Raw genomic sequence first — 57,671 nt, forward strand, 5'->3', positions numbered from 1 at the left:
TTGTTTCAATCCACGCACCCGTGTGGGGTGCGACAGTATCCGCAAAAAAAATATATACATCAATGGGTAGATATATATAATTCGCGAACATACAAAAGCAAACTTAAAAAAACAGTACTTCTGGCTCTAAAACACTTAAAGGGCTTGTCAAACCAGGGGTTGCGAATCCCTTAGGCAAAACATGTTCGCTTTAGGTTCGCAACACTTAAATAATCAATACTCCTTCCGGATCATATGAAGTTTTAGCCCCAAAATGTTCCACACGTCTTTTCCAGTTTTTACCTAAGTAATAGTACCTCAAACTGTCGGTTGAGCCGTCTGCAATTTTTTCTAGTTTGTGCCTTAGTTCAGAAAATTGTGCGGGGTCTAATAAACACTCGAAAACAGAGTTTTGTACCCTTTGGCACTTATTAACACATTCTTTGGCAATTAGCCTTAGTCGCTTTTTACCGGCATCAGTTTCGGTATTAACATCATAAGTTATTAAAACCATCATAATAACATCACCTACTTCCATAAAAATGGAGGGTAAGCATCCAGATCACCCCTTAAATGCCTTGCCAGCAGTAACGATTGCACATATGGCAATAAGCCCAGGCTTATTTTTTCATTTAAAAATGGATGCGTTATTTTCTCTTGTTTTCGTTTTTGCCAAGCCATTAAAACATTCTTTCTTGTATCCGCATCCATCATTACCCCTCCGCTTTCCCTAACAGTAAATCCTTTGCCGGTGATTTGTTTCCTGTTAATTAAAGAAAGCACCAATCTATCCACAAAAAATGCTCTAAATTCTTCCATAATATCTAAGGCAAGGGATGGTCTCCCGGGCCTTTCCCTATGCAAAAAACCAACATATGGATCCAGTCCTACAGTTTCTAAGGCCGATTGTACATCATGGGCCAGCAGTGTATACAGAAAAGAGAGCAGTGCATTTAAGTTATCTTTAGGCGGCCTTTTATTTCTACCACGCATATAAAAGCTGTCCTTTGAATGTAAAATCAGTTCATCAAAAACCTCGAAGTATATTTTAGCACAATCGCCTTCAATACCCCTTATTTCCTCTAAGCTACTGCAGTTTTGCAATTGCACCGTGGAATTTTTAATGTATGTGGATGCCTTCTTTAAAGCATTAACATCCACCTGCCCTGGGTGATCCCGAATGGCCCTTTCAATTACCACCCTTGAATTATTTAGTTTAGCAATAATACAATTTATCGCTATTGGCACACAATCCGCTTCACTGTCTGACACACGAAACTGTTTTTTCCTTAGCAAAACATTACCATATACACCGCCGGAAACCCGTGCCAAAAACCTCCCGTAAGGGCTGACAAAACATAAGCCCACACCGTTTTTAGCACAAAAACCCATTAATGCAGGACTGGCACCTAAAAACCCAAAACAAACAATACTTTCGATGGTGTGTATTGGTAAGCGAAACTTTTCTTTGCCTTCGATTAAGACAACAACGTTTTCACCGTCCAAAGATAAATATGCCTCCGGCGTAGTAACATATAAAACATTTAATAATTTTTTCATTGCTATTCACGCCCCAAATACCTTTTTATATAACTGTTAACACCGGCTTGTTTCGTGCCTAGCTTAGGTAGACAAACATTAACAAGCGAGCATGATTTACAGCCTTTGTTATTTGTTAGGGGTTTGGGCGTAATTTGTTTGTTAAAAACACTGTGCATTTGTTCAGCAAGCCTTACCACTTCATCTCTAAGTTGCTTACCAAACACTATTTTTGTCCGGTGCTTTGTTTTTCCGTAGAAAAGGTATCCATACTCGATGGTGGTGCTAAGCATCTCTTCAAGGCAAATTGCCTGGGCGCAAAGCTGCACCTGGTCAATAATATCTTTTTTGGGTTTTCCTTTCTTGTACTCCACGGGAATAGGACGCCATTTTCCTTGGCGCCCATTAAGTGTTATACCTTTTTTCTCATCGGCATAAAATTCTACAAGGTCGGCCACACCAAAAAAACCAAGCTCATACGAAGAAATGGGCACCGAGCGTGCTGTTAAAACCCCTCCCCTGGATTCAAAAAAATCGGGATTATCGACACGTTCATGTAATTGCTTACCTTCAACGGTATGCAAGTTTTCAATCCATTGTTTTTCAATGTGTATCAAAGCCCATTGTCTTGGACAGTAGGCAAAGTGTTGAATACCAGACAAAGCCAGAAGGTCTTCATCTTTATATTTATAAATCATAATTTTTCTATTACCGTCACACCCTCAGGCACCTTTGACATGTCAATATCAACAATATAATCGCTGTAGCTACGGGCCGGCCTTTCGCTGTCTTTTCTCTTTACATTTATTAACTCAAACAATTTGTGTGCGGGAGCATTGCCAAGCTCACTGTCATGCTTAAATACAATTAACTTGCGCACGGCCATTTTTCCCCTTGCCGCCGAATGGTCATGTTCAAACATGTTGATGATAGATTCCCACAATAGGTCTAAATCGTCCTCTGAAAAACCGGTTGTCTTTTTAGCCAGGTTTGCAGAAACATAACCCTCAGTTCTATATAAGGCGTAAGGAATAATATGTTTTCTGCCCATTTCGGTTGTTTTGCTTTCAGCGTCTTTTTCAGTGGTTACCGCCATGCGGGTGATTGTTATTTCCTGGGGTACAATTGGATCTATACTCCTGGCAAAATTAATTTGCACCGGCCCCCTAACTTGTCCGCAATTAACCTTAGTGGTCATAACTGCACCAAAGGTGCGCACATCAAAAAAGTTTTTACACATGAAGTCCCTAAGGGAGTCACGGTTTTGTTTTGCCGCTTTTTCATCCTTTGGGTCAATGCCTAATCCAATATAGGCTGTTTCATGCTGTTTGTTAAGCACTGCACCCTCTTTAACATAGATTTTATAACCCTCACAATCTTCCTTTACAATTTCAACGTAGTTTCTGATCTTTCTTTTAAGGCATACATCAGTTACAATGCCGTAACCGGTTTCAGCATCAATTCTTGGCATATTTCCTGCGTCGGGGTCGCCATTGGGGTTGCCGTTCTCAACATCAAATAAAATTACAAACTCATAACGATTTTTAATAACCTCACTCACTTTATAATCCCTCCATTTTTAAAGTATCTTTTTTAATTATCAGATTTCTGAAATAAAGCTACCCTTTGATGGTAATATCCCAGTATAAATGTTCCTTGCTGCTCCAGTGTTAAATGAGACGGGAAATTGGTGATTTTAACCATAATGGACTCAATTCTTCTCTCAATTGCATAACCGTAGTCCGATTTTGATATGTGGTGCTGCGCAAGCTTTAATAGTATTGGAAATACAGCCCCGGGGGTTGCGCAGGCAGAGGCGAAATAGCGGTCTTTTATAGTAGCATTTATGCCTGGGTTAGCATCCTGTTGTGCTTTCTCTAACACAGCAAAGAGCCGCCCCAGTAAGTACCCGGTATTGTCTGAATGCTCGTTTAAACTCACCGTTAAAACCTCCTCTAACTTTTTATTTTTATATAGTCTGGCATTTCTTAGCAGGTAGGCTTTGATTATGGCCACCCTAACATAATTCACCCGCTGAATATTTTTGTCTTTGTCATCCATATCGGTTCTTACTCTGATCATGACAGCATTAAAAAGTGATGCCGGGTATGGAGCTCCACTTATAATAGAACGCATTACAGCACCGGCCAAAAGGGGTGGGGCATCCCTGTTGGTGCTCTTTGGTGAAATTGTTTCATTAAGCATCATCCAGATAGGAATGTTGCTGGGCCGGTTGTCAAAATCCTTTACTATTTCCATATCTTTGTAATGCTGTGCAATTTTTTCTGTAAACCCACCAAAACTGTCGGAATGAAAAAACCTGATTGAGATGCGGCTTGCGTTGGGTGATAAACCAAGAATGTGGAACTTGGTTTTTGGGTCAATTTTTCCGTCCAAATCATTTATCCTCTGGCCGGATTTTGCTTTTGTTAATACATCATTAACTAACTGTTCAATATGAGCGTCGCGCTTGTATTCATTACTGCCTTTCTTTCCTTCTTGGGTAATTGTAGGATTAAACAGTTCTGCTGCTAAATCTGTATATATTTCTTCAGGGCTTGCGGCCCAGAATACCGTGGTTGCATCGCCCACTTGAATCTTTTGTTTTTGACTTGAGAGCATATGATTTAACACTGTGGTATAAGCAAAGGCAGTTTTTTTACCCACAGGAGAATTATAGCTTTGTTTTTTTCCGTATGATTCATAGGACGGTGCATTAAAAGATACTATTGATGCACCACTTGATTGCGCTTTTTTTACGTTTTTTATAACCGGATGCAACTTTGCTATTGCTGTATTGGTACCTGTTACAAGGCATTGTCCAAATATATCATCCTCATCTTTTGAGTTATAATCTTCCCACAGTTTTTTAATCTCTTCATCATTGTGCAAGTAGCCCGTTGTTCCATCCAATCTAAATACTAAATTGCTGCCCTTCAATATTTCTTCCAAATAATCTTTCAAGGCAGGATGCTGTTTTGATTTATCCACCTTCCATTTATCTAAAAAAGCCAACACTGCTTTGGCGGCTTGTCCTCTTGCTGCACCTAAAATTTCATGATGTAATTTCTTAAATGCTTCAAAAGCATTCTTTGACCGCTTGGGCTTACCTTTGTTGTCAATGCCTAAAACATATGTGCTGTTATCGCACATAAAGTTTGGTGCAATACCTGATGACCGAAGCTTTTGCTCCGGCACTGTCAATACTCGTAAAAATAGTTTAGTTTTTTTACCCACCTGTTCTTCCACATGCAATGGGATAACATCAAGCAAGTCACCCTCTGCAGAAATGTTAAGGGCAAAACCAACCTTGGCATTGCTATAACCATAGGGCGGTACCCCGCTTCTTTCATCCCGGGCCAGTATTTCGTAATACTTAGCTAACTCATTGATGATCATTGGTTTCTATCACCTCGCTTTCAATAAGTTATTAACATCGATGATGCCGTCTTTCATAATTGCCCTATAAAATATTGGTGTCATATCGTTTTCAAAGTCAATATCCCATAGCATCCAGCCTAAATCCATTTCACCGCTGTATATGCTGGTTGGAATTTCATTTTCAATCAACTCAAAGTTTGCCGCAAATTCCCTTGTTCCCAAGCATGGTTGATGATAACATTGACCTTTTCGCATCCGTCTAAGGGCAACATTATAATGTTTTGCCGGCGTATCCCCCGGCCCGGCCTGATTAGTCATTTCAAAATGGGCCTCAATAACATACTGTACATCCTTTAACACCAAGGCTGCCCTCTGCTGTCTAATTTCTGAAGCCACCTGAAATAATTCTGGGTTATTACCATTCATTGCTTTTTTCACGTTAGTATCGGAAATTTTCTGGCTAACTTCATTTCGCCTTACATTGGTGAATCTTATTTCGTTGATCACATGGATTTTGTCAATAACCCATTTTATTGCCGGTTTCCAATAAATCGCTTCAATAATGCCCCTGGCCGCTGACGGGGTGATAACATCATAGCTTACCCGTTCCACTTTCATCTCAGGCCTGGTAAAACAAGCATAGTCCCCAAACACCTTTAACTTAAATCCATACCCCACCTAACATCCTCCTTTCCCTTAAATAAAAATACCTTCGCCATAGGTATCCTTCGGAATGATAAGACCTGTCCTTTTATCATAATTGTTTTCAAAATTATCAAGCACAACAAAACCATTGTTGACAGTTTTTAAGGCAGCATGTTTTAGCAGTGCTTTATATTCATTTTCATAAACCGATATGGTATACGGTTGCAATTTCCTTGCTAGGCTGCGGGGATAGGGGCTGTATTTTGCCTCTTCCATTAACTTCCTTGCATCTGCGTTGTAAGGTATTATAATGGAGTAAGTGCTGCTTTCTATCAGTTTGAACCTTTCTGCCGCTGTTTTAAAATCGAATTCTAACTGAGAACTCCTTTCCTCAAAACACTTAATAATTTTTTCTTTATCTAAGGCTTCGTCGCCCTTAACGTCATATAACATTTTAAAATAGTAATCTATGGCATCTAAAGAAATGGGGTCCTCGTATCTTCTAAACACCATATCTGCCACCTTTGCAGTTGTTTCCAAATAGCCCCTTATTTTTGCATATTCTGAAACCGGTTTAAATACATAAACAATACCTGTGGATAAATAGCCCTCCCGGTTACACCTGCCGGCAGATTGAACTATGGAATCAATGCCTGCAACCGAGCGATATACCACCGGAAAGTCAACATCTACCCCGGCCTCAATCAGTTGTGTGGACACCACCTTGCAGGCTTGTTTATTTCTTAATCGCTGTCTTATTTCCGAAAGGGTTTCTTGTCTGTGAACAGGGCACATCAAGGTGCTTAAATGAAATGTGTTATCTATTAACTTGTCGTAAATCTCTTTGGCGTGTTTTCGGGTGTTTACAATACAAAGCACCCGGTCTAATTCCTTTAATTCATCTGCCAATGTATCGTCATCAATCTCGCCTTTTTTTACCACCCTCACTTTTTTAAAATCTTCATACAGTTGTCTGGGATCATCCATTATTTCCCTAGCTTTTATGCATGAAGGCAGCAGCCCTTTTATTGCCGGTTGTGTTGCTGTGCAAAGCACAGCCGTTGATCGGTAATTATGCACAAGCTCTGATATAGCCAGCAGGCATGGTTTTAGGTATTCAACAGGTAACATCTGTGCTTCGTCAAATATAATAACGCTTTTGGCCAGGTTGTGTATCTTTCTGCATTTAGAGCTTTTGTTTGAAAATAAAGATTCAAAAAATTGCACATTGGTGGTTACCACAATGGGAATATCCCAATTCTCCGCTGCCAGCTTCAATTTTTCGTTAATGGCTTGTATATCTTCAGAATCTTTATTATCAAATTGATAATTACTGTGGTGTTCTAAAATGTTGTTGTCCCCTAAAACTTTTTTAAACACCGCTGCATTTTGTTCTATAATGCTGGTATAGGGTATTACATAAATTATTCTTTTGAGATTATTGATTACAGCGTGATTCAGTGCAAAGGCAAGGGATGAAAGGGTTTTCCCTCCCCCGGTGGGAACAGTAAGTGTAAATAACCCGGTGGGTGATTTAGCCATCCCTAAGCATCGCTGCAAAATTTCTTGGCGCCTGGTATTTATTTTTGTTTTATCAGCCTTAAATCCGGTTAAAAACTGATTGAAAGTATTATTCAATTGAGGTATGGAGGCGTTGTTTCCCCTAGGTTTTAATGTATCTGACATATAGCTCTCAGTGTCAATATAATCAGCATCCACTAAGCAGGAGTAAATCATTCTGATGAAAAAGGATATTGTAAAGCCTCTGTAATTATCAATTGGTTTGATTGGCAAGTTAAGAAAGGTTTTTTCAGTGGGTAAATCCAGCTCAGTTTTATAGGCACTATAATCCTCAAGGTCTTCGCCTACTTTTTTGCGGAGTCTTGCCATTAAAGTTCCTTCGGTGGACGCCGCAGTGCCATAGTCGGGCAAGCCGCTGTGGTGCCCGGCTATGCAGTAGGCCAGCAGTTTACCATATAACTCCCCATATAAATTTATGGCCTCTTGGGCCCCCGCGGTAGAATGGTCAACGTATAAAGAAGCCCCTCGTAGTTTTTGTTGAAATCTTTCTGAATACTTTCCTAAATCATGCAGCAACCCCGATATAAAGCCAAACCCTTGGGCATTGAATTCTGCAGCATATTTCCCTGCCAAGTGAGCAGTTTTCTCTAAATGCTCAACCATTGTTTGCCAGGCCTTTTCAGGGTTTTCAGTGGAGTGGGCATAATATTTCATAGGTACTATTCCCCCAAAGCTACACACCTTTTTTCTTACAGTAACTACTATAATTCTCTTGAATTCTCCGCTATCCTCCTAAATATTTCCTTTTAATTTCGACAAAAAATACAGCTGCCGGCTTTAGTTTAAATTAATGGGCATAGAAAAAAGCCCTGAAAGCAAAATGCTTCAGGGCTCTTTTTAAGCTTATCTAATTATAGAGTTTATTGAAGAGGTCTGTGCTGTAATCCCTAATGTCAGAAATATTGAGCATACGGTACTTAGATTTTATTTCACTAAAGTATTTAGCGATTAGTTCTTTATCTATTATTCTGTTTGAACCCTCATTAGCTTTTAAACCCTCCCTAGCAGCTCGCCATGGTTCCTCTGCATGGGTCATTTTTTCTAAAACCTTACCGCTATAGCAGCCAAAATTTCTAATAATGCTATCCAGAAGTTCTTTTTCTTCAGTGGTCAGTTTTATCTCCCCGTATTCATAACCCTTATCTTCAATGGGATTATAACCGTGGTCTTTGTACTTATAATAAACACTTCTGAATACAGGGCCATGCACCCAGGCTTCACAGTCGTCCTCAAATAAATACTCCCCGGTAAAAGCCCGATAAAACCCCTGGGCATAGTACAATTGCTTTTGTAGGGCTAAGGGTGTTATATCGGCAGAGTTAGATAGCAGATACCTTACCACATAATCAATTTTTTCTTCCGGTTCACAAATAGTATTTCCCGCCAATTCATCCTTTTCCAAAGCACCAATTATCCGTCTGTATGCCACATCTGTAATCCGATCCTTATTCTGCTCCAATATTTCCCTCATATAGTTTGGGTCCCTAAGAACCCTTTTTAATGTATCAGAGTATTGTTTTGTCGGGATGTCCCCATCTAGGTATCTGGTAAGGGTACCTTCCCCCCAACCTAATAATAGGGACAGGGGTCTTTTGCCCACATCATATTTCTCTAATATGAGTTCAATTTCCGCAACAGTAATCAACCCTTCCATTTCCCTATAAGCCTTATCCAACATGCTTAAATTATGATCCCGTATATCGGCCACAAAGATTTCACTGCCACAGTCTTTGCAGTACGCCTCTTTACCCATGTATTCAACCTTATTGCCTTTGATAATCTTTTCTTTTGGTTCATCTCTGACAGTGTATTCAGCCAGCTCATGGCAGTTCTCACAAAAGGCTAACATTAGGTTTCCCCCCCTTAACCATTGGTATAAATCTCATAATCAAACAATTTATTTAAACAGATATTTAATGGGCTTATTTCTCCTATGAAAAGAAACCACCACGGTATAATCATCTCCGCTTTTTGTCTGGGTCATATTAATTTTAATATATATATCAACAGTCTCCAGCTCGCCCCAGTAATCAAGTTCTTGGGATTTGCAGAATATGTAAAGCTTTTCATGGGCAAATTCTTCCTTCTGATTATCAACGGCATAGCAAAAATCATCATATTGAATTCCTAATAATATTTCCCTTTCCTTTTTTGTATTGATTCTATAATCCTCTATAAACTCCATGTTTTCCCGTCTTTTTCGCCCTTTGGCAATGGTATACTTTCCGTCTAATATTGCTTTTCTGAACCTAGTAAGGTACTCTTTTATTTCATCGGGGGTAAAATCCGTATATTTACCGGCTTTCCTTGTGGTGGAGCTCAAATCCCTATCACCCCTATTCTTCTATTATATAAAATTGTATACTAAATATACCTATAACACAAGAATAAACGTATCAATTGATACCTTATGTTTGTTTTTTCGTATCAAAAAGCAGGGTGCTTGATTGGCACCCTGCTTTTTTACCTACCCTTCTTCAGTTTCAGTACTTTCCTCTTCTTCGTTTGCAGTTACTTCTTCTACATCCTCTTCATTGTTTTCTTCCTCACCTGATTGGTCTTGGCCGTCATCTAAGTTATCATTTTCGTTTCCGGTTTCATCATTATTTTCATCAACTGCATCTTCTTCAACTACTTCTTCCTCAACCGGCTCTTCTGCAACCACCTCATTAACTGTCACAGCAAAGTCTTTACTGGTCAGCAGCTCCTGACCTTCTACAGCAACAATGCTGATGGTTACAGTGTATTCACCGGCAGTTCCTTCTGCAAAGGTGGCTTTAAAGTTGTCGGTGGCATCCAGCAGGGGAAAGCCCTCTGCAGGGCCAAAGGAAGCCAGCAGTTTGCCTTCTTTAACCTCTAAAGGCAGTTCCAAGTACTCAGTAATTTCCTCGTTCACAACTTCATAAAACACAGCCAGTTCATCACCGGTTAACTCTGCATCTTCTTTGCTTATTTCCAGGTTTACGGTCACCATGGTGTTTTCATAGTCGTATACCGCAGTGGTAACACTAAACTCTTTTTCTACTCCCTCGTCAAATATATCAAGACCTTCAGCCCTAACCGTGGGTGCAAGCTTAACTTCTTCAACATCATTTAAGGTGCGGTCTATGGTTACCAGTGTTTCGGCTCTGCTGATGGGTCTGGTAGCCCTAAAGGTTTCGTCTTCATAGCCGCCCATGTATCCCTTAGCGACAACTGCAGCCACTGCACCTTTACTCCATGCGGGAATAGATTGGGCATCGGCAAATCTGTCAATAGCTTCTACATTGGACTCTTCATCTAACCCCACCAGGCGGGCCAGCATAGATGCAGCCTCTTGACGGCTGATATTGGCATTGGGCTTAAAAGTACCGTCTTCATAACCGCCTATGTAGCCGGCTTCTTTAGCTATTGCCACCTGCTCAGCATACCAGGCATCGGCATCAACATCGGGAAAGCTGATTTCCGCACTTTCTGTTAACCCGTGGGCCCTGTTCACAAAGGCCACAAATTCAGCCCGGCTAACACTCTTGTTGGGTTTAAAGCTGCCGTCTTCATAGCCTGCGGCCAGACCTTTATCCAGCCAGTCATCAATTTGCTCCTTGGCCCAGTGATTATCCGCTACATCGGAAGCTTTTGCAAAGGCTGTCACTGTCATGGCCAGCACTAAGCAAAGGGCCAAACTAACTACCAAAGCGCTCCTTCTTTTCAAAAACATTTTCTGCCTCCTCTAATGATGTCTTATTTTTAGGAACGCTATTACTATTCTGCAAAAGCCCCCTGTTTCCTTTTAGAAAGCATATAAAGCTTGTTAGTAATGTTTTTCATTGCAGTTAAAAGAAGGGGCTTTTATGCCTTTAATGGCAATAACTTATCTGGTTAGGGTAATCTTACCGGAGGCAGCATCATAATCCACCGCCGCACCTAGCTTATCACTGACAAAGCGCAGGGGCACAAAGGCACTGCCGTCCACAATTTCCGCCGGGGCGTCTATACTGTCCTCAACCCCGTTTACCGTCACCGCATCCCCGTCTATAGGCATAATAATCTCGGTGTCACCGTCTTTAATTATCACTTGCCGGGTTTTAGAGGCCCAGTTCACCTCAGCACCCAAGGCTTCACTGACAAAGCGTACCGGCACCATGGTTCTCTCTTCCTCGGTGATAAAGGGCTCTGCATCCAGGGTGAAGACTTTGCCATTGATACTGGCCTCCTGTTCACCAATCTTTAATTCAATCACCGACACCCCATGGATTACTACAAACTCATGCAAGCCATCCAGTTCCACCTCAGCGGTAACCTTGTTTGAATAGGGGTTAACCATAGAGGGGTAAATTACTTCTTCGCCATTTATTCGCTCAGCAATATTTAAATTCCATTGGTTTCCCACCGCCGCCAAGTCTGTGTACCAATTACCGTACCAGTCTGGGTAGTCGTTTCGGTAATATAGGCTTAGCTCACCTTTTATGTTAGCCCCCTTGGTGTCAATGGTCCAAATTCTTTCCACCCCGTCAATGCCAACCGCCTCATCTGCCCTTATTGTCACCTCTCCCGTTTCAACCGGTTGATCAAGCTTAAGTTTAGCAATAACCCAGCCATTAAGATCGGTTAAAAAAACCTCTTCCAATCCACTAAGGGGAGCGGTTGCGGTATAAGGCAAACCATCATGGCTGTTAATCTGCCTGTCTAAAAACTGATACCTTAATTCCACAAAATCCACTATACTCTCCACATGGTAGGCATGCCTGCCCAATTCCCCATGATGGTTTTGTGGGTGCAAGATAAAACTATCCTCTCCCGGCAGTACATTTACACTGTTTTCAATTGCCCTTTGAATGAGCTTTGTTTTTTCTTTAAAGTAGTCAGGGGTAAACTTTTGCTCCATCAAGTAAATTAGACGCTTATCCAGCAAGTCTTTTAATTCCGGTGTTTGTAGGAATTTTTTCACCAGATCATTATCCCAGCCGTGCCAGCCCGGTTCAAGGCTGTATTCATAGGCGAAAAAGTCATTGGCAGTAACTACATCTAACCGGGTATGGGAACCAAAGGTTAAATCCTTATCCCAGGGAATAACCATCCATTTGCCTTCCGGATCATTATGATCTAAATACAGCCAGTAATCGTCACCATATGCATCAATATCGCCAATTAAAATATGAATGGCTAACCAATCGATAAAGTTCTCTAGGTTAAACCTCTCTTCAAAACCCCGGGCAAATTCCGGTCCCGGCGGTGTGTTATACACCCATTGAGCCAGATCCGCCAGCCGTGACCATTCCGGCTTATTTCTATAGTCAAAATTCTCTTCTAAAAACTCTTCCTTATCTTCTATGGCATCAATATTAAAACCAAAAAGGGAGGCCCGATCAATCTCCGGCTTATGCCTATTATCTCTGAACTGGTCTCTTACCAATGTGCCGTCACCGTTTAAACCGGCATTTTTTAACAGGTCTGCATCCACCCGCTCGATTTGAATGTACAGCCCTTCAAAAATGTCATTAATGTACAGTTCAAAGTATTGTGCCCTGGGAGCCGGATGCCCCAGTTCTCTGAACATATCCATGGACAGCTTTTCACGCATCATGGAGGGATCTGTGTACATGGCATTTAAATTCATCCGGTTACTGCCATTGAGAAAATCCTGTCTCTCCTCAAAGCGAACGTTATAGGGTTTTTTGGGCAGCAGTCTGGTGGAACTGCCCCTAAACCTCACTCCCCTTAAATCCAGTTCCTCACCATCCGGAGAGGTTTTCGCATAGGCAGCAACCGGTTCATCGGAAAATACCTCCCGGGAATATAAGTGCTGCAAGTCATCGTCTTCAATATACAAATACAGTTTCTTGATATCAATGGCATCACCGGCGTAGGCGTGGTCCCCTTGCCCAACAGCCAGCCAACTAACTAAAAATAAACAACAAATAGCCACAGCCGTAATTGTTTTCTTCAAAACACTACACCCCTTCATTCAATTCTTCACCGGCGGTTTCTGCACTGTCATTAAAAAATAAAGCTTTGGGTTCAAAGCTTTATTTTTTACTTTATTAAGTTATTCTTCTTTTCTCTGCCTACCCACCATTAGGTACAGCAGCAAGGCCAACAGTGCCGGTATGGCGGAAATCATGTACATGGTGCCGTAACCCACCAGCTGAGACACAACGCCCCACAAGACCGCCCCCACGCCAATACCTAAGTCAAAGGCCGAAAAAAAGGTTCCATTGGCTGCACCCCGCCGATGGGGAGGCAGATTATAAACCGTCATGGCTTGCAGGCTGGGCTGGGCAAAGCCAAAGCCCAAGGCATAAAATACCGCAGCCGCTAAAAACATCCACAGCGGTTCAGCAATACCCAGTATCAGCATACCCACAGCTATTAGCAGGGTGCCTGGTATCACTACTATATCAAATCCCTTGCGATCTGCCAGCATGCCGGCCAGCGGCCGGGTTACTGCCAAAACCACTGCATACACCGTAAAGAATATTCCAATGTTAAGTATCCCCTTCTCTGCGGCATGAAGAGCTATAAAGGTTACTACAGCACCATAGGTGAGAGTTATAAAAAACAGCACCAAGGAAGGCCGAAAGGCCTGTGGTTCAAACATTGAAGCAAAACCCTTGGGAGCGGCTTCCTTGGGGTCTCTTTTTACTTCATTTTTAATACAGGTGCTCAGTGCCAGGGACAGAATGGCCAATGCGGCAGATGAAAAGAACAATACTGTAAAGTTGTATTGATATATTATATAGAGGCCCAGGGCCGGGGCCACCGCCATGGACAGTGTTGTGGCCAGCCCAAAATATCCCATACCCTCACCCAGTCGGGGCTTGGGTATAATATCCGAAGCCACCGTGCCTGTGGCGGTGTTGCTGGTGCCCCAACCGAGACCGTGCAAAAAGCGCAGCACCAGCAGCATTAATATGGAGCCGGCCCAGTTGTAGGCAAGGGTAATGATAATAAATACTACCAAGCCCGCAAACAAGAGGGGTTTTCTGCCGTGTGTGTCCAGAGACCGGCCAACAAAGGGTCTCACCACCACGGCGGCCACGGTGAAAATGCCCACCACCAAACCTACCATAGATTCCTGCCCACCCAAATGTGCCACAAACACCGGCAAGGTGGGCATCAACATTTGAAAACCTAAGAAAAGAGTCAAGTTAACTAAGCAAATTAAAATAAAGTCACGGGTCCACAGGGCAGATTTAGCAACAGGCTTCGTATCCAAAATATCCTCTCCTAGCTAAAAACATTCTAAAAACGGCTGGCATCACAGAAGGCTTGCCGGCACCGTCATACTGCAAAAAGGCGGACAAAAAGGGGTCCGCCATTGCAAAGGCTCTCTACTTCTTCTTTTTTAACACCTGCTTGGCCGCTGCAACAATATCCTTGGCTGTGAGCCCAAAATACTCCAGCAGCTCTGCCGGTTTGCCCGATTCACCGAACAGGTCCCTTACCCCCACCCGCTTGATGGGTACCGGATGGTGCTCGCTCACCGCCTCTGCCACTGCGCTTCCCAAACCGCCGATGATACTGTGCTCTTCGGCGGTGACAATGGCCCCGGTTTCCCAGGCCGCATCCACCACCTTGGCAATATCCAGCGGTTTAATGGTATGTATATTTAGCACCCGGGCATCGATGCCTTCTTTGGCCAACTGCTCCGCTGCCTCCAGGGCAACGGACACCATCATGCCGGTGGCAATAATGGTTAAATCCTTGCCGGGCCGCATTTGCACCGCCTCGCCGGGGTTAAACTGAAAATTGTCATCATGAATTGCCGGCACCCCGGAGCGCCCCAAACGAATGTAAACGGGGCCTTCAATTTCCACCGCTGCCCTAATAGCGGCATCGGTCTCCTTAGCGTCAGCGGGAACAAAAATTGTAAAGTTGGGCAGGGCCCGCATTATGGCAATATCTTCAATGGCCTGGTGGGAGCCGCCGTCCTCGCCCACTGTGATGCCGGCGTGGGTGGCAGCTATTTTTACATTGAGACGGGGGTAAGCCACGCTGTTGCGCACCTGATCATAGGCCCGCCCGGTGGCAAAGACCGCAAAGGTGCTGCAAAAGGGCACCTTGCCCGCCGCAGCCAAACCGGCAGCGGTGGCCATCATGTTGGCCTCGGCAATGCCCATGTTGAAAAACCGCTCGGGGTAGTGCCGGCCAAAATCATAGGTTTTAGTGGATTTAGAAAGGTCAGCATCCAATACCACAATATCTTTATTTTCCTTACCCAGGGCCAGCAGAGTTTCCCCATAGGCCTCCCGGGTAGCAATTTTTTTCGTCACTGGGGTTACCTCCTATATCTTGAATTCTCAGGTTTCAATGAATCGAACCCGCCTAGGGCACGATTCATCGCGTCCAATGGGACACTAGGCCAGTTCCTTTAAGGCCTCTTCCACCTGCTCCGGGCTGGGGGCTTTGCCGTGCCAACCCACCTGGTCTTCCATAAAAGAAACGCCCTTGCCCTTTACCGTTTTGGCCACAATGATGGTGGGCTTGCCGGCGGTCTTTTTCGCCTCTTCAATGGCATTTAATATTTGCTCCATGTTGTGGCCGTCAATTTCTATTACATGCCAGCCAAAGGCCCGCCATTTGTCTGCCACCGGCTCCGGAGACATTACTTCTTCAATGTTGCCGTCAATTTGCATTTTATTGTGATCCAAAAAGGCGGTAAGGTTGTCCAACTTATAGTGGGCCGCGGCCATGGCCGCCTCCCAAATTTGGCCTTCCTGTATTTCGCCGTCACCCAGTAACACATAGACCCGAAAATCCTTTTTATCCAATTTGCCGGCCAGGGCCATTCCGTTGGCCACAGACAGGCCTTGGCCCAATGAGCCGGTGGACATATCCACACCGGGCACCTTCCTCATATCCGGGTGGCCCTGCAGCTTGCTGCCCAGCTTGCGCAGCGTCTTTAGGTCTTCCACAGGAAAAAAACCCCGCTCTGCCAGGGCGGCATAAAGCACCGGAGCCCCGTGCCCCTTACTTAACACAAATCTGTCCCGGTCGGGGTTTTGCGGATCTTCCGGGTCCACCCTCATCACCTTAAAGTACAACGCAGCAACAAGGTCCGCTGCCGAGAGCGACCCCCCGGGGTGGCCCGAACCGGCTTCTCCCAGCATGGTAACAATATGCCGGCGTATTGCCTTTGCCTTATCCTCTAACTGCACCGTCATTTTTTTAACCTCCATCTACCTTTAGTATTTGGCAAATATTATTTTACCGTCATTTTACTAAATCCTTCACCGATTACTTCATGCACATCCGCTAATATCATAAAGGCCCGGTGATCGGCCCGATGAACAATTTCTTTAAATTTAGAAACCTCACTGCGGTGTACCACCGACAAGAGCACCTGGCGGTTACTGCCCATGAACATTCCCCTGGCCGGCCAGGCGGTGGCACCCCGGCCCATTTCTTTTAAAATGGTATCGGCCATGGCCTGCGGTTGATTGGTGATAATTATAAATGCTTTGGCATAAGAAAAACCCTCTTGCACCAGGTCTATCACCCGGGCCACAATAAAAAGCGTGATCAGGGCGTACAAGGGCAGCTCCCAAGATCGGAATGCAAGGCCGGCACTGAGCACCACCAGGGCATCCAACATAAAAACCAGCTGGCCAATATTACGGCCGGTATAGGAGCGCAAAATTGCCGCCGCCAAATCGGTGCCCCCGGTGGTGCCTTTATTGCGAAACACCAGACCTATTCCCAATCCCACCAGGAGGCCGCCATAAATGCTGGCCAAGAGCAAATTTTCAGTGGGCACCGGTAAAAAGGGGGCCGATGCGTCAACCAGCACTGCCAGCGCCACCGTTCCAAACAAGGTGCGATAACCGGTGTGCCTGCCCAGCCGAATGACACCAAAAATGAATAAGGGCAGGTTCATTGCCAGCATGGCTACACCAACCGGCGCCTTCACTAAATGATGCAGTATAATGGCAATGCCGCTTACGCCGCCCGATGCAATTTTATTGGGTACCAGAAATAAATTTAAGCCCAGCGTTAATATTATTACCCCGGTCAACACTCCTATGTAACCACTGATAGCCCTAAGCATTAGCCTTCACCTCGTACAGCTGCACTTAAGGCTATATATTTCCCAGATTCTGCCCACAAATTGCAAAATCCTTCTAAGTTAAAACAAAATTCGACTTAATCCAGTGCAAAGAAAAAAAGGCGGGCCCGCCGGCCCGCCACTGCTACTTTTCCTGGGCCCCTTTGGCCCTTTCCTTTAAAAAGGCGGTGATAAAAGGATCAATATAACCGTTCATCACCTGCTCCACATTGCCCGTTTCCACATTGGTACGGTGATCCTTTACCAGGCTGTAGGGGTGAAATACATAAGAACGGATTTGGCTGCCCCAGGCTATTTCCTGGTGGTCGTTTCTCATTTCAGCCAGCTGCTGTTCCCGCCTTTGCATTTCCAAATCCAGCAGCTTCGCCCTTAGCATTTTCATGGCCGCATTGCGGTTGGTCAGCTGTGAGCGCTCATTCTGACAACTAACCACAATGCCGGTGGGCAGGTGGGTGATGCGCACCGCAGAATCGGTCTTATTGACGTGCTGTCCGCCGGCACCCCCGGCACGGAAGGTGTCTATTTTTATTTCATCGTCTTTAATTTCAATATCCACATCATCATCGGCCTGGGGCATCACATCCACCGAGGCAAAGGAGGTGTGTCTCCGTCCGCCGGTATCAAAGGGGGAAATGCGCACCAAACGGTGCACACCCTTTTCCGAGCGCAAATAGCCAAAGGCATTGGGGCCGCTGATTTCCACCGTGGCGCTTTTCACCCCGGCCTCGTCTCCGGGCAGCAGGTCTAAAACGGTCACCCGGTAGTTGTGATTTTCCGCCCAGCGGGTATACATGCGCAGCAGCATTTCAACCCAGTCTTGGGCTTCGGTGCCCCCGGCCCCGGCGTGCAGGGCAATAATGGCATCACCCCGGTCGTAATCGCCGGACAGCAGCACCTCCAGCTCGGTCTTTTCCACCTCTTTTAACAGCCGGCTGTATTCCCGCCGGGCTTCCTTTACCACCTCGGCGTCGTCCTCTTCCTCACCCAGTTCCAGCAGCACAATTAAGTCATCGGCCTGCTGCTGCAAGTGCTTAAAGGAAGATAATTGGTCCTTTAAGTGGGACAGCTTTTGGCTTACCTTTTGGGCCTTGTCCTGGTCGTCCCAAAAACCGGGGGCCATCATTTGCTGCTCCAGTTTTTCTACTTGGGCAGCCTTGCCATCGATGTCAAAGGGAAACCCTCAAATCCGCAATGCGATTTTGTAAGGAATTAATATCACGTTTAAGTTCAGGGTACATTCATTTGATCCTCCAAATAATTCAAAGTAAATTAATCCTTGTTGGCACAGCACTTCTTATATTTCTTACCGCTGCCGCAGGGACAGGGTTCGTTTCTGCCCACCTTGGGCTCACGGCGCACCGGTCGGGCGGGGGCTTCTTCCTGGTACTTGTTTTCTACCGTTTTGCGCTGCTGCTGTTCCGGCTCCGGCCTTTTAACCACATCCACCCTAAAGATATAGCGCACCACGCCCTCTTGGATGCTGTCAACCATGTTTTGGAACATTTCATAGCCTTCAAACTTATACTCGGTGACGGGGTCACGCTGGCCGTAGCCCCTTAGGCCAATGCCCTCCCGCAGTTGATCCATGGCATCCAGGTGATCCATCCACTTTTCGTCCACCATGCGCAGCAATACCATCCGCTCAATTTCCCGCAGTGTTTCGGCACCCAGTTCCTCTTCCCGCTTTTCATAGGCTTCCAAGCTCTTTTGGGTCAACATATCCACCAGCTGCCGGCGCTCTATTTCCATGTCATCTATATCGCTTAACTTAATGTCATGGTTAGGCAGGTATAACTGGTCGGCGTGATTCAGCAGTCCTTCCCTATCCCACTCTTCGGGGTAAACCCCCTCGGGGCAGAAGGTATCCACCGAATTTTGTACCGTGCGGGCAATCATTTCTTTCACGTTTTCCTTCATGTTTTCCCCGGTGAGTACCCGGCGCCGCTGATCATACATTATCTCCCGCTGCTGGTTCATCACGTCGTCAAACTGAAGCACGTGTTTACGGATGCTAAAGTTACGGCTTTCCACCCGCTTTTGGGCAGTTTCTATGGACCTGCTCACCATATTGTGTTCAATGGGGGTGTCTTCCTCTAGGCCTAACTTCTCCATTAAACCGGCAATGTTGTCAGAGCCGAACAGTCTTAGCAGGTCATCTTCCAGGGATACATAAAACTGACTGGTGCCGGGGTCCCCTTGGCGTCCGGCACGGCCGCGCAGCTGGTTGTCAATGCGGCGGCTGTCGTGGCGCTCGGTGCCAATGACATATAGGCCGCCCAATTCAACAACCTTTTGATGTTCCTTGTCGGTTTGTTCCTTATATTTCTTAATGAGCTGCCGATACATTTCCCGGTGCTCCGGCTCCACCGTTAAATCTCCCGACTCAATATCTATACCATTTTTACGCATTTCTGCCTGGGCCAGAAACTCCGGGTTACCGCCTAAAATAATGTCGGTACCGCGGCCGGCCATGTTGGTGGCAATGGTCACCGCACCCAATCGGCCTGCCTGGGCCACAATTTCCGCTTCCTGGTCATGGTGTTTAGCATTTAGCACCTGGTGCTTAATGCCCCGTTTTTTCAGCATTTGCGACAGCAGCTCAGATACTTCAATGGATATGGTGCCCACCAGCACCGGCTGCCCGGTTTGGTGCCGCTCCGCTATTTTCTCAACCACCGCCCGGTACTTGGACTCTTGGCTTTTATACACCACATCGGGCAGGTCTTTTCTAATCATCGGCTTGTTAGTGGGGATAACCACCACATCCAGGCCGTAAATTTTGCGAAATTCCTCTTCCTCCGTTAACGCCGTACCGGTCATGCCGGCAATCTTCTTGTACATTCTAAAATAGTTTTGGAAGGTGATGGTGGCCAGGGTTTGGGATTCACGCTCAATTTTCACACCTTCCTTGGCCTCAATGGCCTGGTGTAAACCGTCGCTGTAGCGGCGGCCAAACATCAAACGGCCGGTGAACTCATCCACTATCACCACTTGGCCGTCCCTTATCACATAATCCCGGTCCCTCTTCATTAAGGCGTGGGCCTTTAGAGCCTGGTTCAAATGGTGGTTTAACTCCATATGCACATCATCATACAGGTTTTCCAGGCCCAGCATTTTTTCCACCTTGGTCACACCCTCTTCGGTGAGGACGACGGAATTGGCCTTTTCATCCACGCTGAAATCTGCATCCCTTTTCAGCTTGGGCACCAACTGGGCCATCCGATAGTAGAGGTCGGTGGGCTTGTCAGACTGGCCGGAAATAATTAAGGGTGTTCTGGCCTCGTCAATTAAAATACTGTCCACCTCGTCCACAATGGCATAATTTAGTTCCCGCTGCACCAATTGCTTGGGATGCAGCGCCATGTTATCCCTTAAATAATCAAAGCCAAACTCGTTGTTGGTGCCGTAAGTTATATCACAAAGGTAAGAGTTGCGCCGGGTATCCCAGTCCAAGCCGTGTACCACCAGGCCCACAGACAAGCCTAAGAAACGGTATATCTGCCCCATCCACTCACTGTCCCGGCGGGCCAGGTAATCGTTTACCGTCACCACATGCACACCCTTACCGCTAAGGGCGTTCAAGTAGACCGGCAGGGTTGCCACCAGCGTTTTACCTTCCCCGGTCTTCATCTCGGCAATGCGCCCCTGGTGCAACACCACACCGCCCATAATTTGCACATCGTAATGGCGCATGCCCAGCACCCGTTTCGATGCCTCCCGCACCACCGCAAAGGCCTCGGGCAAAATATCATCCAGGGTTTCCCCTGAGGCCAAGCGGTTTTTAAACTCCGCAGTTTTGGCCTGTAATTCAGGGTCAGATAATTTTTCTATCTTGGGCTCAAAGCTGTTTACATCCTCAACCACCCGGTCTAATTTTTTTACCTCCCGGGCGTTGTCGTCAAACAGCGATTTCAAAAATTTTAGCATTTTAAAGAAGTACACCTCGCATAAAAGAGGAACCTATGATAGGTTCCTCTTCCAGAATATCAAAAACTATTTTACCATTAACAGTAAATAACTGCAAGCTGCAGCTTTTATTTGAATTCCGGCTCTATTAAGCCGTAGTTGCCATCCTTACGCAGGTAGACCACATTTACCTGCTCGGTTTCTGCGTTAGAAAAAACAAAGAAGCTGTGGCCCAAAAGGTTCATCTGCATAATAGCTTCATCAACGGGCATAGGCTTGATGGCAAAGCGCTTGGTCTTAACCACCTTGGGGCCGTCCTCTGCGGGTTCACCGGCCGGCGCTTTTACCACCTTGTCGCCGCCATTGCGCCCCCGTTTTCCTAACTTGCCCTTGTACTTTTCAATTTGCTTTTCCAGCTTTTCCAGTACCAGGTCGGTGGAAGCATACATATCTCCCGTTGCTTCCTCACCCCTTAAAATCATACCCTGGATTGGTATAGTAACCTCCACCTTATGATTTTCTTTTTCCACTACCAGCTTTACTTGGGCTTCTTCAACACCTTCTAAAAACTTTTCCAATTTGCCAATGCGTTTTTCCACATACTCACGCAGTGCCGGTGTTACCTCAATGTTTTTGCCGCGTACATTTACCTTCATTAAACCAACTCCCTTCGCCAGAGTGTAATTATATTATTCCCGGATTAGGGTAAATATCCTTCTCTTTCCAGTGAAAAATTTAAAGGGCGCAAGATTTGCACCCTTTTATCTACTTTCTTACCGGCTTTTATATTTTTACCACATTAGCAGCCTGTGGGCCACGGGCACCCTCAACAATTTCAAACTCAACCTCTTGGCCTTCAGTTAGGCTCTTAAAGCCTTCTTCTTGGATTGCGGAGAAGTGTACAAAAACATCGCCGCCGTCTTCCCGCTCGATAAAACCATAACCCTTCTCCGAATTAAACCATTTAACCTTACCTAACACTAAACATTCCTCCTAAAAATGTAAAACTTGGGCGCCGGCCCAGATATGTCATTTTAACACGGTAATAAAGTAATGTCAACATTCACCATGGGCAGAAAACCCAGTGGTTTTTGTCGAAAAATTTTTTTGCTAAATAACAGTTGTGGGTTTAAACCTGTGGATAATGTGTATAAGTCTGTTAATAACTTTAATAATCAAGGGTTTCAGTGTGGGTAATTTTATCCCCGCAATCACAATTTGTCACCTCGTGAAATTAGTTGGCATGGTTTTTGTCGCTAATCCGTAGTTTTTTGGAAGATTTTGGTGTGGCAGCTAAGGTTAGTACCAGCACCTTTTTGGCACCGCCCTGTCGCAAGACCGCAGCCGCTGCAGAAGCTGTGCTCCCTGTGGTTATAATATCGTCAATTAACAGCACCGTCTTTCCCCACAGGCTAGGGTTATTTTGTAAAACAAAGGCACCGCGCAAATTTTGCTCCCTTTCTGACCGCCTTAAAACCGTTTGCGGTACTGTATCCGCAGTTTTTTTCAGCACCTCTTCCACCCCTATGCCCAGCTCCGCCGACACCGACCGGGCCAGCAGCAGTGCCTGGTTGTACCCCCGCCGCCGCAGCCTGGCAGGGGTCATGGGCACCGGCACCACTAGACCGGCCTGCCGGTAAGTGGGGTGCTTCATCACCCGCCGGGCCATCAGGGCGCCCAAGGGCAGGGCCAAGCGCCGGCGGCCCCCGTATTTAAACCGGTGCACCCCTTCCCTAAGGGGGCCGCTGTAGGGCCCCACCGACCGGGCCAGCTCAAAGGGCCAGTCCCGCTCCATACAGTCGCCGCAGAGGGCCTCCCCGGCCACCGGCCGCCCACAGCGGCAGCAGTATTTCCCCTTTTGCTGCAGGGCAAGCCAGGCCTCACAGGCAGGGCAAACTTTTTCCCCCGGAGAAAAACCGCCGCACAGGGGGCACTCCTGGGGCGGCGGGAAGATTAAGTTGAGAAAGGCTTCCAGGTACTGCTTCACGGCAAAAACCCCTTTGGGGAATTTTAGAAGGCTGCCCACTTCTATTTATTGGGCCCAAAAAACAACTTTAACCTGTTTGACAAGATGGCGTTGGTTACCGCCACGGCGGCTTGTCCGGCCATGATGGTCAAGGTATGCAAATGGTGGCGGTCAAAGCTTTTGGGCCGCCTGCTGCCCAAGACAATTACCCCCACCACCCCGCTGGACGAAACCAGCGGCACCGCCAGCAGCGAGCGCATTACCCGGGTTAAACCCGGCTCCTGGCGCAGGTGCGGCTGCTGCCGGGTATCCTCCACCAGCACCGGCCGGGCATTTTCAATCACCCTGCCCACAAAGCCTTCACCGGGATATACCGGCATCTGGCCTATCTCATTGGCATAGGGGCTTTTTATCACCACCGGCTGATAATAACCCCTGTTTTGACGCAATAGATAAAAGACCCCGGTATGATAATCCACTATGCGCCGGGATTCCCTTAAAATAATATCCATCAGCTCATCGGGATCAGAGCCGGCAAGCCGGCTGGACACATGTTGCAGCACCTTCAATTCCCTGGTGGCAAATTCCAAATCAATATAAAGCCTTAGTATAAATTGACCGGCAATTACCGGTATAAACAAGAGCACCGAACCGATAAAGCCCGTTTCAGCATATAAAAGCACCATTAAGAGCCCCACCGGAATGGTAAAAAAATAAGTGTAGGCATCCCAGCGCAGGGCATCAACCCAGCTAATCAGCGGGTAAGAACTGCGCTTGGGCAAGTGATATAAGTAAACCAGCAAATGATTAATAACATAGTAAGCAAGAATAAAAACAGCCAGCGGTATAATGTTGCCTGCATCCAAGCGGTCGGCTGCCGCCCCGCCCACAAGCTTATATAAATATAAGGCGCCGAAAACGGCCAAGACATATTGGGCAGCGTTAAAAAGCGTGGTGCGAATGGGGTTGCCCCGGTTGGCAATGCCGCCCCCTATTAATGCCGACAGCCCCACCACATAGGCCGCCGCCGAACCGCCATAGATGATAAAAACAGCCAGCACCACGGCAAATCCGCCGGAAACAAAGCCGTGGGCAAAGGAGACCGCCAGCCATTCGGCCACCATGACCAGGGCCACCATGACCAGCAATTCGAGGCCCAGGTCAACATTTAATTGGGGGAACAGATGCACCAGCACAAATATTCCCCCAAATATAACCAGCCAAGTATATAAAATGTATAATAAGCTACGCCAGCGCAACAGCCTTTCGCCCCTTTTGCATTTGGTATACTTTATTCATGATTATTCTTCGACATGGCCCAGGGTTTTTCCTTTATCTGGTTGTTGAAATCTGACTAAATAAGGGTGCTTTTATTAACTTACTGCCGGTCAGTCCCCGGGCGTCGAAAATAACCCCTTGGTAGGAAGGCTCATTCTTAACTTGAAAACCACAGCGGTAAGCCAGTCTGGCCAGCACCTGGGCAGTTTCATCCCTGCTGCCGGTATCCACCAGCACCAGCTCCACACCGGGATTAGCGGCGGCCGCTGTGCGCACAAAACCCTCCACCCAGTCGGCCTGATCCTGCACCAGCACCTCAACCGGCCCGGCTGTCCTAACAAAATAAAAGTGCACCGCCACCACCCATAACAACCAGCACAAAAAGGCACCGCCAATAACATAAGCCCACATAGTCAGTCACCCCCGTAATGCAGAATATGTTCAAGGGCAACCATATGTGAGCATTTTGGCAACATGGGCAACATTTGAGGGCGGGATGAATTTACCCTCGATCAACTGCGGCCTCTGGATAATTTTTGTAGGGGTTCCATTTATCGAACCCATGCAATAAAAATGCGGCAATGGGGGCTTGTCCCCTTGCCGCATCAATAATTCTTTTCTACAGCACCTCAGCCCGCAGGGCCTTTGCCTTATCGGTGCGCTCCCAGGGCAGATTTAAGTCATCCCTGCCAAAATGGCCGTAGGCCGCCACCTGACGGTAAATTGGCCGGCGCAGATCCAAGTCCCTGATGATGGCCGCCGGGCGCAAATCAAAGTGCTTTTGCACCAGTTCCACCAGCCGCTGTTCACTTACCTTGCCGGTGCCAAAGGTATCCACCATAATAGATACCGGCTTTGCCACGCCGATGGCATAGGCCAGCTGAATTTCACATTTATCTGCCAGGCCGGCAGCCACAATGTTTTTCGCCACATAGCGGGCAGCATAGGTTGCCGAGCGGTCTACCTTGGTGGGGTCTTTGCCGGAGAAAGCACCACCGCCGTGGCGGGCGTAACCGCCGTATGTATCCACAATAATTTTCCGGCCTGTCAGTCCGGCATCCCCATGGGGGCCACCCACCACAAACTTGCCGGTGGGGTTGATTAAATAGCGCACCTTGTCGTCCACCAGTTCCTTTGGCAGCACCGGCAGAATCACCTTATTGATTAGGTCTTCCCTGATGGTTTGTTGGTCAACATCGGGATGGTGCTGGCTGGAAACCACCACAGTGTTTACCCTTACCGGTTTGCCGTCATCATACTCCACAGTAACCTGGGTTTTTCCGTCGGGCCGCAGGTAATCCACTTCCCCGCTTTTACGCACCTCGGCCAGGCGGCGGGACATCTTGTGGGCCAGCGAAATGGCCATGGGCATCATTTCCGGGGTTTCGTTGGTGGCAAAACCAAACATCATCCCCTGGTCGCCGGCACCGATTCTGTTTAACTCCTCCTCGGCGGCTTCATCCCGCACCTCCAAGGCACGGTTTACACCCAGGGCAATATCCGGAGACTGCTCATCAATGGCAGTGAGCACCGCACAGGTGTCACCGTCAAAACCAAACTTGGCCCGGGTATAACCAATCTCCAGCAGTGTGTTTCTTACCACCTTGGGGATGTCCACATAGCAGTCGGTAGTAATCTCCCCACCCACCACCACCAGGCCGGTGGTGACAAAGGTTTCACAGGCAACCCTGGCCTGGGGGTCTTTGGCTAAAATATTATCCAGGATGGCATCTGATATCTGGTCGGCCACCTTATCGGGGTGGCCCTCGGTAACTGATTCAGATGTAAACAGTGTCTTTGCCAATTTTGCGCCCTCCTTATACTCTGGTTAAAATCACTTGTCTATGTAATAATTAAAGCCTCTCCAATGAGAGGCTTTATATTACACCGCTTCTCATCTTTCGCAGGTCTCTGTGCTGCGCTGGAATTGGCACCTTTGAAATTCAGGTTGCCGGGTTTCATTGGGCCAGTCCCTCCACCTCTCTTGATGAGATATTATGTTTTATATTCGTTAAATATATTAGCAGAAGACACCAACAATGTCAAAAACATTTTTTATTGGGTACCTATGGCGCAAATTCTGCTCTTAATTTTTTGCCCATCCTTTGATACAAAACACCCGTCAAGGCCAGCAAGACCCCTGATACCAGCAAAATATAGCTGATAGGTACCATATCCGCCAGGGGACCGAAGAATAAAATGGCTACCGGCATGGCGGAGCCGGTAACAATGTGAACGAGAGAGAAGACCCGCCCCATCATGGCCGCCTCTACCCTTTCCTGAATCATCACCGTCAGTACGGTGGCCACCGTGGGCATGAAAAAACCCGCTGTTCCCATCACCATTAAATAAAAAGCAAAGTTGCCGGCCAGTCCTAACAGGGCAAATAAAATACCAAAGGCCATTAGACCAAGGGCTAGGGTTCGGATTTTATCCTTAAATTCCCCTTTGACGGAGACAAAAACCCCTCCAATTAAAGTACCCAAAGTCCAGGCTATTTCATTGGCTGTCAGCCGCCACACATCGCTGCCAAAGGTCCGTTCCACAAATAAAGGTGTTAAGACTGCCGCCGGAGTGATCAGGAAGAAAGAAACCCCAAAACAAATTAATATGGATTTCAAAAGCCTGTCGCTAAAAGTATAGGCAATACCCTGCTTCAGCTCCGTAAAGACAGAAGCGGTTTCCCCTTCCGTCCCTACCTTTTCTACCCGGATAAAACTTAACACCGAGATGGCCAAGGAAGCGGTAACCACATCCACCATAAAGGCCCAAACAATACCCAGGGAACCCAGCACCACTCCTCCCACCGCCGGGGACAGCAGCAGCAATACCGAATTCAAGGTTTGATTAACACCTTGTACCTTGGTCAGCTTGTCCACCGGCACAAGCTGAGGAAACAAGGCACTGACGGCAGGAGCCTGAACCCCCGCCGCAATTGAGCGAACAAAAGAAACAGCCAAAAGCATTTCCAGCCTTTGATAGCCCGCCCAAAATGCAATGGCTAAGCCCAAGGTAGCTAAGGCGATAAAACCGTCAGACAGCATGATCAGGTATTTTCGATTGTGCCGATCCGCCCAGACTCCTCCCCATAGGGATACCAGCACCTGAGGCAGCAAGGCACTGATGGTGAAAAGCATGACCCAGGTGCCTGAGGAGGTCTCTAAGGTAATGTGCCAAATGATGGCAAAACTCACCACAGAAGAGCCAAAAAGGGATATATTCTGGCTTGCGAGAAATAAGATAATCTGTCTCAACCAATTTTTATTACTGCCGCTGAATGAATTTGCTTCCATTAATTGCTACCCTCTGCTAAGCCCGATTTTTATAGTAGGGGCCTGATTTATCACGCCCACTCTTTTTTTATCTGCCCAAGGAATCAATTTCCACCAACACGGTATCCAGGCCAAATTTCACAATCCGTTCCCAGGGAATTACCAGCTCACGGCCAGAGCGAAAAAGACCTATCTTGCGGGAAGGTTCCACCACAATGGCCGTTATCCTGCCGGTTTTATTATCAAAGTGCATGTCAATTACAGCACCCATTTTGGCCCCGTCAGTAATATTTATTATATCCTGTTTTGCCAGTTGAGTAGCCTTGTGCAACATTTTGCTGTCACCCCCCTTAACCCAGAATATGTCGGCAAGGGGTAAAGGGTTACAACAAATTAAGCATCCTCTGCAGCACCGCCGCCGCCTCCGCCCTGGTGGTGGTACCCTGGGGTGCAAAGCGGTGTTCCGAGCGGCCCTTAATGACGTCGTACCTAACCATCAGGGATACCGAGGTTTTGGCCCAGGGGCTGATGTCTGCCCGGTCATAGTAAATATCAAGGGTTGTATCTTCCGATGAATAGGGAATATAACCGGCACCGATGGCCCGGGTAAGCATCACCGCCATTTGCTCCCTGGTGATGGGGTCGCCGGGGCCAAAAAGGTGTTCAGAATAACCTGCCACCAGCCCGGCATTAACCGCCGCTCCCACGGCGCCCCGGTACCAGGCATGCTGCGGAACATCGTAATATTTGGCATCATCCGGTGATTCAACTAAGTTAAGGGCCCGCACCAACATGGAGGCAAACTGGGCCCTGGTGACATCTTGATCGGGCTGAAAGCTTCCGTCGGGAAAACCCCCCACTAAATTGCGCCGGGACATATCTGCTATTACCTTTTCCGCCCAATGGTTTAAGGTGTCATTATATGCCGCCGGTTCCGCCGTGGCTAACCGATTAATTAATGCGGCATAACCTAAATCATAAACGGCATCCAGCCTGGGCTCCGCCCTGCCCTGGCCCTGGGGTAAGTAATAAACTTTGGTTCCGGCGGCTAAGCCCACCGCCCGGGTGTTTGGCACATCACTGTTATTTATCAGCCTTAGGCTGCCGGCCGCCACCGAGTCAATTTTCAAACTGCCCCCGTCGGCCCTTTCAATGCGCTGGCTTCCTTGATCATACCTCACAGTGCCCCTTAAGGGCACTTCCCCATAGATGATGGCAAAGGGCTGCTCTTCACTTTCTACCCTGCTGCCATTTACCTCAATGGCATAGACACCCTCTTGGGGATTGTTTATTGTAACAACCTCCACATTGTTTTTTCTGTCCCCGCCCAGGGCTTGGTTGCCCCAAAAGACTCTGCCGTCCGGAGCGGTCACCTTTAGGTCCAGGTCATTGACCAAGGGGCTGTCTGTACCGGCCTGGCCGGGGGCATCGGTCCATACCAGGCTTATGCGCACCGGCGCCTTGCCGGTGGCAGCAAAACTATAATTATAGATTTCATTGTCTCTCATATTAACCCTGTCCCGGTATGAGGTCAGTTCATCCTCCAATGCCATCAGCGTAGCCTGCAGGTCAATCATACCAAAGCCCTGGGCTTCCCGGGGTTCACCGGGCAGCTGCTGGGCACCGTGAATAAGGGCCGCCTTTATTAATGCCGCTGTGGGTTGTATTCCTTTAATATCGGTAAAATATTGGCGGGTTAAGGCCGCCCCGCCCGAGGCCAATGCGTTGGCCATGCTTGTACCCGATAAATAGGCGTATGAAGCCACTTCCTCTCCACTGCTGTTCAGTTCCCGCACCCCTGAAAGTATCCAGGTGCCAGGCGCCACCAAATCCGGTTTTATTCTGGCGTCACGGGTACCCCTGCTGCTAAAGGCAGCCACCTGGTAGGGGTTGTCTGAGTGGCCGTCAATACCCCTGGGGCTCTCGGTGGCCCCAACGGTAATAAGGTTTTTGGCTGAACCCGGTGAGGTAACATGCCTTGCCTGGCCTTCCCCTTGGTTGCCGGCAGACTTCAGCACCACCATATCCGGGTGTTCCCAAACAAACTTGTCCAGCGACACGGCATTATGATCATAGCTGCCGCCGTTTTCCCTAATACCCCAACTGTTTGAGTGAATGCGCACCCCGGCCTTGTAGGCATCCGCCAGCAGCTCGTAAATGGGGGGCAGTTTTAAACTGTTGCTGGCCTGGTCATAGGTGGCCTGAAAATACAGCTTGGCATCATAGGCAATACCCTTTAACCGGCCACCGGATTTTTCACCGCTGCCCACTATGGAGGTTGCTATATGGGTGCCGTGGCCAAAGGGGTCTTCCCAGCCCTCACCGCTGTAATCCCTTACCCCTATCACCCGGTCATTGAGGTCAAGGTGCAGGCTTTCAATGTCACCGGTGTCTAAGCCGGTATCCGCCACCCCAATAATTTGCCCCTGGCCTGTCAAGCCCAGGCCGTTGGGGGCAAATTCCGGATTGTACCATATTAAAGGCACCCCCATGGTAACGGCGGAAACATCATTTTCAATATCAGCATCGGCAATATGTATATCACCGGCCCAGGAGGCATTAAATGTCACAGCAGTTAGCACAGCAGCTAAAAAAATCATCCACAGACTTTTTTTATAAGATAAATTCATTATCAGGTAAGCTCCTAAACTTATAATATAGAATATTGCACAGATAATAACTGGTTTCTACACAGTAAAAACTATTCCTTTAGTTATTTAACTAAATTCAATTGGCAATTGTAGCATCTTCTATTAAATTTATGTATTAAAGGGGGAATTTGTCTCAGGGGCGGCTGCCAAGGCACAGTATGTCATATATAAGACGGGCCAACACACCCTTTCGTTTCACCTTTTTTGTATTTTAATTAAAAGACCGAGGGGTGGGCCAACATTGCCCACCCCTTACATATTACAAACCCAAGGTTTCCTTTAATTCCTGTTGAATTTCTTCCACCCGCTCTATGCTTTGGGCTTCGGCGTAAATTCTAAATAGGGGCTCGGTGCCTGAGGGGCGGATCAATACCCAGCTGCCGTCAGCCAACAATAATTTGGTGCCGTCAATGGTTATCCGGCCTACTACCTGCTGCCCGGCCACCCTTTCGGGCTCAAGGGTCTTTAATTGCTGCAGCACCCGGATTTTATCCTCCGGGGTGGTGTGAATATCCAAGCGCCTGCTGTACAGTTGGCCAAATTTATCGGCCACCTCCTGCATCAGCCGGGTTAAACTCTTTTTATGGTAGGCCATCATTTCCGCCGCCAAGAGGCCGGCCAATATACCGTCTTTCTCCGGGATATGACCTATTATTGATAGGCCGCCGCTTTCTTCCCCGCCCATGATGGCACCCTTTTCATGTAAGCACTGCCCAATATACTTAAAGCCCACCGGGGTTTCTTCCACCTGCTGGCCGTAGTGGCCGGCAATTCTGTCAAGCAGGTGGGTGGTGGCCACCGTCCGGGCAGCCTTGCCCCTTATGCCCTTAACTTCCATCATGTGATAATAAAGCATGGGCAAAAACTGATTGGGGGTGATGTATTGGCCGTTGCTGTCAATAATGCCAAAGCGGTCGGCGTCTCCGTCCAAAGCCAGCCCCAGGTGGGCCCCGGTATCCTTTAGCAATTGCTGCAGTTTTCCCAGCGAATGGCCGGTGGGCTCAGGCATGCCGCCGCCAAAGAGGGGATCCCGGTGGTTGTTAATGGTCTCTACCTGGGCCCCGGCCCTTTGCAGTATCGTATCCAGGTAGCCTATGCCGGCACCGTACATTGGATCCACCACTATTTTCATCCCCGATTTACCAATGACCTCTAAGTCGATTATTTCTGCCAGGTGCTCCATGTACTGCCCCACGGGGTCTATTTCATAGCATTGGACACAGAAGTCCGGCTGGTGTTCCTTTTCTATCAGGTGGCCGTAACGGCCCTCTGCTTCCTCTGTAATCCCCAAGTTGTAAACGCCCTGGTGTCTTTTTATGTTTTCTTCTATTTGCTTTGTAACATGGGGCAGGGCCGGCCCGGCATGCTCGGGAATGAACTTGTATCCGTTGTACTCCGGCGGGTTATGGCTGGCGGTAAGCATCACCGCCCCGGCAGCATTTTGCATTTTAATGGCAAAGGCAGTGACGGGGGTAGGGGCCGGTTTTTTAATTATAAACACCCGTATGCCTTTTTTCAGCATTTCTTCGGCCACCTCTTCGGCGAACCGGTCAGATAAAAAGCGGTTGTCGTAGCCAATTACCACTCCCCGCTCTTTTAAGCCCTTATCTATAATGTAGTCGGCCACAGCTCGGGTAACCAATCTGACGTTTTCAAATATAAAGTCGTCAGCTATGATTCCCCGCCAACCGTCAGTGCCAAAGGCAATTTTTATAGACAAATTCAATGCCTCCATTCTGTTATTTTTCCTTATCGGTAATATCCTGCACATGTCCCAATTCTCTTTTCAACTGATCCCGGTATTTATCCACATACAGGTTGCCCGATGTATCTAGGCCCGCAAAGGCCACCTCCTTGGGGCTGTCTATACCCTTTTTCTTTAACTCCGAGAGCAGCCAATCAAGGGATAAGTTGTTTTGCTCCAGATTCTGATAAATTACTTGCCCGTCCATAATCATCTCGGTAAGCAGCCCTTGGTATTGGGTTGAAAGGTTTATATCCCTTGGGGTCAAGGGCTGTTTGTCGCTTTTTAACAGTACGCTCAGTTCCCCATTGGGCTCGGCAATTGCAAATTCAACGTCTGAAATGTTAAATACATTTTTTTCCCGCAGCTGCATTAGCAAATTGTCAATGCTGTAGCGTTCTGTCTTTATGTTTTTTTCCATTATTTTACCGTTATGTATAACCACCACCGGTTCGCCCTCAATTATTTTACGCGCTGCCCTGGATTTTAATGCCGTGTAATTGGTCACCATGGTTAGACCGGCAATAATAACGATACCAATTATGTAGTAAATAACGTTTTCCTTATGATCGGTGGCCATGTTGGCACCTATGGAGCCAATAACTATGGCGTTTACAAAATCACTGACCGTCAGCTGGCCCACCTGCTGTTTGCCCACTAATCTGGTAAGAATCAATATGGCAGTAAAGGCTAAAAGGGAGCGCAGTGCTATGTCAATATGGGGGTTCAAGGTTTTTCCTCCTGCATATATTAGATACAAAGCATATTTTTCCTGCAACTCAGGTAAATTATGCATTCCCTGCCAAAGAAGTTTATCTATGTAACTAATTGGCAACAATATGGGTAAAGTAAAATTTTGGGAGGATAAAATGGCTAAGATAAAAGTGGTAAAAGTTGACCAGAACAAAAAGCTGTTTACAAACTACTTAAAATGGCTGCAGGCTAAAAAGAAAAAAATGACCGCCAAAGCGGCCGGTCATAAACAATAGTTTTTTAAACCCTGCTCTATACTCCACACCGGTTCCCATCCCAAAGCCACCTGGGTTTCCCAACTGCTTAAATAACTGTGCCTTATGTCCCCCTTGCGGGGCGGGGCATATTGGGGCCGGCCCCGGTAGCCGGTAATTTTTTTTAACAGTGCAAAAAGTTGATTTATCGAAGTGGCTTTTCCGGTGCCCACATTTAATATTTGCCTGTTGCCCCGGGTTAATGCCGCCACATTGGCCGCTGCCACATCCCTTACATGTATAAAATCCCTGGTCTGCAGGCCGTCGCCAAAAATAAGGGGGGTAAGCCCCCGGCGCATTTGATTTAAAAAAAGGGCCACCACCCCGCCCTCTCCCGTTACAGGCTGACGGGGGCCGTAAACGTTGGCATAGCGCAGCACGGTGTACTGCAAGCCGCACAGCATGCAGTAGGCCTCCAGGTATAATTCGCCGCATCGTTTTGATACACCATAGCCGCACATGGGCTTTAAGGGATGCCTTACATCCACAGGCAGGTATTGCGGTTCCCCATACACCGCGGCAGAGGATGCGTGCACCACCTTGCGCACCCCTGCCAGGCGACAGGCTTCTAACAGGTTTACCATGCCCTCTATGTTTACCCTCACATCATGTACCGGATCCTCCAGGGACCGCTGCACACTGACCTGGGCTGCCTGGTGAACAACCGCCTCAGGCCGAAACTTATCCACCACAGCGGCCAGTTTGCGGTGGCAGATATCCAGCTTAATAAACCGGGCCTTGGCGTTTAAATTGGCTTCACTGCCGGTTTCAAGGTTGTCAACAATTAAAACAGAATGGCCTTGTTCAATTAGCAGATCAACAATGTGTGAACCAATAAAGCCTGCCCCACCGGTAACCAATACCCGCATCGGTACATACCCCCGATTAATATCTTATATAATCATGGGTATGCACAGAGGGAACAAGCTACCACAAGAATTTTATAACAGTTCTTTTAGGTACTCCTTAAATTCTGCCCCCAAGTCTTCCCTTTCCAGGGCAAACTCCACGGTGGCCTTTAAATAGCCCAGCTTATCGCCCACATCGTAGCGTTTGCCTTCAAAGGCCAAGCCGTAAATGGCTTCACAGCTGACCAGGGACCTTAGGGCGTCGGTAAGTTGAATTTCTCCGCCGGCACCGGGTTTTGTTTTTGCCAAAAAGTCAAAAATTCTGAGGCTGATTATGTAACGGCCCATCACCGCCAAGTTTGAGGGGGCCTCTTCCACCTTGGGTTTCTCCACTAAATCATGCACCCGGTAAATCTTGTCTTCCAGCTGACTGGCCTTTAATATGCCATATTTGTAGGTATCCTCCGGGGGCACCTCCTGCACCGCCAGCACACTGTAGCGGTATTCCTCATAAACTTCTATCATTTGCTTTAAACAGGGCTTTTCACTGCGCACCACGTCATCCCCAAGCAGCACTGCAAAGGGCTCATCCCCAATGAACTTGCGGGCGCAGTAAATGGCATGGCCCAAACCAAGGGGCTCCTTTTGGCGCACATAGTGAATATCAACCATGGTGCCGATATCCTGCACCAGCTTTAATAAATCATCCTTGCCCCTTTCGGATAGGATCATTTCCAGTTCCAGCGATTTGTCAAAGTGATCTTCAATGGCCCGCTTGTTGCGGCCGGTGATAATTAAAATATCTTCAATGCCCGAAGCCACCGCTTCTTCCACAATAAATTGAATGGTGGGTTTATCTACTATGGGCAGCATTTCTTTGGGCTGGGATTTAGTGGCCGGCAGAAAGCGTACTCCCAAACCCGCAGCCGGTATTATGGCCTTGCGAATAGGTTTCAACATTGTATACTCCTCCAAAGACTAATAAGTACTTAAAGGGCTCGACTAATCGAGCCCTTTGGTGTTAACAAGAATACTTCAATTTTAACCGCGTCTAATGGTGTTAGCTTGAAACAGACGCCTTGCGTCCGATAATGCCAATTTTATTAGCACCGATAATAACCACTATTGACATAAGCCCCAGCAGCAGCATGGCCTGGTTGGTGGACACAACGTTGAGCATAAAGGCGCTGCCCCCCAAGAGGGCGCTGATAGCATAAATGGCCAAGACCGTCTGCCGGTGGGACAGACCCATGGACATTAAGCAGTGGTGTAGGTGCTCCTTGTCAGGTTGAAAAATAGGTCTTTTCTTCACCCGGCGGCGTACTATGGCAAAAAAGGTGTCCAGCAGCGGTATGCCCAGTATTACAATGGGTATAAACACCGATATTGCCGCAGCACTTTTGGTTAAACCCATCACCGCCAGCACGGCCAAGCAGTAACCCAGAAACATGGAGCCGGTATCACCTAAAAAGATTTTTGCCGGGTAAAAATTATAACGCAAAAAGCCCAGAACGGCACCAACTAAAATAAGTGCCAGCATGGCCACCTCTGCCATGGTCGAAAAGGCAAAACCTTCGTAAAAGCCTTGGTACCATGTCACCGCAGCAATGGTAAGGGCGGCAATCATGGACACGCCCCCGGCCAATCCGTCTAAACCGTCTATCAGGTTAACTGCATTGGTCACCGATATAATCCAAAACACCGTCAAGGGTACGGCAAAGATGCCCAGGGCAAATATGCCGCCAGTTAACGGGTTAGTTATAAAATCAACCTGGATGCCAAAGGGCACCACCGCCAGGGCCGCCAAAATCTGTCCGCCCAATTTCACCTTGGCCGGCAAACTTTTAATATCATCCACTATGCCCAGCAGCACTATCAAGAGGCCGCCAAACAACAAACCCGCCAACGGCAGGCTAAAGGGCAGAACCACCAGCGCCGCCACAGCAAAACTAATATACACTGCCAAGCCACCCATTCGGGGCATCAAACACTTATGCACTTTGCGCTCATCCGGTCTGTCAATTGCTTTTACTTTTATCGCCAGGTGCTTTACCCAGGGGGTAAGTATCAGCGACAGTACCACTGCCAGCACCAATCCGGCGAGGGCTTTAGTTAGCAACTTAATCCCCCCAAACAACATCTCTAAATGCAATTTTGCACAATCATAATAATTTTACTGCAAAATAGTTAAGCTGACAAAGGTTATTTTCTTACATTTGTTAATCAGTTGCTAAGGGACAAGCTGTAATTTGTTGAAAAACGCTGTATTTCTTAGATTTGCGAAGATCAACAAGGGGCTGTCCGCCATTTTTCGGGTTCCATAAATCGAACCCCTACATAAACCACCCTTAATCGTAGGGGCGTGATTCATAACACCCTAAACCGGCAATTCCGCCGCCGTTAATTGTAGGGGCGCGATTCATGGCGCCCTCCTATTTTTATTCTCCAATGGCAAACATTAATTCCGCTTCGGCGGCAACCTGCCCCTCTACCCTTGCCTTTGCCTGGCCCTTGCCAATTTTGCCCCGCAGTTTAATTATTTCCACCTCAATGTTTAATTGGTCCCCGGGCACCACCTGGCGGCGGAAGCGAACCTTATCTATGCCGGCAAAAAAGGCAATCTTCCCCTTATATTCCGGCATGCTTAAAAGGGCCACCGCACCCACCTGGGCCATGGCCTCAACAATTAGCACCCCGGGCATCACCGGGTACCGGGGAAAGTGGCCCTGGAAAAAAGGTTCGTTGACGGTCACATTTTTAATGCCCACCGCACGTTTGCCTTCTTCAATTTCCAGGATTTTATCCACCAGTAAAAAGGGGTAGCGATGGGGTAGAATTTCCTTAATTTGATTAATATCTAACAAGCCGGTAACCTCCCTCCTGGGTTCGATAAATCGAACCCCTACAGAAATCATCAATAATCGCAAGGGCCAGGATTCACCACGACCACCATGTGGTGGCGTGATTTATCACGCCCTGTACTATTATCCCCACTTATTTCCTAGGGCAACCATTGGGGGTCTTCTGAAACCCCGTCGGCCCCTTCATCTGCCGGCCCTTCCTGGCTCTCTTGCCCTTTGGCTTCTTCCTTTACTTCCTCAGGGGGTTTTTTATCCCTATCATATTTTACTTCCAGCAAGTCTTCACCGATTTCAAACACCCTGCCGGCCTGGCTGGTGAGGGTCATGGTCAATAACAAATTCCCGTCCTCCAGGTACTGGCCATACCAGATATTCATTACCGGCAGGTTTTTAATGGCCTGCTGCCAGCCATAGGTGCGTACCGCCTGGCCCGATTCATCCACCACTATCACCCGGTCTGTTCTTCTGTCCACAATGACGGTGCTGCCGTCGCTCAGCCGGGTGGCGGACTGGGGTTTTTTCATGCCAATTTTAGCACCGTCCCCTTTGTCACCCCGGTACTCCCATACCACACTGCCGCCGGGGTTAACTTCAAATACCCGGCCCACCTTGATACCTTGGTCTACAATTAAGGTGTTGCCGTTGGCCAATCTATTGGCCTGCACCGGATTACTCAACACCTCTAGGTCTCCCAGGGCACCGGGTTTACCGGTTCCGTACCGCCAGACCACCGATTTAGAAGGATTTACCTCCCTAATTTCATAGGGCAGCGTGATCAGTATATTGCCGTTGCCCAGCCTTTCGGCATAGCGGGGGGATTCTGCCAGCGATGATAAGTCATACTGCCAGACAATGCTGCCCCGGCTGTTAACCTCTATTACCTTGGGTGTTTTGGGGTGGCCGGGCACCCCGGAATCAGCAATCAGGGTATTGCCGTTGCCCAAGCGCTTAGCGCTATTGGCATTAATGCCCCGGTAAGACCAAAGCTCTTGGCCGTCGGGGGTTAGCTCAAAGACACCGGGACTTTGGTGGCCCACCCGGCAAATTAAATAGTTGCCGTTATCCAAGCGCTGCATATAGTGGGGGTGATTGTCGGTGTTGGGCTGCACCAGTTCATTTACAGCTGCCCTGTGCTCCCAGTTGCTCTCAGCACCGGCAACACCCATGCCCAGCAATAAGGTCATGGCAAGGGCCAGCAGTGCACTGCCCAGTTTAAGCTTTACCTTTTTCATCTTACTTGTCCCCCCTTTGGGTTTCAATAAACACCGTCTTGGCGCTGCCGTCCCACTCCACCTTTGCCCCCATGGCCTCACTTACAAACCTGAGGGGCACCATGGTTCTGCCGTCAACCACCGCAGCCGGTACATCCAGCATCACTATCTTTTCATCTATTTTAGCCTGCCGCTCATTGATTTTTAACACCACGGCGGTGCCGTCCTTTTGGGCGGTAACCACCCCTTGCTCGTACTCCACCTGGGCGCCAAGGCTTTCAAATATCCTTCTGAGGGGTACCATGGTACGGCCCTCCCTCAGTACCGGCGGCACATCAAACCACAAGCGTTGCTTATCTAAGTAGACCGGAATTTGATGCAGCACCAGTATGGCGTTGCCCAGGGGCCGTTCAACACCGCCGGAGGGCTTGTTCACCGTTTGGCCCTGCACCCACATTTGGGTTGAGCCGCCGCCGTCTAAGTTAACCGCCTGCACAGCGCCCAATTCTACCATTATGTATGCCAACTCTTCCAGGGTTACCCCGGCACTGTGTTCCGGCTGGCGGCCGTCTATGGTCACCAAGAGCAGATTGCCGTTTGCCTTAACACCAAGGGCTGTCCGTGGATTGTCTAAGAGCAAATTGCCGGTAAAGCCCTCGTTTACTGCGTTAAAAACCGGTATGCCTTTTTCCACCAAGAGCGGGCCGGCGGTTATCAGGTGGTTTAAGTTTGCCCATTGCTCACCAAAATACTGGCCCAGGCGCACAGAATCACCGGTATTAAGGCCCGAGGCCAGCCCGCCCTTGTCTCCCCACAGGGCGATAACATAGCCGCCGGCCGGAATGCGGCTGTAGCCGATGCCGGAATTAATTTGTTCCACTGTGCCCTGTTCATTTACAACAATCTCCACCACACCGGCCACCGCCTGGGGGGTTTGACTTCCCCAGTGGTGCGTATAGACACCGACGCCGTTTTCAACGGGCCACCTGTTTAACCGGTCAACTAAAACCCGTTCCGAAAGCCCGGGCAGGTGTACCGCCGTTACCGGGCTGATGTAGCCCATTTGAACATTTCCGGACTTGCTTATTCCCCAAGAGGTGCGCAGCATGTCAGAGGCGGTTATGGCCCGGCCGTCCACCACAAAGCTACCAATGGGGTGGCCGTCTCCGCCGTAGTAGCCTCCGTTAATGGCCGCCACCGCCCCGTGGCGCTGGGCAATGCTGCTCAGTGTTTCGGTGCCCGACAGCCTGTCCCGCCCCAAGGCCGGCCGTATTTCCATTAAGGGTTCCTTTGGGTTTACCTCTAACACCGCACCCTTTATGGGATTTCCATCGATATTTTCCCGTTCAATGGTATAGTATTTAACCCCCGGGGCCGGATTTGGGCTTACCTTCACCTCTTTTACCTCTTCGGCAAAGGCCCCCAGGGGTGCCGCCAGCAGGGCACACAGAAAAGCAATGACCAGGTGAAACTTACACTTTTTTAACATCTTAAGCTCTCCTCTGAATATTATGTAGTTCATGATCGGTTGCGGAGCAATTTTAAAGCCAATTCTGCCGTATGAAGGGCCCTGTCCCGAAGTAAATCGGCCCTTTCCTTTATACGCTGCCGTTCATTTTCCAAGTCCTCCTCTATCATTTGCAGTTCGCCCATCACGCAGCAGTTTTGGTCATTTACATGGCAGGCAGGGGTAATATCCAGCTGCTCTAAAAAGCGGTCTATCTTGGGATCATATGACAGGCCCACCACCGGTACACCGACGATGGCCGCCATAATCAGGGAATGCAGCCGCATGCCCACCAGCATATCACAGGCCGCAATGATGCCCATAAATTCCCCCACCGTGTGATTTCGCTGCAGTATAAAGTGTTTGCGATACATCAAATCAATTACCCTTTGGCTGGGTTCCACATCACCGGGAAAGTGCAGGGGCAAAAACAGCACCTGCCAACCCTTATGAACATAATAATCGCAGCATCTGGCCAGCTCTGTTTGCAGCGGCTTAACGCTGCCCGGCCAGTGCCTAACCGATACCCCCAGTATTGGTTTGCTTAAATCCAATCCCAGGCCCTTTAAAATTTCCCTACCGCTTTTTATATGCTCTTCTGTGACCTTTAAGCCCAAGACCGGGTCGGCGGTTATTGTCATGGCGGGCTGTGCCACCCCCATGTGCCGCAAGTCATCCAGTGACTGCTCATCCCGCACGGTAACAGCCTGTACCCTGTTAACAACCAGCTTCATCAGCCGGCGGCCCAGCCAGCTGTTCACCGGGCCGATTCCCTGGGCATAGAAGAAGACCGGCTTGCCATACCTTTGGGCCAGCCACACCACCCCCAGGTAGTAAATAAGGCTTTTTATGCCGGTGACATCCTGCAGTAAGCTGCCCCCGCCGCTAATCAGCAAATCACATTCCTTTAAGGCGGCGCTCACTTCCTTAAAACGCCAGCGGTTTACCGCCTTTACCCCGTACAGGTCGCCGGTGCGCCGGGGGTTGTGAGACAGCACGGTAATATCTATATCCGGTTCCCTTTCCTTTAGGGCCTGAATGATACTAAGCAGTATAGCCTCATCGCCTATATTGTCAAAGCCGTAATAACCGGACAGCACCACCTTAGCCATGCAGGTACCTCCCCAGTCTTTTCTCCAGTACTTTATAGGCTGCAATTAAGAGCACTCCGATTAAAATGCCCAGCCACAGGCCGTGGCCTGCCCTAATGAGCGATATAATAAGGGGGGTATGGATATGGGCAAAGGTGTTGACCAGTGAAATCTGACCAATGGTGCCCACCACCAGGAGCGGCAGAAACCTGTTGTCCCGGTAGCCAAAATAAAGCAATGCCAGCATGGCCGGGTGGCCCAGCAAAAACTCCTTAGTGCGCGGGCGTACACCCAAAAGGTTGTCCAAGAAGCTTCTAAATTGCAGCTCCAGCTGAGACACCGCCACCGCCTCGTTGCCGGTGCGGGAGACGTAATAAGCTATGGCCAGCAGCAGCAGTCCCCCCACCACCGCTATACCCACCGTCAGCGGTTTTTGCCACACACCGTAAATCCGGTCCCCCGCCTTTTCCCCTTTGGTGCTCCGGTAAGCAAAGTAAGCACCCACCACCAGCAGGGGCACCACATGGGCAATCTTTACCCCGGCAAACTGATTAAGCTTGAGCATAAAGCCCACATCGGCCAGCAGGCCCACCATCAGCAGGGCGCCGATTAACGAAACCGCCGACATTTTTACCAGCCGTAAAACAGCCTTGGGGATGCCCATGGCCTCCCTGGGCACAAAGGCCAGCACCCCGAGGGTAGGAAATACAATTACCGAAATAAGGGCCATTAGTTTTCTGGCCGCCATGGGTTGTATATACAATAGGCCTGCCCACAGCACCAATCCCGCGGCACCCAACAATAGGGTGCCCCTTCTGACACCCAGTCTGTTAAGCAGCAGCAGTCCGCCGGCAATAACACCCCAGCCGGTTATAAAGATCACCAAGGTGGATACCGGGCTGGCTGGCAGTTTATCGGCCTTGCCCACCTGCAGGCCCTTTGACTGCAGTTCCCCTGTTAAATTAGCCAGGAAAGCTTCGTAAAAGCTTAAGGCATCTTGGTTCCCGGTGCTGGGGAAGGGACGGACGAGCAGGGCCCGGTGGTTCCTTTCGGAAGCCGCCAGCACGTAGCGCTCAATGGCCTCCCGGGGATTGTATTTATTGATCTCATTGGGGGCTATGCTGTGCAGGCGCACCACCTTCTTATCCAAAAGTAAGGCCAAATTGCCTAAGCCCTGCTGGGGAAAAAACTCAATGGTGGCCACCGTTTCATTGGGTGTCTTTCTAAGCTGTTCAGCCACCACCCCCAGCAACTGGGGCTGCCCGGGTACAATTTCATCATTAAATAAGACGGCGGAAAGGTTCGAAAGGTTTCTCAAGGGCTCAAAAATTGTTTCTATACCCTGCACAGTGACACCGGGCCAGTTTCGAATTTGCACCATGGTGTACAGGCCCGCCTGTTCAACCACCTTGAGGGCGTCTTCAGGAAAACCCAAGCCTAACTTTAAGCCCGCCAATCCCAGCGCGTCGGAATCCATGGGTGTTTCAATCAGATAAACACCGGCTACTTCCTGATGGACAATAACATTATCTGTCTTTGCCTGCAGTTGGCTGCACACCCGCTCAAAGGCGGTGCCTTCGCTGAACAAGAGATAGGAATGCTCCTTGACGATGGCGCCCTCATCTATTAAACCCTGCAGCCAGGGGGCCGCCCCGTTGGAAATGGCCGTTATCTGCAGCAACTCCCCACCGGTAAACACCGCCACCTCCCCGCTTGACTGCAGGTCTTCAATGGTAGCCTCCTTAAAGAGTACGGTGGTTAAACCGTCATCCTTTAATCTCTCCATGGCTTCTCTTTCAGAAACCCCGGCAAGAGCGCTGATTTTTTTAATATCCTGGTAATCCATGACCAGTTCAACCCGGTTAAAGTCCTTTTCCAATTGGTGGCGGTTCCAAAAGGCCAGGTGGGCCCCGGCAAGGATGCCAATTATAATGACGCCTATTAGTAAGGTGTTTAGATGCTTCTGTTTCAAATTTTTCTCCCCCAACAATCAGTTCTTGTTTATGCTTACAAATGTCGGATTTTCTAGTATTATATTACAGCTTATCCCCTTTGGGCAACAAAAAGGGGTGGGCCAGGGCCACCCCATAACACTATCTTCTCTGCATTTTGTTTACAAAAAAGTTCAATAGCTCAAAGGCATTGCCCCGGGTGATTACACCGTCGTTTTCTTCGGCATTTCTCCGCATTTTACTGCTCCAATGCCTTTCAGTGAGGCCGTCACCGTACTGGGAAAATATATCCTCCACGTCCTCCACATTCAACTCATCCCCATGGTCAAGATCAATTTCCAGCCCTTGGGGTGACTTAATGTCATAGATGTCTGCCAACCTCTCTAGTTTGCTCATAAAAGCCTCTGCGGTTATTGGCTCGTCCAAGCGGTAGTCATTATCGTAACTGCCAATGGCAAGGCCGTGCTTGCGGACAAATTTCAAACCTTCATAGGCCCAGTGCTCAGTAACGGCATTCCAGGACCGGGTGGGCTCGATGGGGTTCAGTTTCATACCTTGGTTAGTTAGCCTTTGTTGCAATTCTGATATGGCCCTTTCGTCCCGGCACATTTCCCTAAAACTAATATCCTTTTCAATGCTCAGGGCTGCCGCCGCCCCCGCCGCCTGGCCGGTGGCCATGCCCACCGGTATTACCCTGGCACTGCCGTGGGGCAGTGAATCAAAGCTGGCAGAACGGCCCACCACCAATAGGTTTTCTACCTTTTGGGGCACAATACTTCTAAAGGGCACCGCAAACTGATGGGGTCTGCCCACCACATAACCGATATCTTCCCAGCCGGTGGCCTGTACATCCACCGGGTATGAGCCAAAGGCTATTCTGTCAGGAAAGTCCCTGTTTTCTAACACATCGTCAATGGTTAAGCGGTATTCACCGTAAATATGCCGGGATTCCCGCACGTACAGCTCCGGTGCCAGCCCCATAAGGCGGGCGTTGGCAAGGCCCGGTATGTGTTCATTGATATAGGGCACCACATGCTGCAGTTCCTGTTGGGCTATGGTTTTGGCATGCTGCCGGGACTTTGCATCTAAGGGGTTGACGTTAAAAATTTGCATGGCGTTAATTAACACCGTGCCATCGTTTTGCCGCCCAATGTTTAAGCCCCGCATTCTAATGTCCGGGTTTTGGGGCTTATAGGCTTCCATTATCTCCAGGAAACCCCAGGCGCTGACATCGTTGGCCCCGGTATTTTTGTCGCCGTCGTGAATCAGGGTTCTCATCAGCAGGCGCCAGTCCTCATCGGTAACCCCACCCAGCTTAAACACCTGGGTTACAGCCATGTTGCGGTCCGGGTAACCGCTGTCTGCCTGGCCGTAGCTGTAGGGTACACCTGCCGCTGCGGCAAGGTCTGCATCCTGGGTGGCATCAATTATTCTGTCCCCGTAGTAAGTAACCCTTTTGCCGCCGGCTGTCACCACCTCAACACCGTCAACATAGTCTTTGCGGTTCCAGCGACTTACCACCGGTTTAATTTCCTTAACATTTAACAGTACTTCCAGGTTTTCTTCCTGGGCCAGCATTTGGTCAAAGACCCGCTGGGCGGTGCGCACATCAAAGGAGTCGCCCTCCACCTGGCGGAAAAACTCCAAGAAAATTCCTTCGTTTAACACTTGGTTTTTACTTTTGGGTCCGTAGCGGTTTGGCGCATAACACATGTCGATGGTGTTAAGCCAACCCTGGGTCATCAAGCCCCCCACCTGGGACCGGGTATCCACCAGCAGGGTGTCCAGCCCGTTTCTGGCTCCGGATACCGCCGCAGCAATACCCTCGGGATCACTGCCCACCACTATCAGGTCATATTGATTTTCCCATTCACCGGCAGCGGCACCGGGCGCACCGGCAAACAGCATTGCAGCAGCCAATACTAAGACCAATAAAATGTTGACAGACCTATTAAAAAGCAGTGTCATTGATTCCTATTCCTCACTTTCATTCATGTACTCAGCATAATCCTTTAACACCATATAGGCAGCACCCTTGCTTATCCTGCCGCCCCTGGCTTCTATGTTATCCAACACCTGCTGCCGGTAAAAACCTTCTTCCATTAATAACTGCAGGGCCTGATCCTTGGGCAGGTCCTGCCCCCGGTAGCGGATTATCATATATGAAATGTCCCTTAAGGCCAAGGGCTTTCCTTCCACGTACAAATGGGGGCGCTCTATGCCCTCCGGCCCGGCCAGGCGGGTCACCCAGGACAGCAGGTTAATAAATTGTTCTTCGGGTATTTCATCGTCCAAATGGTATTGGTTTTTGTAGCCGCCAAACACCAAGCCCAGGCCGCGCACAAATTTCAAACCTTCATAGGCCCAATGGTCCGTTTCCGGCGCCGGGTAGTGAAAGGGCTCTATTTTCATGCCCTGCCCCCTAAGCCTTTCCCTCAACCTATCCATCAATTGCTTATCGTGGCATAACTGCCGCAGGCCCACCCCGGTTTCAAGGCTTAAGGCCGCCGCCGTGGCAGCTGCTTCCCCGGCGGCCATACCCACCGGAATCACCCGGGCACTGCCGTGGGCCAGTGAGTCAAAGCTGGCGGAACGGCCCACCACCAAGAGCCCGTCCACACCCTGGGGCACAAAACACCGCAGGGGAATGCCGTACTGGGCGGGCGCACCCACCACCGCGCCGCGAAAGTCCGCAGCGGTGGCTTGAATGTCAATGGGATAGGAGCCATAGGCAACGGCGTCGGGAAAGTCTTTGTTTTCCAGCACATCGTCCACAGTGAGCCGGTATTCACCATATATATGCCGCGATTCCCGCACATACAGCTCCGGGGCAAGGGCCATCAGCTGGGCATTTTTCAAGCCCGGTATCTTCTCCCTAAGGTACCGGACAATGTGCGGCAGCTCGGCCTCTGCCAGCCGATAGGCCTCTGCCAGTTCTTCTTCATCCAAAGGATTTATATCATACACATGCAGGGCATTAACCAAAAGGGTGCCGTCATTTTGCCGCCCTATGTTTAAACCCCTGATACCCACCTGTTCATTGTGGGACTGATATTGGTTCATCACTTCCCGAAAACCCCAGGCACTGACCAGGTTAATGCCGGCATGTTCGCCGGTTAACCTTTCCCACAGTAAAGCTGCACCCATGTGCAGCCAATCCAGGCGGGAGACATTTTTTAACTGAAAAACCGGGGTAACGGCCACATACCTGTCTTGGTAGCCCATGTCCTCTAAGGCAAGGCTGTAGGGTACACCGGCCGCTGCGGCCAGGTCTGCATCCTGGGTAGCATCTATCACCACCGGGGCGGTAAATTCCCGCCTCTTTCCGTCCTTATCGGTCAGGCTCACTCCGGTAACCGCCGGCAGGTGTTCACCTTCATTCACGATGGGCTCAATGTCATGGGCCTCTAACAGCAGGCTTAAATTGGGCTCATTTTCCACCATCCGGTTAAAAACCCGCTGGGCGGTATTAACGTCAAAGGAGTCCCCCTCCACCTGGTTAAAGAACTCCAAGAAGATACCCTTGTTCAATATTTCCTTGTTGGGGTCATAATTCATATCAATGGTGTTCAGCCAGCCCAGGGTCATCAAGCCACCCAAGACCGGCCGGTCATCCACCAACAGTGTGGTCAGCCCATTTCTGGCCCCGGCCACCGCGGCAGCTATACCTTCGGGGTCACTGCCCACCACTATCAGCTGATAATTTTCTGCGGTAACCTCCGGCACCTGCGGCGGAAGCTGGGCTAAAGGGTCAGGCTCCGGAATTTGGGAGAGATAAAAGAGTGCAAGACCCAGTGCCAGCACTATGGTTATTAAAATAACGCATCTTCTTTTCATCAATCTTCCTACCTTAATAACTGATGGTACCCGCACCCTTATACATAATAATGATCTCTGTTTCTGCCTTAATACCCCGGCCGTCATCCCTGGGGATAATCAGCATGTTGTTGCTGGGGATCTTTTGTCCGTTATGTACGTTGTCGCCCTTGGTCATATTAAGGATGCCGCTTTTAGAAGGATCAATACAGGTGGCCCGGCCGGAGCGCAGCACCACTTCAGTACCCGCTGCCCCCTCAAAAATACCCCCGGCCTTAATTTCTTCAATTTCCCAGCCGCCGGCAGCCGCCTGACCGCCACCAAGGCCGGCCAACCGGTCACTGACATACCGTTCTACAAAACTGCGGGTTACCAGCGGGTCGGAAGAACTGCCGGGACTGCCGGAGTTGGCCCAACCAAAACCGGTATAGATTGCAGCCAAGAGTACCGCTATGCCAACAATGGCAATTATTCTCTTCATTAGTATGAACCTCCCCCTAAAAAACTACTCACCTATATGACGCAGTTACACCCCAAAATGTTTCGACAAGCACCGCTAAAATACCTGCCAATTTCCTATAAAAACAAAGGCTTCCAGAAATACGTAGGGACGGCTTCCCACATGGAAACCGTCCCCTTAAATCATGGTTTAACTTGCACATAAATATCAAAGGTGCGGTTCCAAGGCAGGGTTACCTTTACCTCACCGATATTGAACTCCGCCAGATGCTCCCTGGCAAAGTCATTTAACCTAACTTCCACTTCCCTTGTTACCTCTTCCCCGGCAGCACCCAAACGGTTACCGTCGGCCCCCAAGGCGGCAACCAGCTCCCGGTTAACTTGGCCCCTTACGTTGGCTTGGTAGCCCCAGTCGTCCAAAAGCCGCACCGCCAGCAAGTGTTTAGCAGCCTCCTGGTCCATATATTCCGTCAGCAGTCCCTGGCTTAGGGCATAGCCCATGGCATTGCCGGCGGTGTTCCAGCCGCCGTAAGCATCAAGCTTGGCCAGGAGCCCCCGGCGGGCCAAGGAACTGAGCAAGGCATTGTCACTGCCATTGGAAAAGGAAACATCGGCCACCGCAATTCTGCTGGCCCGGGCCACATAGCCTTCAAGGTGGCTGACAAGGTGCTCAATCACCTCATCTTCCGCTGCCACATTGCCCTTTTCCCCGGCCTCACCGGTGATGCCGTCCTCCGGGGTGTTTACCGCTAAAATTAAGTCTGCCTCCACAACACGGTCAGTGGGCCTTGCACCGGCGGCATAAATATGGGCCTCAATGTTTTGCCATATTTGCTGATCCTCATATCTGGGTATTGTTTCTTTCCCTACCCCCAGGGCATAGTGCACAAAAACCCGGGGTTCCCTTTGCTGGCTTTGGTTCACCGCCCTGGTTAAGAGGACCAGGCCCACTTCGTCAGCGCCGGGAAAAGAGACATATTTATCCGCCGGCAAGCCCGCAGCCACTTGGGCCAGCTGGCGGTACTCCCTGCTGCTCTGCGAATAAGATGCGGTGTCGTCCCGGCATAAAATGAAGAAATCAATTGTGCCCTGCCGGGTTAAGTTAATCAACTCTTGGTTTACCGCAAAGTTTTTATGCCGTCGGGCCATCCAATCGTCCCACACCTCCAAAGGCACCTCTTGCAGAAGCCTACTTAACTGCCGCTCCTCCGGCGCAGAAAGCCCCTCCCTTTCAGCCTTATCCTGCAGGGCAGTAATGTTAAAGATGCGGCTGCCGTAGGTGGCGTAATAATCCGGCTCGGCAAGGTCGGTATTGGCCCTATGGGTGCGCATCACCGTATCAAAAACATACAACTGTACGTCAGCGTTTATTTCCTTTATCTTAGCAAAGTTATCCACCATCTGGGTTAGATAATCCTCCCCCAGGGAGTGAATGCGGGAGGGGGTAAGGCCGCCGTAAACCATGGTGTCGGCAGAAAGCACAATATAGTGCGCATCGGGGGCCCTGTCAAAAACCCACTGCCACAGCTTGGCTGTATCTGCCGGCCGCTTTATTTTCGGCAGCAGCTCCGCCGGCGGAGCGACCAATTCTATAGAATGCTCCGCAAAGTTAAGGGTTTCCACAACATAAGCATAGTTTACCGGCCGCTCATCCAGGGGCACATAAAGAATTTTTTCTTTACCGTCTGCCTTGGCGGTGCACCCGGCGGCTATGACAATTAAAATAGACAAAAGCAGGCAAAATATTTTTTTCAAAGCAGCTCACCTCATAGATAAACCCAGGCGTTGCCTGGGTTTCTTATCTTTAATTATATCATTGTACTTCATCGTTCGAAGGCAGCCATGGGGTTGTGTCGTCATTGCTTTCCGGCTGTGCCGGTTCCGGTGCTGTACCTGTGTCTTCATCCTTTACCGGATTATCCCCTTCTTCGGTTTCCTCTTCCGGTTTGTTCGTTTCACCCACAGGTTCCGCATCACTGCCCTGCACCTCTTGCTCAGTGTTCACATCCTTATTCTCGTCCTTTCGCTCTTCCTGCTTTTGGGCCGGGGGCGGTGTCGGTTTGGTGTTCTGCACAATGGTGGTACCTTGAATTACATCTAAGGTTTTACCTTCAAACAGGGCCATTACAGCCTGGTGAGCATCTTCCGGCTCCACAAACCAATAACTGATGCCGTCTATATCCGCAAAACGCCCGGGCAGTGTTTGGGTAACTATTTCAGCACTGCCAAAGTTGGCAGCTGCCTTAGCCAGTCTTATCATTTGACTTACACCAAGGTTAGTCTCCACGGCATCGTTAATGGCCGGCACCAACCTGTGTATCTTGGTGACAGTGCTGGGCTGCAGCATCTGCTGGGCAAGGGCCTTTAAAAACCGCTGCTGCTGTTCTGCCCGTTCAATGTCACCGTTTGGGTAATTGCGGAAGCGCACCAGCTGCAGGGCCTTGTCTCCATCCAGTACCTGCTGGCCCTCTTTGAGTTCGATGCGGGTTCCATCCACGGGGTCATAATATCTCATATCCCGGTCTACGTAATAATCTACGCCGCCAATGGCATCCACTATACCCTTAAAGCCGTTGAAGTTAGTTAATACATAATAGTCTATATCGACCCCCAAGAGCTTAGATACCGCTTCACTGGCCAGTTCCGGCCCGCCAAATACGTTGGCTGCGTTAATTTTATCATTGCCGTAGCCGGGTATCTGTACCCTGGTATCTCTGGGTATTGACAGCATGGACATTTGGTTGGACTCTTTATCTATGCTGACAAAGATAATCGAGTCGGTGCGGGCCACAGCTTCACCGTCCCGGGCATCCATACCCAACAGCAGGAAGTTTAGCCGCTCATTTAAGATGTCCTTATCGTCTTTTTCATCGTCATTAACTACACTGGTGGGATGTTTGGGGAAGAAAAATTCCGTTGCCACTGCGTAACCGACAAAAAAGACCCCTACCATCAGTAAGGAAAATATTATTAAAGGAAGTTTTTTCTTAATCCTAATTTTTTTCGCCACTTTTACACCCCTTTCTCGCGGTGCCTAATAAGACTATTTTATCGCAGGTTAGTTAATAATTCAACCACAAGCTAAGGCTCCTTATGTATAGGACGGGGCAAGCACCAAAAAGGTTCTCAATTTTTTTGTTTTTATGCCTTCCACACATACCTTTTTATAACCAGGGCTGCAAACTTAGGCAGCACCAACTGCCGCCTAAATCGGGACGGTTCCTTTACCAGCCGGTACAGCCATTCTATTTTCATCCTTTGGGCCCACAGGGGTGCCCGCTCTTTACGGCCGGATATCACATCAAAACTGCCGCCCACCCCCATGGCCACCGGCACACCCATCTTTGGCTGGTGCCTGGCAATCCACTCCTCCTGCCGGGGCATGCCCAGGGCCACAAAAAGCAGGTGGGGTTTTGCCTCACAGATTAAATCCACAATCCGCCGGCTTTCGCCGTCGGTAAAGTAGCCGTGGTGGGTGCCGACTATGTCCAGGCCGGGAAACTGCTCCTTTAGTTTCTCTCCGGCCTCTTGGGCCACCCCCGGGGATGCCCCCAATAAAAAGACCCGCCAGCCCTCATAATCTCCCCGGGCACACAGGCGCAGCATTAAGTCAATGCCGGTAACCCGCTCGGGCACCGGTGTGCCGGCCATTTTGGCAGCCCAAACAATGCCGGTGCCGTCGGCGGTAACCAAGTCCACCCGGTTGACCAAATCAAGCAAGTCCTGCCGTCCTTGGGCCCGGTACAAATATTCCGGGTTTAATGTAATCACCTGGTGGGGCCGGCCGCTCTTGACAAACCCAGCCAACTTATCCACCGTTTCATTCATATTTAAGGCATCAATGTAGGCGCCCAGCAGCTCAATTCGCAATGTCAAATCCCTCCATGGCTCACAGCATCAAAGTCATAAATTACATCCAGTTACTTTACTTTTTTAATATTACCACTCTTTTACTGCCCTTACAAATCTCTTGCGGCCACCTGACACAAAAAAGGCGGACAGAGTCCGCCACTAGAAATTAAACATCTTTATTACTGAAGCCTCCGGCGGTTCTTCTTGGTCTTCCACCAGGCTGAAAATTTCTTCCTCTTCCGCCCCCATAATTGCCACCTCAACCGGCCGGTCGGGCTTATACTTTCGCAGTTCAATTAAGTTTTCATTGGTTAAATCAATATCCCCCAGCGTTACCTTAATACACTGCTCACCGCTGCCGGCCATTATTTTATTGTAGATTTCTATTTTTTTAATGCAGGCCTTAAATTTTGCACCCATTGGACCTTCCCCCCTTTACCTATAGCCCCCAAAAGGGCAAATTCGTACTACCCTTTACCGCCTAACCTCTCCACCTTGCCAAGTGGCCAAGCCGCACATCCACATGGGTAAAACTGCTGTACCTGCCCACCCCAGGAAAGCCCAGGCCTTCGGCAGCCGACGCCACCTTTTCCGGTGCAGTGCCCTGCACCCTTATGTCGGCGGCATTGCCCAGCACATGTTCACTGCCGGTGGCCCCGCCCACCCGGCGGTTGTGCTGTGGGCAGCGATAGCCCGATGTAATTACCACCGGATAATTGCCCAAGCCGGACCGCAGCCGCTCTAACAGGTGCACCAGGCGGATATTTATCTTTAACCTTCCGCAGCAGGGGCAGGCAAACTCCCCCTCTTTAAAGTTGGCGGTAAGCCTTCTCTTCTGTACCGCCGGGCCGCCGCCCAGCAGCTGCAGGGCCCGCCGGCTTTCTTCCCCCACAATGCCGTCCATGGATAAACCGCAGTAACCCTGTAGAGCCAGCACGGCATCTTTGGTCAGCGGGCCAAAGATGCCATCCGCCGGCCCGGGCTTAAAGCCTGCCGCCGCCAGCTGCCTTTGCAGTTCTACCACTTCACTGCCTTTACTTCCCATTTGCAGCACACTACCACTTCCCGTCAACTATCTTCTTTAAATGTTCCACATCTATATCAGACTGCCTGGCTACCACCATGGTTAGCAAAGTCACCGACCGCTGCAGATCCCTTATGACCGGCTCCATTCTCACCAAGAGGTAGCCGGCAATTACCATGGGAAAGCCGTAGTTGCCAATGGCTTGCAGTAGTTCTTCCATGATATATCACCTCTTTACCTATTGCCTTCGGGAAGGGTAATTTCGTAGCCCAAATCTTGGCCGCCCAGGGCAAATAAAAAGAAAGCTTGGGAACAACCCCAGCTTTCTCTTTTCGCAGCTAATTTTTTATTTTTCTTCATCCTCTTCTACTTCTTCGTCTTCGTCTTCTTCTTCATCTTCCTCTTCTTCATCTTCTTCGTCGTCTAATGCTTCTTCATCATCCAGTTCCTCATCATCTAACTCTTCTTCTTCATCTAATTCTTCTTCATCTAGTTCTTCTTCATCTTCAATGTCAATGATGTCAATGCGTTTTTCATTAGCAATCCAATTAACTTCTTTACCTAGGCTTTCGGCAACAAAGCGCAAGGGCACATAGGTGCTGCCGTCAATTAATTGGGCCGGTACATCTAACTTCATCTCTTTGCCGTCAACTTTGGCAACCGGGTTGTCTATTTGCAGCCAAATATCACCGGAAGTAATGGACTTATTTTCAGCATTCCAATTAACTTCCTGATCCAGCGCTTCAAAAACAACCCTTAAAGGCAGAAGGGTTCTGCCGTCCTTAACAATAGCAGGTTTTTCTGTAACTAATTGGTCTCCGTTAATATAGATGGACGGTGACGCTGCCATGGCTAGGCTGGTACTGAAGAAGAAAATACATAAAGTTAAAAGTGTGATTAGTCTCTTTTTCATCTCTTACCTTTTCCCCCTCTTATAATTTTTATAAAATTAACTTGCTATTCTGTACTAATGCTGTTTTTGACAACCCCCTTCCTATTGGTTTACTAAAAACTAGTTTGACGTTTTATGTAAAAATCCTTCCAGAACATAGATAAATCCCAGACAGGAGATAATATTTATGGAATTTTGCAAATATTTTTCGATTTAGGGGGGTTGGTCGTGGGGCTCTTCCTGCACTATAGGGAAATTCAAGCACAGTCGGAGGCTGATAGGCTGCTGCGGGAATACTGGTTGAAAGAGACCTTTCTTCACTGGGAATGGTGGCTTATGCTGGCCCTTACTATAATCCCTTGGATTATCTGGTGGAAAATTGTAGATCGCAAACGCCTATTTGAAATACTTACCTATGGCTTTTTTGTTATGATGATATCCATAATTCTTGATGCAGTGGGTGTAGAGTTTGACCTATGGGACTACAGGCACCGGATAGTGCCTTTTTTTGATGTTTTTGTCACCTACGACATGGCTGTGATGCCGGTTATATATATGGTGATTTACCAGTTTTTTAATGGCTGGAAATCATTCATAATTGCCAGTATTCTTGTTTCAGCGGTTTTTGCCTTTATCTCTGAACCATTACTGGTATGGATGGATCTTTATCTGCTCATAAATTGGAGTTATTTTTATTCTTTTCCCATCTACTTTGCCATTGCCCTTGCCTTTAAATATGTAATGATAAAGCTTATAAAGATTTCTGCCAGGGGCCTTTGACATTTCTGAATATAGCTAATAGGGGTGGGGCAAATATCCCCACCCCGGTTAACTACTGCAAAATGTTTAAATCAGTTACTTCACGGGTTACAATTCTAGCTGCCACAATACCCACCAGACTGCCGCCGCTGCTGGTAAACACATCCTTTTCCACAATTGCTTCCATGGCATCCCTCACTTGCTGCTCGTCAAGAGCAGGCTGGGGATCTGCCACACGCAGTGTTACCCTGCTGCCACCGGCATTGACAAAGATCATCTCCAAAGTAGCACCCATTGGACCTTCCTCCTATCCTATAAATTTTGTCCTTTTACTGTTCAATCAACTGGTTGGCATCAATTCGTTCTATGGCATTTAGCGTAAAGGTCTGCAAACCTGCCAGCAGCTCGGCCACCTCATAGACCTTTTGATCCTCGGCATCCATTTTTATGTTTCGGTAGGACCGGTTTACAAAAACCGGATTGCCCTGATGGTCAGTGCCGGTTTGCAGCTTTAAACGCAGTGTAGAGTCAGTAATATTTCTGATAACAGCCATCTTATCTCCCCCTTTCACCCTATAGCCTTTTTATTGGTTATAATCGTAGCCCCATTAATATTTTTATCTGGCAGGGGCTCAATTCATTGAGCCCTTGAAGAGCCTCAATTTATTCCTGATCTTTCTTAGTCTGGCCCGGATAGCACCCTCGGTAACCCCCTCCTCCCTGGCAATCTGGGTATTACTTTTACCCTCAATAAACTTTTTATAAATTAATTCTCGCTGCCGGGCTTGCAATAATTTCATTGCCTCCCGCAGCTCCACACCTAAAATCACATTCTCTTCAAAATCACCGCTTGAAGGCTGCATATGAAGTAAGGCATCTTGCTTTTCCTGCCCTTTGGCATAGGCCCTGTGCTTTTCAATCTGCACCTCGTTATTATTGCCCTCTGCCCTAAGCATTTCATACATCACCGCATCAATCTCCGGACTTAGTTCGCTTCTGGCTATTACCGACTTACTGCCGTCAGCAAAGCAATAGACATATTCACTGAAATCGTCCTTCCTTGGGGTGCGGGTGGGAAAGCAGCCCACCCTTTTCATTTTTTTATTAGTTCTAATCATTTAACATCTCTCCTTAGAAAATCTGGGCTTGTCCTGGGAGAAAAGAAAAAAAGCCGAACAGCAGCTAAAATTAATTAGCTCTGTCCGGCCCTTTGGTAGTTCACAGCGACTCCACCGCTCGGTACTCCCCTATGAAATTGCACCTGCACAAAATGAAAAAAGCCGGATAACTACTGTCAAAGTAGCTATCCGGCCATTAGGTCACTCATTATGTACGGTGCCCTTGCTCGGTATCTCTTACATTACCCTTTACTTTTCTTCTGGCTACCACCCTGCGGGTTAGCCCGCAGCCATTAAAAGATATTTTAATTATATTTCTGCACTGGCTGCATTTAATAAATACCCCACCCTTTTCCGGGGCACCATCCAGATCAAAGAGACGCCGGCTGCAGACCGGGCAATAAATCTGTTGCAGCATAAAAACCCACCCCCCTTGTAGAGCTTGTATGGATTAATGTAGGCATATTATAGCACCGAACATTTGTTCTGTGCCACCCGCTAAACAAGCCATAATTAACCAAATAATTCAGAAAACTCTACCATAATAAGGAAAACCCGGTTTTTCTAAGTCTGAGATGTTTTTTGGAAACAAAAAGTACCCCCCTAAGCCCTAGGAAGGTACCCATCAATAGCCACTTAACCTTTTGCTGTTGACCTTTCCCCTAATAATCCAATAGGTTTCATTGCCATCGAAACTGCCTTTCCACGCAAGCTCTTCCTTGCAATTAGTACATATTAGGTGGCCCTCGTTATTTTCAAGATCCACAGCAGATGCTATGATTCTATGAACCTGCAGCTTTATTAAATTCCCCTTACTACCCTTTGCATATATTACCATGGGTGTTTTGCAATTCCCACAGGAAACCTCAAGCGGAAAGGTGTTTCTTTTTTTTCTATATTTAGGGTTTTTATATTTCATGTTGTTATCCCCCCACGCCCTATTGTTTCTTATACCGGCAGTATTGTCAACACCGGTTTTAACAACACCTATAAAGCATTTACCTTATTAACACGATAAAGTATTTGGTCAAAAAAATACCCTGTCGGACCAGAACTGCAGCTCGACGGGGTATTTAATTTCTATCTTTAGTTTTACTTCCCTTTACCAAACGACTAGCTGCCCAGTAAATGGCAACCCCAAGGCTGGCCCCGGTGCTATCAATTAAAACATCCCGAACCTCTCCACTTCTGCCGGGGATAAATAATTGATGGATTTCATCCGATATGGCATAAAGAACACAAATTCCCAGAGTTATAAGCACGCTGCGGTAACCAGGTACACCACTTCTTCTAAGGGCATTTATCACTAACATGCCCAATACCAAATAGGCAAAAAAGTGGGCGTTCTTTCTTACTATATTATTGAAACTTCTTATATCAAACTCCGCATTGGGAGCAATTTTTTCTACTGTTTTTACAATAAGCTCTGTTATTCCTGTGCTTAATTCGTTTGATACTGTTGCCGGCTGGTGTGATAAATGGAATATCAATGCCATCCATAGAATAACAAGTGACCAAGAAAGAAATTTTTTAATGGACATATATTTTTCCTTTTTTATCACTCTTTAGTAACCGCTGCCTCATCAAGTGCAATAATCTTTCTTAGGTACTCTAGAAATCCTTCTCGCAAATCTTCTCTTCTTAATGCATGCTCTACAGTGGCCTCTAAAAAGCCCTGTTTGTCTCCTACATCATACCTTCTACCTTCAAAGCTATAAGCATAAACCGCCTCTTGCCGAGCCAGTTCTTTTAAGGCATCAGTTAGTTGAATCTCTCCACCTTTTCCCGGTTGGGTATGTTCTAGAATATCAAATATAGCGGAATTAATAATGTATCTACCTAAAATAGCTACATTAGAGGGTGCATCTTTTATAGCAGGTTTTTCTATTAAATCCTTAACCTTATATACCTTACCCTCGATATGTTTTCCATCCACTATGCCATATTTATTAACATCTTCTTCCGGTACTTCCTGAACCCCTAAAACTGTGGTCTTATATTCTTGATAAACCTCTATCATTTGCTTTAGGCAAGGCTTATCTGCATAGACTATGTCATCCCCTAATAGCACTGCAAAGGGTTCATTGCCGATAAAGCTTTTGGCGCAGTAAATGGCATGGCCTAATCCCTTTGGCTCCTTTTGACGGATATAATGAATATTCACCATATCTGAGATTTTCCTAACCTCTTTTAGCAGATCATCTTTGCCCTTCTTCTCTAATTCAAGCTCTAGTTCGATGGATCTATCAAAGTGATCCTCAATGGACTTTTTGTTTCTGCCGGTGATAATCAATATTTCATCTATACCAGAATCCACAGCCTCTTCGATAATGTATTGTAGTGTTGGTTTATCCACTATGGGTAACATTTCTTTAGGTTGTGCCTTTGTAGCCGGTAAGAAACGAGTACCTAAACCTGCCGCCGGTATAATTGCTTTGCGTACATTCATTTAGCTGGCCCCCTTAATCCCTACTATATAAATCCCTAGATCACATCTGATATGTCTTTAAATGTTGACTTAACTACCTGCCGGCAAGGATCTGTACAATACTTATTCACTAACTTATCAAAAGGTAAATTGTCCTTTTCTGACATAAATGCATCACGTTTTGGATTAAAATGCACGGACTTAATTGCTGCCGAATTATATTTAACAGCTTCTTGTATATCAACTTCCTGATACATCATCCCATCTTTTATTTCATCAAATAACACTTGTCCAGCCTTACTATTTATAAATAGTAATGAAGTTCCCTTATCATCATTCATTTCGGGTAATATGTTTTGAATACCCCAAAAATCAGCCAAAGTTATATCACTTTGACGGTTTAATCCTTTAAATTTACAATGGTAGCAAGATGGCCTTAAACAGACATCCTTTAAAAAGGCTCTCATGTATAAATCTTTACGAAGATTTTGCAGATACTCTGTATTATTCTTAAATAAGAATAATACAGAGTATTGCTTCCAGCCGTCATCCTTCCGTCTGAAAGCAATTCTCTTTGCCGGTGAACCGGCAAATTTTTCACGAAATTTTACATATTTTCTCCAAACATCCGGAGAAGGTACCCCATGACAAATAATATCTATCATAAAAAGATTAGTATATGACTCACCTAAAAAATTCTTAAGTCCTGCAATCTGACAAGGCGTACCTGTAAATAGTACCTCTCTACCTGATTGCAAAAACTCTTTTGCTTGCTTATACGAATCCCCTATCTTACTTTGGACATACTTTGAACCTCTAAGTTTCCAAAGTATTCTTTTTGTTTCCACAAAACTATGCT

General features: G+C 48.1%; 56 protein-coding genes and 1 riboswitch (1 of these 57 running past the window's edge). Of the genes, 1 reads left to right on the forward strand and 55 read right to left on the reverse strand.

The genetic code is table 11. The features are described from left to right. Nucleotides 1-205: 205 nt before the first annotated feature. The 47 genes from cas2 to BR02_RS0103140 all read right to left on the reverse strand — a co-directional run bounded on the left by cas2 (nucleotide 206) and on the right by BR02_RS0103140 (nucleotide 52,528). Nucleotides 206-496 carry a CRISPR-associated endonuclease Cas2 gene (gene cas2, locus BR02_RS0102895; RefSeq protein WP_031514019.1) on the reverse strand — a complete coding sequence of 97 codons (291 nt, stop codon included), beginning with the start codon at nucleotides 494-496 and terminating at the stop codon, nucleotides 206-208. Between the two features lie 11 nt (nucleotides 497-507). Continuing rightward, a complete protein-coding gene (cas1c, locus tag BR02_RS0102900) occupies nucleotides 508-1,539 on the reverse strand; it encodes a type I-C CRISPR-associated endonuclease Cas1c (protein WP_031514021.1) in 1,032 nt (343 codons plus the stop codon). Between the two features lie 2 nt (nucleotides 1,540-1,541). Next, the gene (gene cas4, locus BR02_RS0102905; RefSeq protein WP_031514023.1) at nucleotides 1,542-2,216 is read right to left on the reverse strand and encodes a CRISPR-associated protein Cas4; all 675 of its coding nucleotides are present in this window, start codon (nucleotides 2,214-2,216) and stop codon (nucleotides 1,542-1,544) included. Next, on the reverse strand, nucleotides 2,213-3,079 hold the full coding sequence (gene cas7c, locus BR02_RS0102910; RefSeq protein WP_031514026.1) for a type I-C CRISPR-associated protein Cas7/Csd2: 867 nt from the start codon (nucleotides 3,077-3,079) through the stop codon (nucleotides 2,213-2,215). Before cas7c ends, cas4 begins: the two co-directional genes overlap by 4 nt. 32 nt (nucleotides 3,080-3,111) lie before the next feature. Beyond that, nucleotides 3,112-4,917 (reverse strand): type I-C CRISPR-associated protein Cas8c/Csd1, encoded by a 1,806-nt coding sequence (gene cas8c / locus BR02_RS0102915; RefSeq protein ID WP_031514027.1) that lies wholly within the window; start codon nucleotides 4,915-4,917, stop codon nucleotides 3,112-3,114. Nucleotides 4,918-4,926: 9 nt separating this feature from the next. Beyond that, entirely contained in the window at nucleotides 4,927-5,577 is a 651-nt protein-coding gene (gene cas5c / locus BR02_RS0102920; RefSeq protein ID WP_031514028.1) for a type I-C CRISPR-associated protein Cas5c, read from the reverse strand. Between the two features lie 18 nt (nucleotides 5,578-5,595). Next, nucleotides 5,596-7,779, reverse strand: coding sequence for a CRISPR-associated helicase/endonuclease Cas3 (locus BR02_RS0102925; protein ID WP_031514029.1), 2,184 nt, complete (start codon nucleotides 7,777-7,779; stop codon nucleotides 5,596-5,598). 193 nt (nucleotides 7,780-7,972) lie between these two features. Further along, nucleotides 7,973-8,974 (reverse strand): type II TA system antitoxin MqsA family protein, encoded by a 1,002-nt coding sequence (locus tag BR02_RS0102930; RefSeq protein ID WP_031514030.1) that lies wholly within the window; start codon nucleotides 8,972-8,974, stop codon nucleotides 7,973-7,975. Nucleotides 8,975-9,022: 48 nt separating this feature from the next. Further along, nucleotides 9,023-9,448, reverse strand: coding sequence for a hypothetical protein (locus BR02_RS0102935; RefSeq protein WP_031514031.1), 426 nt, complete (start codon nucleotides 9,446-9,448; stop codon nucleotides 9,023-9,025). Between the two features lie 144 nt (nucleotides 9,449-9,592). Continuing rightward, nucleotides 9,593-10,816, reverse strand: a complete 1,224-nt coding sequence (locus BR02_RS14685; protein ID WP_169738564.1) for an S-layer homology domain-containing protein — start codon at nucleotides 10,814-10,816, stop codon at nucleotides 9,593-9,595. 159 nt (nucleotides 10,817-10,975) lie between these two features. Beyond that, nucleotides 10,976-13,051, reverse strand: coding sequence for a CotH kinase family protein (locus tag BR02_RS0102945; protein WP_031514033.1), 2,076 nt, complete (start codon nucleotides 13,049-13,051; stop codon nucleotides 10,976-10,978). A gap of 99 nt (nucleotides 13,052-13,150) precedes the next feature. Further along, nucleotides 13,151-14,320, reverse strand: coding sequence for an MFS transporter (locus BR02_RS0102950; RefSeq protein WP_031514034.1), 1,170 nt, complete (start codon nucleotides 14,318-14,320; stop codon nucleotides 13,151-13,153). 115 nt (nucleotides 14,321-14,435) lie between these two features. Then, nucleotides 14,436-15,377 carry a transketolase family protein gene (locus BR02_RS0102955; RefSeq protein ID WP_031514035.1) on the reverse strand — a complete coding sequence of 314 codons (942 nt, stop codon included), beginning with the start codon at nucleotides 15,375-15,377 and terminating at the stop codon, nucleotides 14,436-14,438. 84 nt (nucleotides 15,378-15,461) lie between these two features. Further along, a complete protein-coding gene (locus BR02_RS0102960) occupies nucleotides 15,462-16,283 on the reverse strand; it encodes a transketolase (RefSeq protein WP_031514036.1) in 822 nt (273 codons plus the stop codon). A gap of 23 nt (nucleotides 16,284-16,306) precedes the next feature. After that, the gene (locus tag BR02_RS0102965; RefSeq protein ID WP_031514038.1) at nucleotides 16,307-17,152 is read right to left on the reverse strand and encodes a YitT family protein; all 846 of its coding nucleotides are present in this window, start codon (nucleotides 17,150-17,152) and stop codon (nucleotides 16,307-16,309) included. A gap of 142 nt (nucleotides 17,153-17,294) precedes the next feature. Continuing rightward, nucleotides 17,295-18,408 (reverse strand): peptide chain release factor 2 gene (gene prfB / locus BR02_RS0102970; protein ID WP_207640975.1). Its coding sequence is split into 2 segments (ribosomal slippage): nucleotides 17,295-18,338 and nucleotides 18,340-18,408, totalling 1,113 coding nucleotides; the frame shifts between segments, so codons are not numbered across the junction. A gap of 31 nt (nucleotides 18,409-18,439) precedes the next feature. Continuing rightward, on the reverse strand, nucleotides 18,440-21,097 hold the full coding sequence (secA, locus tag BR02_RS0102975; protein ID WP_031514042.1) for a preprotein translocase subunit SecA: 2,658 nt from the start codon (nucleotides 21,095-21,097) through the stop codon (nucleotides 18,440-18,442). A 107-nt stretch (nucleotides 21,098-21,204) separates the two neighbouring features. Beyond that, entirely contained in the window at nucleotides 21,205-21,732 is a 528-nt protein-coding gene (hpf, locus tag BR02_RS0102980) for a ribosome hibernation-promoting factor, HPF/YfiA family (RefSeq protein ID WP_031514044.1), read from the reverse strand. 127 nt (nucleotides 21,733-21,859) lie between these two features. Next, nucleotides 21,860-22,057 (reverse strand): cold shock domain-containing protein, encoded by a 198-nt coding sequence (locus tag BR02_RS0102985; protein ID WP_031514046.1) that lies wholly within the window; start codon nucleotides 22,055-22,057, stop codon nucleotides 21,860-21,862. Nucleotides 22,058-22,310: 253 nt separating this feature from the next. Next, nucleotides 22,311-23,063: a ComF family protein gene (locus BR02_RS0102995; RefSeq protein ID WP_031514048.1), complete on the reverse strand. Its 753-nt coding sequence runs from the start codon at nucleotides 23,061-23,063 to the stop codon at nucleotides 22,311-22,313. 41 nt (nucleotides 23,064-23,104) lie between these two features. Beyond that, nucleotides 23,105-24,238 (reverse strand): GAF domain-containing protein, encoded by a 1,134-nt coding sequence (locus BR02_RS0103000; protein WP_157834919.1) that lies wholly within the window; start codon nucleotides 24,236-24,238, stop codon nucleotides 23,105-23,107. 136 nt (nucleotides 24,239-24,374) lie between these two features. Beyond that, nucleotides 24,375-24,731, reverse strand: coding sequence for a hypothetical protein (locus BR02_RS0103005; RefSeq protein WP_031514052.1), 357 nt, complete (start codon nucleotides 24,729-24,731; stop codon nucleotides 24,375-24,377). Nucleotides 24,732-24,939: 208 nt separating this feature from the next. Next, nucleotides 24,940-26,124, reverse strand: a complete 1,185-nt coding sequence (gene metK, locus BR02_RS0103010) for a methionine adenosyltransferase (RefSeq protein ID WP_031514055.1) — start codon at nucleotides 26,122-26,124, stop codon at nucleotides 24,940-24,942. 87 nt (nucleotides 26,125-26,211) lie between these two features. Then, a riboswitch (SAM riboswitch) is annotated at nucleotides 26,212-26,314 on the reverse strand. Between the two features lie 72 nt (nucleotides 26,315-26,386). After that, nucleotides 26,387-27,613 (reverse strand): MFS transporter, encoded by a 1,227-nt coding sequence (locus BR02_RS0103020; protein WP_031514056.1) that lies wholly within the window; start codon nucleotides 27,611-27,613, stop codon nucleotides 26,387-26,389. Nucleotides 27,614-27,680: 67 nt separating this feature from the next. Beyond that, on the reverse strand, nucleotides 27,681-27,926 hold the full coding sequence (locus BR02_RS0103025; RefSeq protein WP_034638756.1) for a YlmC/YmxH family sporulation protein: 246 nt from the start codon (nucleotides 27,924-27,926) through the stop codon (nucleotides 27,681-27,683). 49 nt (nucleotides 27,927-27,975) lie between these two features. After that, the gene (locus tag BR02_RS14690) at nucleotides 27,976-30,222 is read right to left on the reverse strand and encodes a S8 family serine peptidase (protein WP_051688097.1); all 2,247 of its coding nucleotides are present in this window, start codon (nucleotides 30,220-30,222) and stop codon (nucleotides 27,976-27,978) included. Nucleotides 30,223-30,502: 280 nt separating this feature from the next. Continuing rightward, nucleotides 30,503-31,963: a phosphoglucomutase/phosphomannomutase family protein gene (locus BR02_RS0103035; protein WP_031514062.1), complete on the reverse strand. Its 1,461-nt coding sequence runs from the start codon at nucleotides 31,961-31,963 to the stop codon at nucleotides 30,503-30,505. A 19-nt stretch (nucleotides 31,964-31,982) separates the two neighbouring features. Beyond that, entirely contained in the window at nucleotides 31,983-32,717 is a 735-nt protein-coding gene (locus BR02_RS0103040) for a YetF domain-containing protein (RefSeq protein WP_031514064.1), read from the reverse strand. Between the two features lie 246 nt (nucleotides 32,718-32,963). After that, nucleotides 32,964-33,863: an NAD-dependent epimerase/dehydratase family protein gene (locus tag BR02_RS0103050; RefSeq protein WP_031514065.1), complete on the reverse strand. Its 900-nt coding sequence runs from the start codon at nucleotides 33,861-33,863 to the stop codon at nucleotides 32,964-32,966. Between the two features lie 72 nt (nucleotides 33,864-33,935). Continuing rightward, nucleotides 33,936-34,802 (reverse strand): UTP--glucose-1-phosphate uridylyltransferase GalU, encoded by an 867-nt coding sequence (gene galU, locus BR02_RS0103055; RefSeq protein ID WP_031514067.1) that lies wholly within the window; start codon nucleotides 34,800-34,802, stop codon nucleotides 33,936-33,938. A gap of 100 nt (nucleotides 34,803-34,902) precedes the next feature. Next, nucleotides 34,903-35,961, reverse strand: a complete 1,059-nt coding sequence (locus tag BR02_RS0103060) for a glycosyltransferase family 4 protein (RefSeq protein WP_031514069.1) — start codon at nucleotides 35,959-35,961, stop codon at nucleotides 34,903-34,905. Nucleotides 35,962-36,280: 319 nt separating this feature from the next. Continuing rightward, nucleotides 36,281-36,706, reverse strand: a complete 426-nt coding sequence (gene fabZ, locus BR02_RS0103065; protein ID WP_031514071.1) for a 3-hydroxyacyl-ACP dehydratase FabZ — start codon at nucleotides 36,704-36,706, stop codon at nucleotides 36,281-36,283. A 137-nt stretch (nucleotides 36,707-36,843) separates the two neighbouring features. Then, entirely contained in the window at nucleotides 36,844-37,935 is a 1,092-nt protein-coding gene (locus BR02_RS0103070) for a hypothetical protein (protein ID WP_051688098.1), read from the reverse strand. Nucleotide 37,936: 1 nt separating this feature from the next. Further along, nucleotides 37,937-39,403, reverse strand: a complete 1,467-nt coding sequence (locus BR02_RS0103075) for a phosphodiester glycosidase family protein (RefSeq protein ID WP_031514074.1) — start codon at nucleotides 39,401-39,403, stop codon at nucleotides 37,937-37,939. 29 nt (nucleotides 39,404-39,432) lie between these two features. Continuing rightward, entirely contained in the window at nucleotides 39,433-40,533 is a 1,101-nt protein-coding gene (gene csaB, locus BR02_RS0103080) for a polysaccharide pyruvyl transferase CsaB (protein WP_031514076.1), read from the reverse strand. Next, nucleotides 40,526-42,484, reverse strand: coding sequence for a DUF5693 family protein (locus BR02_RS0103085; protein WP_031514078.1), 1,959 nt, complete (start codon nucleotides 42,482-42,484; stop codon nucleotides 40,526-40,528). Before BR02_RS0103085 ends, csaB begins: the two co-directional genes overlap by 8 nt. 121 nt (nucleotides 42,485-42,605) lie before the next feature. Continuing rightward, the gene (locus BR02_RS0103090) at nucleotides 42,606-44,432 is read right to left on the reverse strand and encodes an FAD-dependent oxidoreductase (protein WP_031514080.1); all 1,827 of its coding nucleotides are present in this window, start codon (nucleotides 44,430-44,432) and stop codon (nucleotides 42,606-42,608) included. Between the two features lie 6 nt (nucleotides 44,433-44,438). After that, nucleotides 44,439-46,301 carry an FAD-dependent oxidoreductase gene (locus tag BR02_RS15390; protein ID WP_051688099.1) on the reverse strand — a complete coding sequence of 621 codons (1,863 nt, stop codon included), beginning with the start codon at nucleotides 46,299-46,301 and terminating at the stop codon, nucleotides 44,439-44,441. A 13-nt stretch (nucleotides 46,302-46,314) separates the two neighbouring features. Further along, nucleotides 46,315-46,761 carry a hypothetical protein gene (locus BR02_RS0103100; protein WP_031514083.1) on the reverse strand — a complete coding sequence of 149 codons (447 nt, stop codon included), beginning with the start codon at nucleotides 46,759-46,761 and terminating at the stop codon, nucleotides 46,315-46,317. 161 nt (nucleotides 46,762-46,922) lie between these two features. Then, complete coding sequence (locus tag BR02_RS0103105) at nucleotides 46,923-48,494, reverse strand: DUF4127 family protein (RefSeq protein WP_031514086.1); 1,572 nt, start codon at nucleotides 48,492-48,494, stop codon at nucleotides 46,923-46,925. Nucleotides 48,495-48,552: 58 nt separating this feature from the next. Next, nucleotides 48,553-49,749 carry an LCP family glycopolymer transferase gene (locus tag BR02_RS0103110; RefSeq protein WP_051688100.1) on the reverse strand — a complete coding sequence of 399 codons (1,197 nt, stop codon included), beginning with the start codon at nucleotides 49,747-49,749 and terminating at the stop codon, nucleotides 48,553-48,555. A 131-nt stretch (nucleotides 49,750-49,880) separates the two neighbouring features. Continuing rightward, nucleotides 49,881-50,609, reverse strand: coding sequence for a WecB/TagA/CpsF family glycosyltransferase (locus tag BR02_RS0103115; protein WP_031514090.1), 729 nt, complete (start codon nucleotides 50,607-50,609; stop codon nucleotides 49,881-49,883). 141 nt (nucleotides 50,610-50,750) lie between these two features. Then, complete coding sequence (locus tag BR02_RS0103120; RefSeq protein WP_031514092.1) at nucleotides 50,751-51,011, reverse strand: hypothetical protein; 261 nt, start codon at nucleotides 51,009-51,011, stop codon at nucleotides 50,751-50,753. Between the two features lie 61 nt (nucleotides 51,012-51,072). Further along, a complete protein-coding gene (locus BR02_RS0103125) occupies nucleotides 51,073-51,636 on the reverse strand; it encodes a D-Ala-D-Ala carboxypeptidase family metallohydrolase (RefSeq protein WP_238442393.1) in 564 nt (187 codons plus the stop codon). 10 nt (nucleotides 51,637-51,646) lie between these two features. Next, nucleotides 51,647-51,835 carry a YvrJ family protein gene (locus BR02_RS0103130; protein ID WP_031514096.1) on the reverse strand — a complete coding sequence of 63 codons (189 nt, stop codon included), beginning with the start codon at nucleotides 51,833-51,835 and terminating at the stop codon, nucleotides 51,647-51,649. A gap of 14 nt (nucleotides 51,836-51,849) precedes the next feature. After that, nucleotides 51,850-51,975, reverse strand: a complete 126-nt coding sequence (locus BR02_RS15970; RefSeq protein WP_274377102.1) for a hypothetical protein — start codon at nucleotides 51,973-51,975, stop codon at nucleotides 51,850-51,852. Further along, a complete protein-coding gene (locus BR02_RS0103140; RefSeq protein WP_031514097.1) occupies nucleotides 51,962-52,528 on the reverse strand; it encodes a copper amine oxidase N-terminal domain-containing protein in 567 nt (188 codons plus the stop codon). The genes BR02_RS15970 and BR02_RS0103140 overlap by 14 nt, the downstream gene beginning before the upstream one ends. A 207-nt stretch (nucleotides 52,529-52,735) precedes the next feature. Here BR02_RS0103140 and BR02_RS0103145 point away from each other — a divergent pair, with 207 nt between their 5' ends. Further along, nucleotides 52,736-53,287: a CBO0543 family protein gene (locus tag BR02_RS0103145; RefSeq protein ID WP_051688101.1), complete on the forward strand. Its 552-nt coding sequence runs from the start codon at nucleotides 52,736-52,738 to the stop codon at nucleotides 53,285-53,287. Between the two features lie 52 nt (nucleotides 53,288-53,339). On the opposite strand, the gene BR02_RS0103150 is transcribed toward BR02_RS0103145, so the two are convergent. From BR02_RS0103150 to BR02_RS0103185, 8 genes are all read right to left on the reverse strand, one after another. Next, a complete protein-coding gene (locus tag BR02_RS0103150) occupies nucleotides 53,340-53,561 on the reverse strand; it encodes a DUF2922 domain-containing protein (protein ID WP_031514100.1) in 222 nt (73 codons plus the stop codon). A gap of 34 nt (nucleotides 53,562-53,595) precedes the next feature. Further along, nucleotides 53,596-53,820, reverse strand: a complete 225-nt coding sequence (locus BR02_RS0103155) for a DUF1659 domain-containing protein (RefSeq protein WP_031514102.1) — start codon at nucleotides 53,818-53,820, stop codon at nucleotides 53,596-53,598. A gap of 78 nt (nucleotides 53,821-53,898) precedes the next feature. Next, nucleotides 53,899-54,384 (reverse strand): RNA polymerase sigma factor, encoded by a 486-nt coding sequence (locus BR02_RS14695; RefSeq protein WP_031514104.1) that lies wholly within the window; start codon nucleotides 54,382-54,384, stop codon nucleotides 53,899-53,901. 208 nt (nucleotides 54,385-54,592) lie between these two features. Further along, a complete protein-coding gene (locus BR02_RS0103165) occupies nucleotides 54,593-54,802 on the reverse strand; it encodes a hypothetical protein (RefSeq protein WP_031514106.1) in 210 nt (69 codons plus the stop codon). 207 nt (nucleotides 54,803-55,009) lie between these two features. Further along, on the reverse strand, nucleotides 55,010-55,303 hold the full coding sequence (locus BR02_RS0103170) for a hypothetical protein (RefSeq protein WP_031514108.1): 294 nt from the start codon (nucleotides 55,301-55,303) through the stop codon (nucleotides 55,010-55,012). A gap of 154 nt (nucleotides 55,304-55,457) precedes the next feature. Continuing rightward, complete coding sequence (locus BR02_RS0103175; RefSeq protein ID WP_034638784.1) at nucleotides 55,458-55,925, reverse strand: VanZ family protein; 468 nt, start codon at nucleotides 55,923-55,925, stop codon at nucleotides 55,458-55,460. Nucleotides 55,926-55,942: 17 nt separating this feature from the next. Then, on the reverse strand, nucleotides 55,943-56,833 hold the full coding sequence (gene galU, locus BR02_RS0103180) for a UTP--glucose-1-phosphate uridylyltransferase GalU (protein WP_031514113.1): 891 nt from the start codon (nucleotides 56,831-56,833) through the stop codon (nucleotides 55,943-55,945). A gap of 35 nt (nucleotides 56,834-56,868) precedes the next feature. Beyond that, nucleotides 56,869-57,671 carry the 3' portion of a Coenzyme F420 hydrogenase/dehydrogenase, beta subunit C-terminal domain gene (locus BR02_RS0103185; protein ID WP_051688102.1) on the reverse strand. The gene runs 346 nt beyond the window's last position, so only the last 803 of its 1,149 coding nucleotides appear in the window; its start codon lies off the right edge, out of view; it ends in the stop codon at nucleotides 56,869-56,871.

The organism is Desulfofalx alkaliphila DSM 12257 (genome assembly GCF_000711975.1).
Classification (GTDB): domain Bacteria; phylum Bacillota; class Desulfotomaculia; order Desulfotomaculales; family Desulfohalotomaculaceae; genus Desulfofalx; species Desulfofalx alkaliphila.

Excerpts from the sequence above, each read along its gene's own strand:
- BR02_RS0103150 (WP_031514100.1), bottom strand. The coding sequence starts at position 53,561 with ATGGGTGCTACTTTGGAGATGATCTTTGTCAATGCCGGTGGCAGCAGG.
- BR02_RS0102960 (WP_031514036.1), bottom strand. The coding sequence starts at position 16,283 with ATGGAGGTTAAAAAAATGACGGTGCAGTTAGAGGATAAGGCAAAGGCA.
- BR02_RS0103025 (WP_034638756.1), bottom strand. The coding sequence starts at position 27,926 with ATGTTGCACAAGGCTACTCAACTGGCAAAACAGGATATAATAAATATT.
- BR02_RS15390 (WP_051688099.1), bottom strand. The coding sequence starts at position 46,301 with ATGAAAAGAAGATGCGTTATTTTAATAACCATAGTGCTGGCACTGGGT.
- BR02_RS14690 (WP_051688097.1), bottom strand. The coding sequence starts at position 30,222 with ATGAATTTATCTTATAAAAAAAGTCTGTGGATGATTTTTTTAGCTGCT.
- BR02_RS0103120 (WP_031514092.1), bottom strand. The coding sequence starts at position 51,011 with ATGGGTGCAAAATTTAAGGCCTGCATTAAAAAAATAGAAATCTACAAT.
- BR02_RS0103020 (WP_031514056.1), bottom strand. The coding sequence starts at position 27,613 with ATGGAAGCAAATTCATTCAGCGGCAGTAATAAAAATTGGTTGAGACAG.
- BR02_RS0103170 (WP_031514108.1), bottom strand. The coding sequence starts at position 55,303 with ATGAAATATAAAAACCCTAAATATAGAAAAAAAAGAAACACCTTTCCG.
- BR02_RS0103175 (WP_034638784.1), bottom strand. The coding sequence starts at position 55,925 with ATGTCCATTAAAAAATTTCTTTCTTGGTCACTTGTTATTCTATGGATG.
- BR02_RS0103140 (WP_031514097.1), bottom strand. The coding sequence starts at position 52,528 with ATGAAAAAGAGACTAATCACACTTTTAACTTTATGTATTTTCTTCTTC.
- BR02_RS0103125 (WP_238442393.1), bottom strand. The coding sequence starts at position 51,636 with ATGGGAAGTAAAGGCAGTGAAGTGGTAGAACTGCAAAGGCAGCTGGCG.
- BR02_RS0103130 (WP_031514096.1), bottom strand. The coding sequence starts at position 51,835 with ATGGAAGAACTACTGCAAGCCATTGGCAACTACGGCTTTCCCATGGTA.
- BR02_RS0103100 (WP_031514083.1), bottom strand. The coding sequence starts at position 46,761 with ATGAAGAGAATAATTGCCATTGTTGGCATAGCGGTACTCTTGGCTGCA.
- BR02_RS15970 (WP_274377102.1), bottom strand. The coding sequence starts at position 51,975 with ATGAAGAAAAATAAAAAATTAGCTGCGAAAAGAGAAAGCTGGGGTTGT.
- BR02_RS0102930 (WP_031514030.1), bottom strand. The coding sequence starts at position 8,974 with ATGTTAGCCTTTTGTGAGAACTGCCATGAGCTGGCTGAATACACTGTC.
- BR02_RS0103155 (WP_031514102.1), bottom strand. The coding sequence starts at position 53,820 with ATGGCTGTTATCAGAAATATTACTGACTCTACACTGCGTTTAAAGCTG.
- cas2 (WP_031514019.1), bottom strand. The coding sequence starts at position 496 with ATGATGGTTTTAATAACTTATGATGTTAATACCGAAACTGATGCCGGT.
- BR02_RS14695 (WP_031514104.1), bottom strand. The coding sequence starts at position 54,384 with ATGATTAGAACTAATAAAAAAATGAAAAGGGTGGGCTGCTTTCCCACC.
- BR02_RS0103165 (WP_031514106.1), bottom strand. The coding sequence starts at position 54,802 with ATGCTGCAACAGATTTATTGCCCGGTCTGCAGCCGGCGTCTCTTTGAT.
- galU (WP_031514067.1), bottom strand. The coding sequence starts at position 34,802 with ATGTTGAAACCTATTCGCAAGGCCATAATACCGGCTGCGGGTTTGGGA.
- BR02_RS0102925 (WP_031514029.1), bottom strand. The coding sequence starts at position 7,779 with ATGAAATATTATGCCCACTCCACTGAAAACCCTGAAAAGGCCTGGCAA.
- csaB (WP_031514076.1), bottom strand. The coding sequence starts at position 40,533 with ATGGCTAAGGTGGTGCTGTCCGGTTATTACGGCTTTGACAATATAGGC.
- cas8c (WP_031514027.1), bottom strand. The coding sequence starts at position 4,917 with ATGATCATCAATGAGTTAGCTAAGTATTACGAAATACTGGCCCGGGAT.
- hpf (WP_031514044.1), bottom strand. The coding sequence starts at position 21,732 with ATGAAGGTAAATGTACGCGGCAAAAACATTGAGGTAACACCGGCACTG.
- BR02_RS0102965 (WP_031514038.1), bottom strand. The coding sequence starts at position 17,152 with ATGCTTAGGGCTATCAGTGGTTACATAGGAGTGTTGACCGGGGTAATA.
- BR02_RS0103070 (WP_051688098.1), bottom strand. The coding sequence starts at position 37,935 with ATGAAAAAGGTAAAGCTTAAACTGGGCAGTGCACTGCTGGCCCTTGCC.
- BR02_RS0103075 (WP_031514074.1), bottom strand. The coding sequence starts at position 39,403 with ATGTTAAAAAAGTGTAAGTTTCACCTGGTCATTGCTTTTCTGTGTGCC.
- secA (WP_031514042.1), bottom strand. The coding sequence starts at position 21,097 with ATGCTAAAATTTTTGAAATCGCTGTTTGACGACAACGCCCGGGAGGTA.
- cas1c (WP_031514021.1), bottom strand. The coding sequence starts at position 1,539 with ATGAAAAAATTATTAAATGTTTTATATGTTACTACGCCGGAGGCATAT.
- galU (WP_031514113.1), bottom strand. The coding sequence starts at position 56,833 with ATGAATGTACGCAAAGCAATTATACCGGCGGCAGGTTTAGGTACTCGT.
- cas4 (WP_031514023.1), bottom strand. The coding sequence starts at position 2,216 with ATGATTTATAAATATAAAGATGAAGACCTTCTGGCTTTGTCTGGTATT.
- BR02_RS0103090 (WP_031514080.1), bottom strand. The coding sequence starts at position 44,432 with ATGACACTGCTTTTTAATAGGTCTGTCAACATTTTATTGGTCTTAGTA.
- BR02_RS0103005 (WP_031514052.1), bottom strand. The coding sequence starts at position 24,731 with ATGTGGGCTTATGTTATTGGCGGTGCCTTTTTGTGCTGGTTGTTATGG.
- BR02_RS0103050 (WP_031514065.1), bottom strand. The coding sequence starts at position 33,863 with ATGCGGGTATTGGTTACCGGTGGGGCAGGCTTTATTGGTTCACACATT.